At 68.5% G+C, this 57,671-nt stretch carries 41 protein-coding genes and 1 pseudogene (2 of these 42 only partly in view); 17 read left to right on the top strand and 25 right to left on the bottom strand.

Annotated features, from left to right (window positions below; translation table 11 throughout):
* Window positions 1–317, bottom strand: the beginning of a protein-coding gene (gene pta / locus JIX56_RS13440; RefSeq protein WP_257540500.1) for a phosphate acetyltransferase. Its footprint begins 1,768 nt before the window's first position; only the first 317 of its 2,085 coding nucleotides appear in the window; its start codon is at window positions 315–317; its stop codon lies off the left edge, out of view.
* Window positions 318–577: 260 nt separating this feature from the next.
* Here pta and JIX56_RS13435 point away from each other — a divergent pair, with 260 nt between their 5' ends.
* On the top strand, window positions 578–1,603 hold the full coding sequence (locus JIX56_RS13435; protein ID WP_257540498.1) for an ATP-dependent 6-phosphofructokinase: 1,026 nt from the start codon (window positions 578–580) through the stop codon (window positions 1,601–1,603).
* Window positions 1,604–1,679: 76 nt separating this feature from the next.
* On the opposite strand, the gene JIX56_RS13430 is transcribed toward JIX56_RS13435, so the two are convergent.
* Entirely contained in the window at window positions 1,680–2,432 is a 753-nt protein-coding gene (locus tag JIX56_RS13430; protein WP_257540497.1) for a helix-turn-helix domain-containing protein, read from the bottom strand.
* A gap of 136 nt (window positions 2,433–2,568) precedes the next feature.
* Here JIX56_RS13430 and JIX56_RS13425 point away from each other — a divergent pair, with 136 nt between their 5' ends.
* The gene (locus tag JIX56_RS13425) at window positions 2,569–3,042 is read left to right on the top strand and encodes a PPOX class F420-dependent oxidoreductase (RefSeq protein ID WP_257540495.1); all 474 of its coding nucleotides are present in this window, start codon (window positions 2,569–2,571) and stop codon (window positions 3,040–3,042) included.
* Window positions 3,043–3,249: 207 nt separating this feature from the next.
* On the opposite strand, the gene JIX56_RS13415 is transcribed toward JIX56_RS13425, so the two are convergent.
* On the bottom strand, window positions 3,250–5,244 hold the full coding sequence (locus JIX56_RS13415; RefSeq protein WP_257540493.1) for a tetratricopeptide repeat protein: 1,995 nt from the start codon (window positions 5,242–5,244) through the stop codon (window positions 3,250–3,252).
* Window positions 5,245–5,344: 100 nt separating this feature from the next.
* Complete coding sequence (locus JIX56_RS13410; protein WP_257540491.1) at window positions 5,345–6,217, bottom strand: 5'-methylthioadenosine/S-adenosylhomocysteine nucleosidase family protein; 873 nt, start codon at window positions 6,215–6,217, stop codon at window positions 5,345–5,347.
* 585 nt (window positions 6,218–6,802) lie between these two features.
* Here JIX56_RS13410 and JIX56_RS13405 point away from each other — a divergent pair.
* Window positions 6,803–7,876 carry a hypothetical protein gene (locus tag JIX56_RS13405; RefSeq protein ID WP_257540489.1) on the top strand — a complete coding sequence of 358 codons (1,074 nt, stop codon included), beginning with the start codon at window positions 6,803–6,805 and terminating at the stop codon, window positions 7,874–7,876.
* 114 nt (window positions 7,877–7,990) lie between these two features.
* On the opposite strand, the gene JIX56_RS13400 is transcribed toward JIX56_RS13405, so the two are convergent.
* The 3 genes from JIX56_RS13400 to JIX56_RS13390 are packed head-to-tail and all read right to left on the bottom strand — an operon-like array spanning window position 7,991 to window position 11,198.
* Window positions 7,991–8,845 (bottom strand): carbohydrate ABC transporter permease, encoded by an 855-nt coding sequence (locus JIX56_RS13400; RefSeq protein ID WP_257550839.1) that lies wholly within the window; start codon window positions 8,843–8,845, stop codon window positions 7,991–7,993.
* Window positions 8,846–8,857: 12 nt separating this feature from the next.
* Window positions 8,858–9,760, bottom strand: coding sequence for a carbohydrate ABC transporter permease (locus JIX56_RS13395; protein WP_257540487.1), 903 nt, complete (start codon window positions 9,758–9,760; stop codon window positions 8,858–8,860).
* A gap of 31 nt (window positions 9,761–9,791) precedes the next feature.
* The gene (locus JIX56_RS13390) at window positions 9,792–11,198 is read right to left on the bottom strand and encodes an extracellular solute-binding protein (protein ID WP_257540485.1); all 1,407 of its coding nucleotides are present in this window, start codon (window positions 11,196–11,198) and stop codon (window positions 9,792–9,794) included.
* 186 nt (window positions 11,199–11,384) lie between these two features.
* On the opposite strand from JIX56_RS13390, the gene JIX56_RS13385 reads away from it, so the two are divergent.
* On the top strand, window positions 11,385–11,963 hold the full coding sequence (locus JIX56_RS13385) for a hypothetical protein (RefSeq protein ID WP_257540483.1): 579 nt from the start codon (window positions 11,385–11,387) through the stop codon (window positions 11,961–11,963).
* 10 nt (window positions 11,964–11,973) lie between these two features.
* Here JIX56_RS13385 and JIX56_RS13380 read toward each other — a convergent pair whose 3' ends face one another.
* Window positions 11,974–12,663 (bottom strand): response regulator, encoded by a 690-nt coding sequence (locus tag JIX56_RS13380; protein WP_257540481.1) that lies wholly within the window; start codon window positions 12,661–12,663, stop codon window positions 11,974–11,976.
* Window positions 12,660–14,390: an ATP-binding protein gene (locus JIX56_RS13375; protein ID WP_257540479.1), complete on the bottom strand. Its 1,731-nt coding sequence runs from the start codon at window positions 14,388–14,390 to the stop codon at window positions 12,660–12,662. Before JIX56_RS13375 ends, JIX56_RS13380 begins: the two co-directional genes overlap by 4 nt.
* Window positions 14,391–14,962: 572 nt before the next feature.
* Between JIX56_RS13375 and JIX56_RS13370 the strand changes: the two genes are divergently transcribed.
* The 5 genes from JIX56_RS13370 (at window position 14,963) to JIX56_RS13350 (ending at window position 21,326) form a co-directional block, all read left to right on the top strand.
* Window positions 14,963–16,345, top strand: a complete 1,383-nt coding sequence (locus JIX56_RS13370) for a cation:dicarboxylate symporter family transporter (protein WP_257540477.1) — start codon at window positions 14,963–14,965, stop codon at window positions 16,343–16,345.
* A gap of 187 nt (window positions 16,346–16,532) precedes the next feature.
* Window positions 16,533–16,997 carry a MerR family transcriptional regulator gene (locus JIX56_RS13365; protein WP_257540475.1) on the top strand — a complete coding sequence of 155 codons (465 nt, stop codon included), beginning with the start codon at window positions 16,533–16,535 and terminating at the stop codon, window positions 16,995–16,997.
* A 14-nt stretch (window positions 16,998–17,011) separates the two neighbouring features.
* Window positions 17,012–17,326 (top strand): thioredoxin family protein, encoded by a 315-nt coding sequence (locus tag JIX56_RS13360; RefSeq protein ID WP_257540473.1) that lies wholly within the window; start codon window positions 17,012–17,014, stop codon window positions 17,324–17,326.
* A 171-nt stretch (window positions 17,327–17,497) separates the two neighbouring features.
* Window positions 17,498–19,747: a HelD family protein gene (locus JIX56_RS13355; RefSeq protein WP_257540471.1), complete on the top strand. Its 2,250-nt coding sequence runs from the start codon at window positions 17,498–17,500 to the stop codon at window positions 19,745–19,747.
* Between the two features lie 142 nt (window positions 19,748–19,889).
* Complete coding sequence (locus JIX56_RS13350) at window positions 19,890–21,326, top strand: cytochrome P450 (RefSeq protein WP_257540469.1); 1,437 nt, start codon at window positions 19,890–19,892, stop codon at window positions 21,324–21,326.
* 244 nt (window positions 21,327–21,570) lie between these two features.
* Here JIX56_RS13350 and glgB read toward each other — a convergent pair whose 3' ends face one another.
* The 5 genes from glgB to JIX56_RS13325 form a co-directional block, all read right to left on the bottom strand.
* A complete protein-coding gene (gene glgB / locus JIX56_RS13345) occupies window positions 21,571–24,576 on the bottom strand; it encodes a 1,4-alpha-glucan branching enzyme (protein ID WP_257540468.1) in 3,006 nt (1,001 codons plus the stop codon).
* A 44-nt stretch (window positions 24,577–24,620) separates the two neighbouring features.
* Window positions 24,621–26,132, bottom strand: coding sequence for a maltokinase N-terminal cap-like domain-containing protein (locus tag JIX56_RS13340; RefSeq protein ID WP_257540466.1), 1,512 nt, complete (start codon window positions 26,130–26,132; stop codon window positions 24,621–24,623).
* A gap of 95 nt (window positions 26,133–26,227) precedes the next feature.
* Window positions 26,228–27,946, bottom strand: coding sequence for a maltose alpha-D-glucosyltransferase (gene treS / locus JIX56_RS13335; RefSeq protein WP_257540464.1), 1,719 nt, complete (start codon window positions 27,944–27,946; stop codon window positions 26,228–26,230).
* Window positions 27,943–30,081: an alpha-1,4-glucan--maltose-1-phosphate maltosyltransferase gene (locus JIX56_RS13330; protein WP_257540462.1), complete on the bottom strand. Its 2,139-nt coding sequence runs from the start codon at window positions 30,079–30,081 to the stop codon at window positions 27,943–27,945. Before JIX56_RS13330 ends, treS begins: the two co-directional genes overlap by 4 nt.
* A 229-nt stretch (window positions 30,082–30,310) precedes the next feature.
* Window positions 30,311–31,522, bottom strand: a complete 1,212-nt coding sequence (locus JIX56_RS13325) for a S8 family peptidase (protein ID WP_257540460.1) — start codon at window positions 31,520–31,522, stop codon at window positions 30,311–30,313.
* 432 nt (window positions 31,523–31,954) lie between these two features.
* Between JIX56_RS13325 and JIX56_RS13320 the strand changes: the two genes are divergently transcribed.
* A complete protein-coding gene (locus JIX56_RS13320) occupies window positions 31,955–34,591 on the top strand; it encodes a glycosyltransferase family 1 protein (protein WP_257540458.1) in 2,637 nt (878 codons plus the stop codon).
* Window positions 34,592–34,728: 137 nt separating this feature from the next.
* On the opposite strand, the gene JIX56_RS13315 is transcribed toward JIX56_RS13320, so the two are convergent.
* A complete protein-coding gene (locus tag JIX56_RS13315; RefSeq protein WP_257540456.1) occupies window positions 34,729–35,250 on the bottom strand; it encodes an NUDIX hydrolase in 522 nt (173 codons plus the stop codon).
* Between the two features lie 161 nt (window positions 35,251–35,411).
* Window positions 35,412–36,596 (bottom strand): MFS transporter, encoded by a 1,185-nt coding sequence (locus JIX56_RS13310; RefSeq protein ID WP_257540454.1) that lies wholly within the window; start codon window positions 36,594–36,596, stop codon window positions 35,412–35,414.
* A 548-nt stretch (window positions 36,597–37,144) separates the two neighbouring features.
* Between JIX56_RS13310 and JIX56_RS13305 the strand changes: the two genes are divergently transcribed.
* From JIX56_RS13305 to JIX56_RS13285, 5 genes are all read left to right on the top strand, one after another.
* Window positions 37,145–37,786: a hypothetical protein gene (locus tag JIX56_RS13305; protein WP_257540452.1), complete on the top strand. Its 642-nt coding sequence runs from the start codon at window positions 37,145–37,147 to the stop codon at window positions 37,784–37,786.
* Window positions 37,683–40,742: a LamG domain-containing protein gene (locus tag JIX56_RS13300; protein ID WP_257540450.1), complete on the top strand. Its 3,060-nt coding sequence runs from the start codon at window positions 37,683–37,685 to the stop codon at window positions 40,740–40,742. The genes JIX56_RS13305 and JIX56_RS13300 overlap by 104 nt, the downstream gene beginning before the upstream one ends.
* A 153-nt stretch (window positions 40,743–40,895) precedes the next feature.
* Entirely contained in the window at window positions 40,896–47,360 is a 6,465-nt protein-coding gene (locus JIX56_RS13295) for an RHS repeat-associated core domain-containing protein (RefSeq protein WP_306819940.1), read from the top strand.
* Window positions 47,357–47,830, top strand: coding sequence for a hypothetical protein (locus JIX56_RS13290; RefSeq protein ID WP_257540446.1), 474 nt, complete (start codon window positions 47,357–47,359; stop codon window positions 47,828–47,830). Before JIX56_RS13295 ends, JIX56_RS13290 begins: the two co-directional genes overlap by 4 nt.
* 415 nt (window positions 47,831–48,245) lie before the next feature.
* Entirely contained in the window at window positions 48,246–48,578 is a 333-nt protein-coding gene (locus JIX56_RS13285; protein WP_257540445.1) for an ankyrin repeat domain-containing protein, read from the top strand.
* 138 nt (window positions 48,579–48,716) lie between these two features.
* On the opposite strand, the gene JIX56_RS13280 is transcribed toward JIX56_RS13285, so the two are convergent.
* The 6 genes and pseudogenes from JIX56_RS13280 to JIX56_RS13255 all read right to left on the bottom strand — a co-directional run bounded on the left by JIX56_RS13280 (window position 48,717) and on the right by JIX56_RS13255 (window position 52,380).
* On the bottom strand, window positions 48,717–48,962 hold the full coding sequence (locus tag JIX56_RS13280; protein ID WP_257540443.1) for a DUF397 domain-containing protein: 246 nt from the start codon (window positions 48,960–48,962) through the stop codon (window positions 48,717–48,719).
* Entirely contained in the window at window positions 48,959–49,822 is an 864-nt protein-coding gene (locus JIX56_RS13275; RefSeq protein WP_257540441.1) for a helix-turn-helix domain-containing protein, read from the bottom strand. Before JIX56_RS13275 ends, JIX56_RS13280 begins: the two co-directional genes overlap by 4 nt.
* An 80-nt stretch (window positions 49,823–49,902) precedes the next feature.
* On the bottom strand, window positions 49,903–51,411 hold the full coding sequence (locus JIX56_RS13270) for an AAA family ATPase (protein ID WP_257540439.1): 1,509 nt from the start codon (window positions 51,409–51,411) through the stop codon (window positions 49,903–49,905).
* An 83-nt stretch (window positions 51,412–51,494) separates the two neighbouring features.
* Window positions 51,495–51,736, bottom strand: a pseudogene (locus JIX56_RS13265) (DUF1990 family protein); the annotation flags it as partial.
* A gap of 96 nt (window positions 51,737–51,832) precedes the next feature.
* Entirely contained in the window at window positions 51,833–52,060 is a 228-nt protein-coding gene (locus tag JIX56_RS13260) for a DUF7848 domain-containing protein (RefSeq protein ID WP_257540437.1), read from the bottom strand.
* Window positions 52,057–52,380: a hypothetical protein gene (locus tag JIX56_RS13255; RefSeq protein ID WP_257540435.1), complete on the bottom strand. Its 324-nt coding sequence runs from the start codon at window positions 52,378–52,380 to the stop codon at window positions 52,057–52,059. The genes JIX56_RS13260 and JIX56_RS13255 overlap by 4 nt, the downstream gene beginning before the upstream one ends.
* A 611-nt stretch (window positions 52,381–52,991) precedes the next feature.
* Here JIX56_RS13255 and JIX56_RS13250 point away from each other — a divergent pair.
* Window positions 52,992–54,218, top strand: coding sequence for a helix-turn-helix transcriptional regulator (locus JIX56_RS13250; protein WP_257540433.1), 1,227 nt, complete (start codon window positions 52,992–52,994; stop codon window positions 54,216–54,218).
* On the opposite strand, the gene JIX56_RS13245 is transcribed toward JIX56_RS13250, so the two are convergent.
* Window positions 54,208–54,861, bottom strand: a complete 654-nt coding sequence (locus JIX56_RS13245) for an HAD family hydrolase (protein WP_257540431.1) — start codon at window positions 54,859–54,861, stop codon at window positions 54,208–54,210. The genes JIX56_RS13250 and JIX56_RS13245 overlap by 11 nt on opposite strands.
* Window positions 54,862–55,275: 414 nt before the next feature.
* Window positions 55,276–56,346, bottom strand: a complete 1,071-nt coding sequence (locus tag JIX56_RS13240; RefSeq protein WP_257540429.1) for a hypothetical protein — start codon at window positions 56,344–56,346, stop codon at window positions 55,276–55,278.
* A 157-nt stretch (window positions 56,347–56,503) separates the two neighbouring features.
* Between JIX56_RS13240 and JIX56_RS13235 the strand changes: the two genes are divergently transcribed.
* Complete coding sequence (locus JIX56_RS13235; RefSeq protein ID WP_257540427.1) at window positions 56,504–57,220, top strand: hypothetical protein; 717 nt, start codon at window positions 56,504–56,506, stop codon at window positions 57,218–57,220.
* Window positions 57,221–57,270: 50 nt separating this feature from the next.
* Here the strand turns inward: JIX56_RS13235 and JIX56_RS13230 are convergent, their stop codons facing one another.
* A protein-coding gene (locus tag JIX56_RS13230; protein WP_257540425.1) for a DUF1990 family protein crosses the window boundary here: on the bottom strand, window positions 57,271–57,671 show its 3' portion. It continues 133 nt past the right edge of the window; only the last 401 of its 534 coding nucleotides appear in the window; its start codon lies beyond the right edge, outside the window; its stop codon occupies window positions 57,271–57,273.

Genomic DNA, 57,671 nt, shown 5'->3' with positions numbered 1-57,671 from the left:
AGGACGAGGACGACGTCGTAGTCACGGGCGACGGCGTGGAAGCGGTCGACGAGCGTCGAGACGAGCTCGTCCGTGCCGTGCTCGGCCTGGAGGGTGGACGCCTCGTGGTAGTCCATGCCGTACACGGTCGCCGGGTCCTGGGTGAGCCGATAGCGGGCGCGCAACAGTTCGAAGAGCCGGTCCGGGCCGTGGTGCAGCAGTGGCCGGAACACCCCCACCCGGTCGACGTGGCGGGTCAGGAGCTCCATGACCCCCAGCTCGACGACCTGGCGGCCGTCGCCGCGGTCGATCCCGGTCACGTACACGCTGCGCGTCACGTGTGCTCTCCGTTTCATGTGGGACGTGTAGGACGTGTGGTTCGGTGGGTGTGGCTGTGCGTGATCGAAAATCACCGTCGCGGCGGACGGAAACCCTCTTGACAATACCCTTGCGGGTGGCTAAGGCGCCCGTCAGGTCGCGGTCCCGCCGGAGAGCCTGTAGGGACGCGGCGGCCCCCAGCGAGCCGTGAAACAATCGGACTGGCTCACAAGTACCGGCACCGATCAGGATGATCAGGACGAGCAGGAGACACAGCACGATGCGTATCGGAGTTCTCACCGCAGGCGGCGACTGTCCGGGCCTGAACGCAGTGATCCGGTCGGTCGTGCACCGAGCGGTCGCCCAGTACGGCGACGAGGTCATCGGCTTCGAGGACGGCTACGCCGGTCTGCTCGACGGCCGCTACCGCAGCCTCGACCTGGAGTCCGTCAGCGGCATCCTCGCCCGCGGCGGCACCATCCTCGGCTCCTCCCGCCTCCAGCGCGACCGCCTCCGCGAGGCCTGCGAGAACGCGCAGGACATGGCCCACCAGTTCGGTATCGACGTACTGATCCCGATCGGCGGCGAGGGCACGCTGACGGCGGCGCGGATGCTGTCGGACGCGGGCCTGCCCGTCGTCGGCGTCCCGAAGACCATCGACAACGACATCTCGTCGACGGACCGGACGTTCGGCTTCGACACGGCGGTCGGGGTCGCCACGGAGGCGATGGACCGCCTGAAGACGACCGCCGAGTCCCACCAGCGGGTGATGGTCGTCGAGGTCATGGGCCGGCACGCGGGCTGGATCGCGCTGGAGTCCGGGATGGCGGCGGGCGCGCACGGCATCTGCCTGCCCGAGCGCGCGTTCGACCCGGCCGGCATCGTGAAGATGGTCGAGGAGCGCTTCGCGCGCGGCAAGAAGTTCGCGGTGATCTGTGTCGCGGAGGGCGCCCACCCCGCCGAGGGTTCCATGGACTACGGCCACGGCGAGATCGACCAGTTCGGCCACGAGCGCTTCCAGGGCATCGGCACGGCGCTGGCGTACGAGCTGGAGCGCCGCCTCGGCAAGGAGGCCAAGCCGGTCATCCTCGGCCACGTCCAGAGGGGCGGCACCCCGACCGCGTACGACAGGGTGCTCGCCACGCGCTTCGGCTGGCACGCGGTCGAGGCCGCGCACCGGGCCGACTTCGGCCGGATGACCGCGCTGCGCGGCACCGAGGTGGTGATGGTGCCGCTGGCGGAGGCGGTGACCGAGCTGAAGACGGTGCCGAAGGATCGGATGGATGAGGCGGAGTCGGTGTTCTAGGGGCTCTGGGAGTTCTAGGGGTTCTGGGAGTTAGTTCTAGGGACTCTGGGAGTTCTAGGGACTCTGGGAGGGTTCGCTAGTACGTGGTCGTTCTCTGGACCAGTGACCAGAAATGGTCGACGATCCGGTCCAGGTAGGCGCGGCCGGAGTCGCCCGAGTCGGTCGCCGCGGTGCCGTTCGTCCAGGTGAGGCCGGCGGTCGTACGGCCCTGGTAGTCGGTGTGCATCTCCTGGAGGACGTCTTCCAGGAGGCGCCGGTCGAGGGACAGCAGCTTGGCGGTCGGCCGCACATGGGCCTGCCAGCGCGTGGTCACCGCGCTGTGGAGCAGCGCGGTCAGCTTCGCCTCGCGCCCCGTGACGGCGATCAGGTCGGGCAGCGAGAGGTCGAGCACGTCGGCGAGGGCGGCGGACTGACGGTCCGTGCCGCGCCATTCGTCGGTCTCCTCCATGTGGAGATACGCGGAGAGTTCGAGGCCGATCGCCCGCGCGACGTCCTCTGCGGCGAGGCCCCGGGCCATGCGGTGCTCGCGCAATGTCCTGGGCACGCCGATGAGTTCACCGGCTGAGCACCACAACACGCCTGCCAGCGCGGTGAGTTCGGGGCTCGTCGGCGCGATCGTGCCGTATTCCCAGGCGGCGACCAGGTCCGGGGTGACGTACGGGAGTCCGTACGAGGAGCGCATGCCGTAGGCGACGTGCTCGGGTCCCATGCCGAGGGCGATGCGGAGTTTCCGGGCGGCGGGGGCGTTGAAGGGGAGGGCGAGTGTGGGTGAGTCCGGTTGCCGGAGCGGGTGCTGGGGCTGCCGTTCGTTGGCTGAGCGTCGGTGCACGCGCACAACGTAGGGGTGCGGGGCTGCGGTGACTACGGGCTGTTCGGCCACAATCACGGATTGTAGGAAGCTACGGTTTGTGAGGGCGGTGTGGTCCGAGTGACCTGAGTGCGGATCCGTGGGTAGGGATGACCGCATGACGAAACTGGACGGGCACATACGTGAGCGCCTACTGGCCCCGAACTTCTGGCACTTGGCGACGGTGGGGGCGGACGGGGCGCCTCAGGTGTCACCCATGTGGGTGGACATCGAGGCGGACGAGGGCGGTGACGGAGACGGTGACGGCGAGCGTGAGTACGTCATGGTCAACACGTCGGTCGGTCGGGTGAAGGAGGAGAACCTCCGGCGCAACCCGTATGTCTCCCTGTCCCACATCGATCCCGAGAACCCCTACGACCGGGCAGAGATCCGGGGGCGGGTGGCGCGGTTCGTGGAGGGGGAGATGGCCGAGCGGGCCATGGATCGGCTGACGCAGAAGTACATCGGGGAGGAACGGTATCCGTGGCTGCTGCCCGGGGAACGGCGCCTGATGATCCTGATCGAGCCGGTGCGGGTGCGGCGGGTTGTGGGGGTGGAGCCCTTCCGTCCCGGGGTGTTGCCGGAGGGGTGATCGTGTGGTCAGAGGAGGTGGTCGGCCTTGCCCGCCTTGATGTCCCGGATGAGAGCCTGTGACGCGCGGCGGCGGGGTGCGTTGCGGGTGTTGGGGTGCGTGGTGCGTGGTGCGGGCGCGTCCTGGGAGTGGGGGTTTGGGGAGGCGAGGGAGCCTGGGGGTGGGACGAGGATGGCCAGGGGGTATGCGGAGGTGGAATGAGGCGGGCTATCCCAGGGCCTCGGCTGCTGCGCGGGCTTGGGCGGCTTCGGCGGGGGCGTTGGCGCGGGCGTAGGCCTCGGCGGCCTGCAGCCAGTGGGCACGGGCTTTGGCGAGGCAGTGGGCGTCCCAGTGATCGAGGGCCAGGTTCTGGAGGGTCTGGCCTGTCTCGTAGGAGTCTACGAACTCCTCGAAGATCTCCAGCGCTCTGCCGTGTGCTTCGATCGCCTCCTCCCTCCGGCCCGCTCTCCGTAAGGCGGTGCCGAGGTTGTTCCACGCCCCGGCCTCGCCGTAGCGGTTCCCGGTGGTTCGGTGCAGGTCACGGGCGCGGGTGACGGCGTCCATCGCCTCCTCCCCCCGGTCCGCCACCAGGAGGGTAGTGCCGAGGTTGTTCCACGCCATGGCCTCGCCGTGGCGGTTCCCGGTGGTTTGATGCAGGTCACGGGCGCGGGTGTGGGCGTCGATCGCCTCCTCCACCCGACCGACCTCATGCAGGGCGATGCCGAGGCTGTTCCACGCCATGGCTTCCCCATCGGTATCCCCGGCGGCCTGGCACAGCTCGCGGTCGCGGGTGTGGGCGTCGATCGCCTCCTCCACCCTGCCTGCCTCCCGCAGGGCGATGCCGAGGTTGTTGAACGCGTTGCCCTCGCTGCGGTTGTTCCCGGCACGATGCGCGGCTTCCCGCGCGGCATGGGCGACGGTGATCCAGTCGTCGAAGTACCGCCGCCAACCGAGATACTCGCCCAGGCACTCGGACAGCAGCACTGCTGTCTCCGCGAACAGCGCTTCTCGCCCCCATGACACCGCCGCCACCAGCCCCGCCCGTTCCCCGTCAAACCATTCCAACGCTTCCCCACGATTCGAAAACCGCTCCGGCTGCTCCATACCGGGCAACCACCGCAACCGGTCATCAGCCGCAGCCGCGTTTCGGAAGTAGAACGCCAGCACCCGCTCCCGCGCCGCCTCCCCCTCCTCCTGCAACCCCATCTCCCCCGCTACCACACCCACCCCGAACGCCCGCACCAAGTCATGCAGCCGCCACCGCAGTATGGAAGGCGACCCCTCGCCATCCTGGACCGGCGCGACCAGATAGGCGGCTGCCAGGTCTTCGAGCAGAGACAGCGCAGCCTCCGTGGACAGGTCGGCCAGGGCAGCCACCGCCTCTGTGGTCGTCTCCGCGCCGGGGGCGAGGGACAGCAGACGCAGCAACCGGGCCTGGTCGGGTGACAGTCGGCGGTATGAGGTCTCCAGCACGGGTCGGAGGACGAGTGAGCGGCCGTACAGGTCCGTGCCCGGACTGCCGTTGTCGAATACGGCGGTCGGGTCCTCGGCCTTCTTGATGTCGGCCACTAGTGAGGCGATGCTCCGGTGCCGACGTTGGCGGAGCATCGCGGCGGCGATCTGGAGGGCCAAGGGCAAGTGGCCGCAGAGGGCGGTGAGTTCACGCAAAGCGTCTGGTTCGCAGGAGCAGCGGTTGTCCCTTTCATCAGCGTCGTGCAGGGCGCGGGTCACCAGGGCGGCGGACTCGTCCGGGAGGAGGGTGTCGAGGTCGATGACGCGTATGGGAAGCGCGTTCGGGCGGTCCCGGGAGGTGATCAGGACCCGGTGGTCGTCCGTGCCGGGCAGCAGGCGGAGGTACTGGGACGGGTCCGAGGCGTTGTCCAGGATCAGCAGCATCCGGTCCTGCCGCTCGGCGAGGAGCGTGCGGTAGGCGTCGTACTGCCGTGCGGTCCTCTCCGGTAGGTCCCCGTTGAGTACTCCCAGCGCATCGAGCAGGGCCAGTACCGCCTGGTCGGCGGTGACCGGGTTGTCGTCGTAGCCGCGCAGGTCGACGAAAAGGGTTCCGCCAGGGAACCAGCCTCGCGTACACGCCCGGTGCGCCGCCTCCACCGCGAGCGCGGTCTTGCCGATGCCGCCCATGCCGGTGACGGCGGAGATGAGGAGGGGGAGCGGGGCAGTGTCCTCGTCCGGGGCGGGTGCCAGGCGGGAGAGGAGGCGGTCCATCTCCGCTGAGCGGCCGGTGAAGCCCGGGGGACGGGGCGGGAGTATCGCCGTCGCGACCGGGACCGGACCGTGTTCCCGACCCTGACTCCGGCCATGGGGCCTATCGCCCGTCCGACTTGCCGGTGACGGGTCCATAAAAGGTGCCGCCTCGGAAGTCGATGTGATCGCCGCCGTAGGAGGCTCCGTCTTCGTGGCCGCGAAAGGGACCCTCCTGGGAGTCGGAGGAGCCGCCGCCGCGCGGCCGGTGTTTACGGAGGACGGCCATGGCCACCGAGGCGGCCTGTTTGGCGGCCAGTTCCTGGGAGCCGGAGGCGTCGGCCTTGTGCTTGTGGCGGTTGGCGCGGTCGCTGATGCCCCGGATGACGAGGGCGTCCAACTGGCCGTTGAGGTGGGCCGCGTGGGCCGCGCCGGAGCCCTCCATCTCGATGGCGCAGGCGTCGTTGTAGTGCAGGCGGATGTGTTCGGCGAGCGCGGACTTGTCGTCGGCGAGGACGACGTCGCCGCACGCGATCGGCTTGAGATGTCCCCGTACGTCCGCCATGTCCCGCAGCGCGGAACGGGCCGCCGGTACCAGCCGGCCCGAGCCGTGCCAGACCTCGGGCCGGGCGTGGAAGCCCTTGGGGGTCTGTTTGCCGCCGTGGATGCCGTACACCTTCGTGCCGACCACCACGTCGCCGATCTCGATGTCGTCCTTGAGCCCGCCCGCGACCCCCACGAAGAGCAGCACCTCCGGGCGGAGCCACCCGACGATCCGCGTGGTCATCGCGGCGGCGTGCACCGCGCCCTCACCCAGCTCGGAGATCGCCACGGTCCAGGAGGTGCCCTCGATCCGGCCGCGCTCGACGCGGGCTCCGTCTTCGTGGACGAGTTCCTCGGGGTCCAGGTCCGTCAGGAGGGCGCGTACGGCGTTGTACTCCACCGGGAGTGCGGTGAGCACGACGGCTGATACGGGGCGTGTGTCAGGTTTGGGCACCTGTCCACGGTACTGCCAAGTGGGCGATGTGGCGGGGGTGTTGGCCTGCGCCGGAGCGGTTCGCCACCCGACCTCGGCGTCATCCTGCGGAGACGGGCCGGGCGGGGGAGGCGATCGACGCCCACACCCGTGCCCGCTCCCTGTACCAGGCCGTCGGCGACCAACACGGTGAGGGCATGGCGTGGGGCAACCTCGGCGCCGCCTTGTGGGAGGTGGGCCGGGTGTGGAGGAGGCGGTCGAGGCGTACGGTCACACCCTGGGTGTCTACCGGGACTTCCAGGACTGGGTACCGATCAGGCCGAACTCTCCAGAACCTGGCCGCCTGCCAAGAGGCACAAGGACCTGGGCAAGCTCCGCTACGTCGGCCCGGAGGTCCCGTCGTGACGGGACCGGTCCCCACTGATGCTGAGTACCTTGCGCGCATGGCCGTAGTGGAGCTGGGCATGACGGGTCTTCGAAGTTGAGCGGTGCTCCGCTCTGCTTGCAGCACGACCGAAAGGCCTTCGTTCTGACAGGAATCACGCATGCGCGGGGAGGCAGCGAACTGTGACACGCTCAACTACTCGGCTCGGAGCGGCCAGTCTGGTGACCTTGCTGGCGCTGTCGGTCGGCTGCACGTCGTCCGCGGACATTTCCTCGAAGGACGATGCAGCACCGCCGTCCGCTTCTGCACGAGTGCCGGTCATCACGACGGCACAGGCCAAGCAGATCTTCGAGCAGTTCGACCGTGGAAGCGCCGCCGCCGACGCAGCGTTGGACGACTCGGCCGTCCGCAAGGTGCAGACCGGAGTCCTGCTCAAGGAGTCGCTTGCCGTATACCGGCTCTACCGCGAAGCGAACATTGGGGGCAGTGCCACTCACTTCACGAAGCCGCGCTATCTCATCCCGGCGGTAGAGGACCCGAAGAGGTATCCGCGGTTCTTCGCCGTGACCAGCAAAGAGGAAGGGGAAGAGGACGACCGCAGCTCGGTGATCTTCTACTTCGTCCAGCCGGAGGCGGACGCGCCGTGGAAGGCCACGGCGGACACATTCGCAGTGACCGAACCCGTCAAAGAGTCCGCAGCCTCGGAAGCATCACCGACTCCTGCACCAGCGGAGAGCGAAGAGGACTTCGTGTCTGTGGAACCGAAGCAACTCCCCGACGTACACCGCGACGCCTCGGGAGCAGTGCAGCTCTCACCGGCCGCGGCGTCAGACCGCTCGGCATGCGACGATTTCGCCGACTACCTCAGCTTCACACTGCCGCACGGACGCCCAGTCGATGACCGCTTCACGTCAGGCGGGTTCACGAGCGATGTCGTCCGGCACTACAACGGATGGGCGAGCGACAGCCTCACCCGGCGCTTCTCCACCGAGACAACCGGCACACCACTCCCCGTCTTCCGCCTCGCCACGGGAAGTTCCCTCGTCGCGTGCCAGTTCGTCCAGGAGTACCACGCGGAGGGCAAGACGCCATCGGACACGGTGCAGTTCGACGAAGGCTCGGACATCGACGTGCTACTCGGCGGTGGAGGCGAGAGCTGGCGCAAGGTTGACGTGGTGTACAGCATGACCGCGCTGATCGAGGTGCCCCCGGGCAAGTCGGCCGCCGCCACAGTCCTTGCCTGCGACTGCTACGCCCCTCAGCCGCTCTCAGCGACCGGTGTCCGCCCCGACTGACGTGGTCCAGCGGCACTCTGGCGACTCTGGCGTTCCGGACGACGTTTCCCTCGATTGCACTCCAGTTGCCGCGCGTCCGGTGAATGGGACAGCCGTATACCTCCACCATCCCTGTCACCCCTTGACCGCCCCACCCAAAGCAAACCCCCCACCCAACCGCCTGGCCACCCCCACATACAACAAAATCACCGGCGTCGAGTAAATAACCGAGAACGCCGCCAACTGCCCATAAATCACCGTCCCCCGATTCCCGAAGAACTCATTGATGCTCACCGCCGCCGGCATCTGTTCCGGTGTGAGGAGCAGCATGAACGGGACGAAGAAGTTCCCCCACATCATCACGAACGAGAAGACGGTCACCACGGCGACGCCCGGGCCCATCAGCGGCAGTACAACCCGCAGCAGCGACTGAAGCGACGACGCGCCGTCGGTCCACGCCGCCTCCTCCAGTTCCTTCGGAACGCCGTCCATGAAGTTTTTCATCAGCCAGATGGCGAACGGCAATTGGGACGCGGCGAAGAAGAAGATCGTGCCCTGCATGGTGTCGATCAGGTTCACCTGGACGAACAGCGCGTACACCGGCACCATGATCGCTGTGATCGGCAGGCTTGTCGCGAAGAGGATCGTGAGGAGGAAGGGGCGGTTCAGGCGGGAACGGAATCGGGACAGGGGGTAGGCCGCCAAGGCCGCGCACACCACCGTCAACGCCGTTCCTCCGCCGCACAGGAGCAGGCTGTTCAGCAGTGGCGTAAAGGTGATTTCCGGGGTCAGGACAGCGTCGAAGTTGTCGAGGGTCACGCCGTCCGGGAGTTTCACCGTCAGGTTCGCCTGTGGGTCGACCGACGAGAGGATCACCCAGGCAAGCGGGAGTACGAAGGTCGCGGCGACGACCAGGAGGCCGATGTCTGCGGCCAGGCGGTGGCGGACTGTGCGGCGGGAGGCGGGCGTTCGGGTGTTTCGGGTATTCAGGGCCACGAAAACTCACACCTCCGTTCGCAGCAGCCGCAGATAGATCGTCGAGAACAGCGAACCCACCACCAGCAGCAACAGCGCCACCGCCGTGCCGTAACCGATCATGCTCTTCTGGAACGCCTCCTCGTACATGAACAAGGGGAGCGTTTGGCTTTTGCCGCTGGGGCCGCCCCGCGTCATCACCCAGATCAGGCCGAAGACCGACAGCGTCTGCAACGTGATGAGCATCAGGTTCGTGCCGATCGAGCGGCGGATCATTGGGAGCGTGATGTGCCACATACGGCGCCAGCCGCCCGCGCCGTCCACCTCCGCCGCTTCCGTGATCTCCTTCGGTATTTCGTTCAGGGCTGCTGAATAGACCAGCATCGAGAAGGCTGTGCCTCGCCAGACGTTCGCGAACGAGACCGCCAGGATGGGAAGCGTGTACAGCCAGTTCTGGGTGGGGAGATGGAGCCAGTCCAGGATGGCGTTCAACGTTCCCTCTCGGCGGAAGAAGGCGTAGAGGAGGAATCCCGCCACCACCTCCGGCAGGACCCACGCCGTCACGACGATTCCGCCCACCAGCGTGCGGACGGGTTTCGAGGCGCGTTGCATCAGGGCTGCCAAAGCCAGGCCCAGTGTGTTCTGGCCGATCAGGGCCGATATCACCGTGAAGACCAGGGTCAGCCATACCGCGTTGAGGAACGCCTCGTCCCCGAATGCCGTACGGAAATTGTCGAACCCGATGAACGAATCCTCGGCCTGGCCGGTGAGTTGGAGGTCGGTGAAGGCGATGTAGGCGCAGTAGGCGATCGGGCCGGCGAGGAAGAGGAGCAGGAGGACGGTGGCGGGGGTGAGGGGGAGGACTCGGGTCAGGGAGCGGAGTGTGGGGTGCGGTGGCGGCCCGGCTGCCGGCCTCGCGGGGCTCTTCATGCGCGCGGGCTCATGCTTCGATCACGCGGGCTCATTCTTCGATCACCTGGTTGTCCGTGGCCGCTTTCAGCTCCTCGTCGTAGTTCTCGGCCGCTTCGGACACCGAGGCATCGCCCGTCGTCACGGATTCCATCGCTTCCTGAATGGCGGTGGAGACCTTGGGATACGCCGGGTACGCGGGGCGGTAGTGCGTGCTCGGCACCAGGTCGGTGAAGAACTTGATGCCGGGTTGGGCTTCCGCGTAAGCCGGGTCCTCAGCCACGTCCTTGCGGACCGCGATTCCGGAGTTGGCGATGTACCACTTCTGGGCGTTCGCCTTCGTCTGCATCGTCTCGATGAACTCGAAGGCGAGGTCGGGGTTGCCCGCCTTGTCGGGGATGGCCCAGGTCCAGCCGCCGGACATGCTCACCTTGCCGGGGGACTGGCCGTTCTGGGTGGGCATGTGGGCGAGGCCGAGTTTCTCCGACCAGTCCGGCCATGCGTGGCCGCTGCCGGGCAGCCAGTCCTGGGGGAGCCAGGAGCCGTCGAGGTTGATGCCGAGTCTGCCCTCGGGGAGGAGTTCACCGCGTACTCGGGTGGAGATGTTGGGGTCCAGGGCGTCGGAGACTTCCGGGCCGAGTTTCTCCTTGTAGACCGTCTCCACGAAGGTGAGAGCGTCTTTGAAACCCTGCGTGCCGGCCTTCCATTTCTTCGACTTCTCGTCGTACAGGGGGTCGCTCGCGTCGGCGGCCGTGGCGTCTTCCGTGCCGTAGAGGAGCATTTCGAAGCCCTGCATCGTGGCGGCCTCGCCCGCCGGTTTGCCCGTGTAGACGTTCAGGGGAATGACGTCGGGGACCTTGTCCTTGATCGTGCGGGCGGCGGTGAGGATGTCGGCCCAGGTCTTCGGCTGCCAGTCGGCCGGCAGGCCCGCCTTCTCGAAGATCGCCTTGTCGAACCACAGACCTCGGGTGTCCGTGCCGTCCGGAACGCCGTACGTCTTGCCGTCCTCGGCCTTCGCCGCGGTCTTGGCCGTGTCGATGAACTGGTCCCAGTCCTTCCAGTCGGCCAAGTAGTCGTCGAGGGGTTTCAGATAACCGCTCGTGATGTCCGAGTTGATGAGGAACGTGTCCTCGTAGACCAGGTCCGGGGCCGTCTTCGGGGAGCGGAGCATTTGCTGGACCTTGGTGTAGTACTCCGAGTCCGGGGCCTTGATCGGGACGAGTTTCACCTTCTTGCCCGGATTCGCCTTCTCGAACTGCTTCTTGACGTCGGCGAGGAAGGTGTCCAGGACGCGGATCTGGTTGTCCGTGGACTGTTTGTAGGAGACCTCGACCGTGTCCGGGTCGCTGCCGGAGCCGGTGCCGCAGGCGGTGAGCGCGCCGGGGGCGGTGATCGCCAGGGCTGCGGTGAGAAGGAGGCGAAGGGGGGATCGGCGGGGGCTGGGTGCGGTGGGGCGCACGGGCACGACCTCCTGCTGGCTACGTCGTTGTGGCCTGGGTGGGTGCCCGGTGACGGTACGAGGAGTGGTCTAGTCAGGTCAATGTGTCTGCACCGGTAGGGTGCGTCGGCACCCCCGCCACGCCCGCTTCCGCCCCCGCCACGCCCGCTTCCGCCTCCGCTTCCGCCTCCACCCGAAGGGACACCCGTGCCGGAACCCGCCGACCGAGCCGACCGTGCCGACCGAGCCGACCGTGCCGACCGTGACGTCACCGCCGGGCAGTTGCTGCTCGCCGAGTACCAGACCGTCAAGGACGAGCAGAAGACCCGTATCGGCTTTCGGGACAATCTCCTCTACGTCACGCTCACCATCCTCGCCGCCGTCATCGCCGCGACCGCGCAGGCCGAGCAGCCCGCCATGCTGCTCGCGCTGCCGCCGGTGTGTGTCGTGCTCGGGTGGACCTACCTCGTCAACGACGAGAAGATCTCCGCGATCGGGGCGTACGTGCGGGGGGATCTGGGGCCGCGGCTCGCGCAGCTCGCCGGTGCGGAGAAGGTTTTCGACTGGGAAGTGGCCCACCGTTCCGATGCCCGGCGCCGCTCCCGTAAGGCCATACAGTGCGGGATCGATCTGCTGGCCTTCTGTGTCGTTCCGCTCGCCGGGCTTCTTGTGTATTGGGCGAGTGGGAAGACCGGTTCCGGGCTTGTCGTGCTCTCCGTCGTCGAGGCCCTCACGATCGCCGGGCTCGGGGCCCAGGTCGTCCTCTACGCCAAACCCTTCACCTGACGGGGGCTGCCTACCCCTTCACCCACCGATACTGCAGCTCCGGCCGCCCCACCTGCCCGTACTGCGGACTCCGCGCCGCCCGCCCCGCGTCCACCAAGTGCTCCAGGTACCGCCGAGCCGTGATCCGGGAGATGCCCACCGCTTCCGCGACCCCGGCCGCCGTCAGGCCCTCACCCGCATCCCGCAGGGTCACCGTCACCCGCTCCAGCGTCGGCGCGCTCAGCCCTTTCGGCAGGGCGGCCGGCCCCGGTGCCCGCAGGGTCGCGAGCGCCCGGTCCACCTCGTCCTGGCCGCTCGCCTCGCCCGCCGCCGCGTGGAACTCGGCGTACCTCACCAGCCGGTCCCGCAACGTCGCGAACGTGAACGGCTTCAGTACGTACTGCACCACCCCCAGCGACACGCCCTCCCGCACCACCGTCAGGTCCCGCGCCGATGTCACCGCTATCACGTCCGCGTGGTAACCGGCCGCACGCAGCGAGCGGGCCAGCTGCAAGCCGTGTACGTCCGGCAGGTGCAGGTCCAGCAGCAGCAGGTCCACCGGCGTGCGGTCCAGCGCGCGGCGTGCCTCCGCGCCCGTGTGGGCCTTGCCCACAGCCGTGAAGCCGGGGACACGGCCGACGTACATCATGTGGGCGTCGGCGGCGACGGGATCGTCCTCGACCACCAGGACTCTGATGGGATCGGCCTCGGCCTTGGTCATACGTCGTCGCCTCCAGCCACAGTGGCCCGAGGGGCCTGGACAGCCTTGGTGGGAACGGGAACAGGAACGGCCCCAGCCCCAGCCCCAGCCCCGGCACCGGCCCCGGGATCGGTCGTACGCAGCGGCAAGCGGACTTCGAACTCCGCTCCGCCCCCGGCCGCCTCCGACACCGTCAGCGTGCCCTCATGGCGGCGCGCGGTCTGCCGTACGAGGGCCAGGCCCAGCCCTCGACCTCCCGGGCCCGCCGGTTTCGTCGAGAAGCCGCGTTCGAAGACGGCCTCCGCGTGAGCCGGGTCCACACCGGTACCCGTGTCCGTCACGCGCAGCACAAGGACGGAATCGTCCGTCGACTCCTCTGCCCCGTCCGTGTACGCCGTGACCGTCACCCGCGCCCCCACCGACCCCTGCGCCGCGTCCACCGCGTTGTCGATCAGATTGCCCAGGACGGTGACCAGGTCCCGCGCGGGGAGGGACTCCGGGAGGAGGCCGTCGTCGATGCGGCTGTCCTCCGACACCACCAGCTCCACGCCCCGCTCGTTCGCCTGGGCGGTCTTGCCCAGCAACAAGGCCGCCAACACCGGCTCGCTCACCGCGGCCACCACCTGGTCCGTCAGGGCCTGCGCCAGTTCCAGTTCCGCCGTCGCGAACTCCACCGCCTCGTCCGAGCGGCCCAGCTCGATCAGCGAGACGACCGTGTGGAGGCGGTTCGCGGCCTCGTGGGCCTGCGAGCGGAGCGCCTGGGTGAAGCCGCGTTCGGAGTTCAGCTCGCCCGTGAGGGACTGGAGTTCGGTCACGTCCCGAAGCGTGACCACCGTGCCGCGGCGCTGGCCGCCCGACACCGGGGACGTGTTCACGACCAGCACCCGTTCGGCGGTCAGGAGAACCTCGTCCACCCTCGGTTCCGAGGACAGGAGCGCCCCCGTCAGGGGCGCCGGCAGGCCCAGCTCCGCGACCGAGCGGCCCACGACCTTCTCCGTCACACCCAGCAGCTCGCGCGCCCCGTCGTTGATGAGGGCCACGCGGTACTGGCCGTCGAGCATGACGAGGCCCTCCCGCACGGCGTGCAGGGCGGCCTGGTGGTAGTCGTGCATGTTGCTGAGCTCGGCGGCGTTCATGTTGTGGGTGTGGCGGCGCAGCCGGGCGTTGACGATGTAGGTGCCGATGCCGCCGAGGCTGAGGGCGCCGGCGGCCACGCCGACGAGGGCGGTCAGCTGGTCCTGGACGCGGTCGCTGATCGCCTGGACCCTGATCCCGGCGCTGACCAGGCCGATGACCTCGCCGTTCTCCATGACCGGGGTGACCGCGCGGACGGACGGGCCGAGGGTGCCCGTGTAGGTCTCGGTGAAGGACTCGCCGTTCTGCGCCTTCTCTATGTGGCCGAGGAAGGGCTGGCCGATCTGCCGGGGGTCGGGGTGCGTCCAGCGGATGCCGTCACGGGTCATGATCGTCACGAAGTCGACGCCGGCGTGCTGCCGCACCTCGGTGGCGTACGGCTGGAGCCGCTTGGTGGGCTTGGGGGTGTGGATCGCCTCGCGCACGGAGGGGGAGTCGGCGACCGTGACGGCGACGGCCAGGGCCTGGCGGGTCGCCGCCTCCTCCGCCTGGCTGCGGTCGCTGACGTACGTGAACAGCGCGTACCCGGCCACGACGGCCGCGATCAGCACCGCCTGTACGGCGAAGAGCTGGCCGGCCAGGCTGCGGGGACGGAGGCGGGGCGGGACGCGCATGCCAACAGTCTGCTCGACGTGTCGGCGTGAACTAAATGAACGGAAGGGTGACCGCCCTCACAGGGCGGGGGATAGTCACCCCATCGACTCGTCCAGCACATGGACAACGAGAGGGAGTACGACTCCCGCCCCGGGACCCCACACCCCGAGCCGCCGGGAGCCCGTCTCCCACCTCGGGAGGCACCTCTCCCCACCACCGGGAGCCTGTCTCCCTTCACCGGGAGCCCCCCAGCTCCCACCGCCGGAAGCCCCCAAGCCTCCGGCCCGGAAGCCTGTCGGCTTCCACCGCCGGGAGCCCCGGCTCCCACACCCCCCGGGAGCCCCGCTCCCACCGGGAGCTCCGGCTCCCACCGCAGGGAGCCTCCCCAGGCTCCCGCCCGGGAGCCCCCACTCCCAGCCCCGGGAGCCCGCCGGCTCCCACCCCCGGGAGCCGGTCTCCCACGTGGGAGCCGGTCTCCCACCCGGGAACCCGCCGGTTCCCACCCCTGGGAGACCGTCTCCCGAATTTCCCCCGGACGTGAGCCGCACGCCGGAAGAGCGAGCCGACGACGACGTCGACGAGGAGGGCAGCCGTGGCCAGCACCACTCATACGGCACCTACCGCACCCGCCAAGCGGGACCGCACCCACTACCTGTACATCGCCGTGATCGTGGCTGTGGCCATCGGCATCGCCGTGGGCCTCATCGCCCCTGACTTCGCCGTTGAGCTGAAGCCCATCGGCACCGGCTTCGTGAACCTGATCAAGATGATGATCTCGCCGATCATCTTCTGCACGATCGTGCTGGGCATCGGCTCCGTACGGAAGGCCGCGAAGGTCGGCGCGGTCGGCGGTATCGCCCTCGCCTACTTCACGGTGATGTCGCTGGTCGCCCTCGGTATCGGCCTGGTCGTCGGCAACATCCTGGAGCCGGGCACCGGCCTCGCGGTGACCGACGCGATCAAGGAGACCGGTCAGGCGCAGGTGTCGGCCGAGGCCAAGGACACCACCGAGTTCCTGCTCGGCATCATCCCGACGACACTCGTCTCCGCCTTCACCGGCGGCGAGGTCCTCCAGACGCTGCTCGTCGCCGTGCTCGCAGGCTTCGCGCTCCAGGCCATGGGTGACGCCGGCCAGCCGATCCTGCGCGGTGTCGAGCACATCCAGCGCCTCGTCTTCCGCATCCTCGCGATGGTGATGTGGGCCGCCCCGATCGGCGCCTTCGGTGCCATCGCGGCCGTGACCGGTTCCGCGGGCCTCGACGCCCTCAAGAGCCTCGCCGTGCTGATGCTCGGCTTCTACGTCACCTGCTTCCTCTTCGTCTTCATCGTGCTCGCGGCGCTGCTGCGGATCGTCTCCGGCCTCAACATCTTCACGTTCTTCAAGTACCTGGGCCGTGAGTTCCTGCTGATCCTGTCCACCTCCTCCTCCGAGTCGGCGCTGCCGCGCCTCATCGCGAAGATGGAGCACCTGGGCGTCAGCAAGCCCGTCGTCGGCATCACCGTCCCGACCGGCTACTCCTTCAACCTCGACGGCACCATGATCTACATGACCATGGCGTCCCTCTTCATCGCCGACGCCATGGGTACGCCGATGTCGATCGGTGAGCAGATCCCGCTGCTGCTCTTCCTGCTGGTCGCCTCCAAGGGCGCGGCCGGTGTCACCGGCGCCGGCCTCGCGACCCTCGCGGGTGGCCTCCAGTCCCACAAGCCGGCCCTGGTGGACGGCATCGGCCTCATCGTCGGCATCGACCGCTTCATGAGCGAGGCCCGCGCCCTCACCAACTTCGCGGGCAACGCGGTCGCCACGGTCCTCATCGGCACCTGGACCAAGGAGATCGACAAGGAGCGCGTCGACCAGGTCCTCGCCGGGCAGCTGCCCTTCGACGAGAAGACGCTGCTGGACGACGGGCATGGACCTGCGCCGGAGGCCGCGGCCGCCGAGTCGGACGGTGAGAAGGAACTCGCCAAGGCGTAGCGGGTTCCGGCCCCCAAGAACGCCGTACGGCCGGGTCCTCCCCCCGTAGACCCGGCCGTACGGCCCACAACTGAAGAGCACCAGAACACCGAGCGGCCAGGTCCTCCCCCTATGGACCTGGCCGCTCGGCTTTTGTCTGTTCCCACGTTCTTTCCTTCACGTCGGCGTCAAGGAATACCGTCATCGCATGCGCATCGGCGAGCTGGCGGCACGGGCCGGGACGACGACACGGACGTTGCGGTACTACGAGGCGCGCGGGTTGTTGCCCGCGCGGCGGAGCGATGGGGGCACCTCCCGCTCGAGCGAAGCCGAGAGTGGGGGAGGGTACCGGACGTACGACGAGGGGGATCTGAGGCTGCTGCGGCAGATCCGGACGTTGCAGGACTTCGGGTTCGACCTGGAGGAGACGCGGCCCTTCGTGGAGTGTCTGCGGGCCGGGCACCCGGAGGGCGACTCGTGTCCGGCGTCGCTGGCGGTGTACCGGCGGAAGCTGGACGAACTCGACGCGCTGATCGGTGAGCTGGCGGCCGTGCGGGCGTCGGTCGGCGAGCAGCTGGCGCGGGCCGAGCGGGCGCGGGAGCGGCTGGCGGCCGAGGCGGAGGTTCCGGGGGGTCCGGAGCCGGGGTGTGAACTGGGAGGCGGGGAACTGTGATCAGGGCGGCGGGTGTGGCCGAGGTGACAGACGCGGACTTCGAGGCGGAGGTGATCGGGGCGGAGCTGCCGGTGCTCGTGGAGTTCACGGCCGACTGGTGCCCGCCGTGCCGGCAGATGGGGCCGGTGCTCAGCGCCCTCGCCGCGGAGGAGGGGGAGCGGTTGAAGGTGGTGCAGCTGGACGTGGACACCAACCCGGACACCACCCTCGCGTACAAGGTGCTGTCCATGCCGACGTTCATGGTGTTCAGCGGCGGTGAGCCGGTGAAGGCCATGGTCGGCGCCCGGCCGAAGCGGCGGCTGCTCGAAGAACTCGCCGACGTGCTCTGACGCCTGGACGAGAAAGGCCCCCGAGCAATTGTGCTCGGGGGCCTTTCTTGCGTATATTTGATGGTTCGCGACTTGAAGGGGATCGGGTCGCAAAAAGTTCAGTGAGCAGAGTATATCCGGGCGGGAGTGGAATTGTCAAACACCGGCTTTTCGCGTGATGAACAAGATGAATTGCGGCGCGAACAGGAATTCATCGACGGGCTGTATGCCCGCGTGGACGCCCTGCGCGGTGCGACCGAGGGCTCGGTCACGGACGCGCTCGCCCAGGGCAACACGCCCATGCAGGCCCGTCTGGAGCGGGACATCCTCGTCGCCGAGCGCTCGGGGCTGCTGGCCGCGCTGAACGCCGTCGACGGTTCGCTCTGCTTCGGCCGACTCGACCTCGCGAACGGGCTCAGCCACCACATCGGCCGGATCGGGCTGCGGGAGGACGACACCGAGCGCACCCCGATCCTGATCGACTGGCGGGCCGACGTCGCCCGCCCCTTCTACCTCGCCACCGGCCACACCCCGATGGGCCTGCGCCGCCGCCGGCACATCACCACCGAGGCCCGCCGGGTCACCGCCCTGCACGACGAGATCCTCGACCTCGGCGACGAGACCCGCACCGGGTACGAGGACCCCACCGGCGACGCCGTCCTGCTGGCCGCCCTCAACTCGGCCCGCACCGGCCGCATGGGCGACATCGTGCAGACCATCCAGGCCGAGCAGGACCGCATCATCCGCGCGCCCCACCAGGGCGTGATGGTCGTCGAGGGCGGCCCCGGAACGGGCAAGACGGCCGTCGCCCTGCACCGGGCCGCGTACCTCCTCTACGAGCAGCGCGAGCTGCTCGCCAAGCGCGCCGTCCTCATCGTCGGCCCCAACCCCGCCTTCCTCGGCTACATCGGCGAGGTGCTGCCCTCCCTCGGCGAGACCGGCGTGCTGCTCTCGACCGTCGGCGAACTGTTCCCCGGCGTACGGGCCACCGCGACCGACACCCCGGCGGCCGCCCGCGTCAAGGGACGTGCCGACATGGCCGAGGTGCTCGCGGCCGCCGTACGGGACCGGCAGACGCTGCCCGACCCGGTGATCGCCATCGAGCACGACCGGGAGATCCTGATGCTCGACGACGACCTCGTACGGGTCGCCCGCGAGCGCACCCGCGAGGCGAAGCTCCCGCACAACGTGGCCCGCGAGCACTTCGAGGGCTACATCCTCAACACCCTCACGGAGATGGTCACCGAGCGCATCGGCACCGACCCGTACGACGGCTCCAACCTCCTCGACGCCAGCGACATCACCCAGATCCGCGACGAGCTGGCGGAGAACCCCGAGGTCTGGTCCGCCATCGGCCGGCTGTGGCCCCGGATCACCCCGCGCCGCCTGATCGCCGACCTCCTCGCCGAGCCGGACGCGTATCTGTCCCCGGAGGACGCCGACGCCGTACGCCGTCCCGTCACCCGTGCGTGGACCGTCGCCGACGTACCGCTTCTCGACGAGGCGGCGGAGTTGCTGGGCGAGGACGACCGGGTGGCGCGGGCCCGCGCCGAACGCGAGCGGGAGACCCAGATCGCGTACGCGCAGGGCGTGCTGGAGGTGTCGTACGCGTCCCGGACCTACGAGTTCGAGGACAAGGAGGACAACGACCCCGACGGCTCGGAGGTGCTGTCCGCGCACGACATCATCGACGCCGAGCGGTTCGCGGAGCGGCACGAGGAGGACGACCACCGCAGCGCCGCCGAGCGGGCGGCGGCCGACCGGACCTGGGCGTTCGGGCACATCATCGTCGACGAGGCGCAGGAGCTGTCGCCGATGGCCTGGCGGCTGCTGATGCGCCGCTCGCCCACCCGCTCGATGACCCTGGTCGGCGACCCCGCCCAGACGGCGGAGGCCGCGGGCGTCGGCTCCTGGGCCGACATCCTCGCGCCGTACGTCGAGGACCGCTGGGAGCACACCCGGCTCGGCGTCAACTACCGCACCCCCGCCGAGATCATGGCCGTCGCGGCCGGGGTCGTCCGCGCCGAGCGGCCGGACTTCGAGCCGCCGAGCTCCGTACGGTCGACGGGCGTACGGCCCTGGGCGCGCCGCGCGGCGCCGAAGGAACTGCCCGCGGAGGTGGCCAAGGCGGTCGTCGAGCTGACCCCGGCCGAGGGACGGCTCGCGGTGATCGCGCCCCGCGAGCTGCACCGGGCGCTGGCGGCCCGCCTCGACGGGGTGACGGCCGGCGCGGAGCCGGACCTGACCCATGCCGTCGTCCTCCTCGACCCCCGGCAGGCCAAGGGGCTGGAGTTCGACTCCGTCCTCGTCGTCGAGCCCGGACGCTTCGGCACGAGCGACCTGTACGTGGCCCTGACGCGGGCGACGCAGGCGCTGGGCGTCGTGCACGCGGACGAACTGCCGGAAGCACTGCGGGAGTTGTCGACGGCTGGCCTGAAGTAGCCGGGCGGGCCCCGCCGGGCGAGTGCCCGGCGGGCCATGGCCCTCGTCACCGTCACCACAGGTGCACCAGGGATCACCAACCCGTAACAGTTCCCGTCATCGTCACTGCTCGTACACGCTTCATGCGGTATGCGTGTCGGTCATGGAAACACATCCCTTCGCGGCCGCCCCGGCCGGCAGCCCCACCCTGGAATCGCTGCCCGTGGAGCCGTTGCTGACCGCGGAGTTCGACGTGGACCCGGGCAGCGTCTACGAGCGACTGCGGAGTACGTACGGCCCCGTGGCACCGGTGGGGCTGATGGGGGTGCCGGCGTGGCTGGTTCTCGACTACCGCGAGGTGCTGGAGGTCCTGCGCAGCGAGAGCGTGTGGCGGCGCGACGTACGGCACTGGCGGGCCCGGGCGGAGGGGCGACTGCCGCGGGACTGGCCGCTGCTCGCCGGGTACGAGGTCCGGCAGACCATGTTCTTCGACGACGAGGAACACCGGCACGCCCGGCTGAGCTACCACTCGGCGATGCGCCCGTTCCAGGACGGGCACACCCCCGAGGGCTGGGAGCTGCGGGCGGCCGTCGCGCGGTACGCCGACGAGCTGATCGCGATGCTCGCGGCCGAGTCCGGAACCACCGGGTTCGCCGATCTCGCGGCGCAGTACACCCGGCCGCTGCTCCTCATGGTCACGACCAAGCTGTTCGGCTGCCCCGTCGAACTCGGCGACGAGATGGTCATGGACCTGTGGCGGATGCTCGACGGCGGGCCGGACGCGGGGCCGGCCACCGGGCGGGCGCTGGGGGCGATGACCCGGCTCGCGGCGCACCGGCGCTCCCGTCCCGGAGAGGACCTGACGTCCTACATGCTGCTGTCCGACCCGTCGTTGAGCGACGAGCAGTTGGGCCGCGAGCTGTTCATGAACGCGGTCTATCTGAACGACATCGCCGGGAACATGGTCTGCAACACCCTCCTCGAAGTGCTGCGTGGCAACGCGACCGTCCGGCGGAGCCTGTCCGACGGGCAGCTCGGGGAGACCGTGAACCGGGCGGCGCTGGTGAATCCGCCGACGGCCAACCTGTGCTTCCGGTTCGCGGCGCGTGATGTGCGGCTCGGGAACTTCTGGATCCGGGCCGGTGACATCGTGTCCCCGTCCGTCGCGGCCGCGCACCGGGATCTGCTCGCGATCGGGTCCTCGCACATCGTCGACTCCACGATCAGTACGCGGGCGCATCTGGCGTGGGGGGCCGGGCCCCACCAGTGCCCCAGCGCCGCGCGTGAGCTCGCGGGGACGATCGTCACCACGGCGGTGGGGCGGGTCTTCGAGCACTTCGCCCGTGCGGAACTCACCTTGCCGCCGGATCAGTTGCCGTGGCGGTCGGGGCCGGTGGTGCGGGGGTTGCGGTTGCTGCCGGTTCGCTATGAACTCAGCGATCACAGCGCGGTGCGGGTGCCGGGTGCGCGGCGGGGGGACGAGGTCGCGCCTCCCGTGGCGCCGGGTGCCGTTCCGTCGGCTGTCGGGGAGCGGTCGGCGAGTGGGTTGCTGGGGGCGTTGCGACGGATGATGTTCGGGGGGCGGAAGAGCGGCGGCTGAGGGGCCGCGGGAGTTCTTCTCGCCCCCGCCGCCCCTACCCGTCCCATCCCCAGGGGCTGCGCCCCTTCGACCCGCCTCGGGGCTCCGCCCCGGACCCCGTTCGCGCAGTTCCCCGCGCCCCTGAAAGGGGCGCGGGGAACTGCGCGACAAGCCCCCACCCACCCGCACCCGACAACGAACCCCTCGGGGTCGAAGGGGCAGCGCCCCTGGGGATGGGACGGGTAGGGGCGGCGGGGGCGAAAAACTAGGCCGGGCGGAGCCAGATCGTGGACAGGGGGGGCAAGGTGATGCGGATGCCGGCCGGGCGGCCGTGCCAGGGGTGGGGTTCCGTCTTCACGGGGTGGGGGTTGGTGACGCCGCTCCCTCCGTAAGCGTCGGCATCCGTGTTGAGCACCTCGCGCCACGCCGGCACGTCCTCGGGAACCCCCAGCCGGTAGTCCTCGCGGACGACCGGGCTGAAGTGGGAGACGGCCAGCAGAGGCGCCCCGTCGGCGTCGAAGCGGAGGAACGCCAGGACGTTGTCGTCCGCGGCGTCGCCCGTGATCCAGGAGAACCCGGACGGGTGGGTGTCGAGCTGCCAGAGGGCGGGGGTGCGGCGATAGGTCGTGTTGAGGTCGCGGACGAGATCGCGCACCCCCCGGTGGTCGGCTTCGGCGCCGTACGCCGGATCCAGCAGCCACCAGTCCGGCCCGTGCGCCTCCGACCACTCTGCGCCCTGGGCGAACTCCTGGCCCATGAAGAGGAGTTGCTTGCCGGGGTGGGCCCACATGAAGCCGAGATACGCGCGGTGGTCGGCCCGCCGCTGCCACCAGTCGCCCGGCATCTTCGACACCAGGGAGCCCTTGCCGTGGACGACCTCGTCGTGGGAGATCGGCAGGACGTAGTTCTCGCTGTACGCGTACACCATCGAGAACGTCATCTCGTGGTGGTGGTGCTTGCGGTGCACCGGCTCCTTGGACATGTAGCCCAGCGAGTCGTGCATCCAGCCCATGTTCCACTTCAGGCCGAAGCCGAGACCGCCGAAGCCGCCCGGACCGACGTGGTGGGTGGCGCGGGTGACGCCGTCCCAGGCCGTCGACTCCTCGGCGATGGTCACGACACCCGGCACCCGCCGGTACACGGTCGCGTTCATCTCCTGGAGGAAGGCGACCGCGTCCAGGTTCTCCCGGCCGCCGTGCTCGTTCGGCGTCCACTGGCCCGGCTCGCGCGAGTAGTCGAGGTAGAGCATCGACGCGACGGCATCCACCCGCAGCCCGTCGATGTGGTACTCCTCGCACCAGTAAAGGGCGTTGGCGACAAGGAAGTTGCGCACCTCGCGGCGCCCGTAGTCGAACTCCAGCGTCCCCCAGTCGGGGTGCGCCGCCCGCGCCGGGTCCTCGTGCTCGTACAGCGGTCGCCCGTCGAACTCGGCCAACGCCCAGTCGTCACGCGGGAAGTGAGCCGGCACCCAGTCCATCAGCACACCGATCCCGGCCTGGTGCAGCGCGTCGACCAGGAACTTGAAGTCGTCCGGGGTGCCGAGCCTGGCCGTCGGCGCGTAGAACCCGGTCACCTGGTAGCCCCATGAGCCGCCGAACGGGTGCTCGGCGACCGGCAGCAGCTCGACATGGGTGAAGCCGAGGTCGGAGACGTACACCGGTAGCTGTTCGGCCAGTTGACGGTACGTCAGTCCGGGTCGCCAGGACGGCAGATGGATCTCGTAGACGGAGAACGGCGCCTCGTGCGCGGGGGTCTCCGCCCGCCTGGTCAGCCACTCCTCGTCGCCCCACTCGTAGTGCGAGGCGTGCACGACGGAGGACGTATTGGGCGGGACCTCCGTGCGGCGGGCCAGCGGGTCGGCGCGGAGCGTCTTGGTGCCGTCCGGCCGGGTGATCTCGAACTTGTACAGTTCGCCCTCGCCGATCCCGGGCACGAACAGCTCCCACACGCCCGAGGAGCCGAGCGCACGCAGCGGATATCCGGTGCCGTCCCAGAAGTTGAACGTCCCGGCCAGCCGTACGCCGCGCGCGTTCGGCGCCCACACCGTGAAGCGGGTGCCGGTCACGCCCTGGTGGGTCATCGGCTCGGCGCCGAGCACCCGCCACAGCTCCTCGTGCCGGCCCTCGTTGATCAGATGCAGGTCCAGCTCGCCGATCGCGGGCAGGAAACCGTACGCGTCCTCGGTCTCCTGTTCCGTTCCCTCGTACGAGATCAGCAGCCGGTACGCCGCCGGCACCTCCCGCAACGGCAGCAGCGCCGAGAAGAACCCGCCTCCGTCGTCGTGCAACTCCGCCCGCAGCGACTCCACCACCACACTCACTGCGAGCGCGTACGGCCGGAACGCCCGGAACACCACACCGCCGGGCGCGGGGTGAGCCCCGAGCACCGAGTGCGGCGCGTGGTGGGTACCGGCGATCAGCCGCTCGCGATCGGCGCCGTCCATGGCGGGGGAGAAGGCGGGCTGGGCGAGGCCGGGTCCGGCGTCGGGGGTGCCGACCGGTTCGCCCGGCGAGCGGCCGGTGACCGCGCGCTCGGCGGTGGCCTGCTGAGGCAGCACCGGTTCCGGGTGCGCCGATTCAGTCAGCACCGATACGGGAGCGGCCGGCTCGGCCACGGTCTCCTGCGGGGGCCTCACGGTCTTCTTCGCGGCGGCTTTCTTGGTGACGGCCTTGGCGGTGACGGCTTTCTTTGCCACGGTCTTCTTGGCCGCCGACTTCTTCGCCACAGCCGTCTTGGCGACAGCCGTCTTGGCGACAGCCGTCTTCGTGACCGCCTTCTTGGCGACCGCCTTCTTCGCCACGGTCTTCTTCGTGGCGGTCTTCTTGGCCGGAGCCTTCTTGGCCACGCCCTTGTCCTCGGCCACCTTTCTGGGCGCGGCCGTGCCGCCGGCCCCGGCGGTCTTCTTGACCGCCGCCGTACCTTCGCCGGCCTTCTTGGCGACCGCCTTCTTGGTGACCGCCTTCTTGGCGACGGCCTTCTTGACCACCGGCGCCCCCTCGGCCGCCTTCTTGGCGACGGCCTTCTTGACCACCGGCGCCCCCTCGGCCGCCTTCTTGGCGACCGCCTTCGCCGTGCTCTTCGCCGCGGTGCTCTTCTCCGCCGTTTTCTCAGCCGCCTTTTTCGTCGCCGTCTTCTTCGCTGTCGTCGCCTTCTTCGCCACGGTTTTCTTCGCGGCCGTTTTCTTCGTGGCCGTCTTCTTCACCGGGGCGGACCCCTCGGCGGCGGCGCCGGTGTGCTGTGTGCTGTCGTCGGACGGCGGGCGGGGAGTCACAGGGACGGCCTCCTCGGCGGGAACAGGAAGTGGTGGGGGTGGGGTCAGGGTGTGTCGGCGCCGGTGTCCGTGGCCAGGCGGTGGACGGCCGCCAGGGGCACCGGAAGCCAGTCGGGGCGGTGGCGGGCCTCGTAGAGGACCTCGTACACCGCCTTGTCGGTCTCGTAGGCGCGCAGCAGTACGGGATCGGTGCGCGGGTCGGCCCCGGCGACGTCCGCGTAGCCGGAGCAGTACGCGGCCCGGCAGGCGGTCGCCCAGTCGGCGGCCGGGGGCTGGAGGGAGTGGGCGGCGTAGTCGAAGGAGCGGAGCATGCCGGCGATGTCGCGGGCGACGGGCTGCGGCATCCGGCGTTCGGCCAGCGGCTTCGACGGCTCGCCCTCGAAATCTATGAGGGACCACTCCCCGGAGGGAGAGCGGAGACACTGGCCGAGGTGGAGGTCGCCGTGGATGCGCTGGGCGGTCCAGGTGCGCCCCTCGGCGGCGAGGTCGGCCAGCGCCTCGAAGGCCGTGTGCAGCCCGGGCGCGTACGGCCGCAGCGTGGGTACGGCCTGTGCGGCGGCCTCCAGGCGTTCGGTCATCCCGTCGAGCAGCAGCTCCAGTTGGGGCCGTCCCAGGGTGACCGTGGGCAGGGCCCGCGTCAGCGCCGTGTGCACCTCGGCGGTCGCCCGCCCCAGCGCGCGCGCCTCGGCGGCGAAGTCCTCGCCCTTGGCCAGCATGCTCAGCGCCAGCTCCCAGCCGTCCGCCGCGCCGTGCAGGAACGGCTGGAGGACGCCCAGGACGTGGTGGCCTTCGGGGTCGCCGGTCCGGCCCAGGTCCGCCATCATCCACGCCGCCGGGGCCGGTACGCGGGGGCACTGCTCGCGGGACAGGGTCAGGGGCAGTTCGAGGTCGGGGTTGTCTCCGGGCACGACCCGCCTGAACAGCTTCAGGATGAACGTATCGCCGTAGACGATCGATGAGTTGGACTGCTCCGAGGTCACCATGCGCGGTACCAGGCCCTCGGGAATGTCGTGCCGCATGTCCCGCTCGCAGCGCAGCTCACCGACGTGCGCCTCGGTCCGCAGCGCCTCCAGGAGGACATCGGCGAGGCGCGGGTCGTACAGCGCCTCGTACACCGTCCGCCCGGCCAGCGGCCCGTCGGCCACATGTCCGATCAGCGCGGGCGCCAGCCGTGGTGGCAGCGCCTCGCGTACGCCGAGCAGCAGCTGGTAGCAGTCGCCGGGGTGGGCCGGAGCGCCCTGGGACGGCACCAGCGGCTGATGGGCGCGGACGAGGAGATGCAGCAGCCCGGCCTTGGAGCCGGCCGACTTGGAGCCACCTGACGGGGAGCCGGCCGCTTGGGAACCCCCTGCCTCGGAGGTGCCCACCGGCAGCAGCTCGGTCCCCGCCACCAGGCTGAACCCGGTGACCGGCCGCCCCTTCCCCGCGAACCAGCGCTGCCGTGGCAGCCACTCCCGCAGGAGCGGCTCCAGCGAGGTGAGCAGCCCGGGCACCGGCTCCGCGACATGCGGTGGGCCAGGACTTGTCGCAGTGGAGTGCGTGGCGGCTTCCGACATGGCGTCGCGTCCTTTCCCCGGGGGGCGGGGTGTTCCTGTCTGCGTGCCCCGGGCGGGCCGGGAGAAACCGGCCCGCCCGGGGGTTCCGGTCGGGTTTACACGGTGTCCTTCCGCAGGCGGAACCAGTAGAAGCCGTGGCCCGCGAGGGTGAGGAGATAAGGCAGCTCGCCGATGGCCGGGAAGCGCACTCCGCCGATGAGTTCGACGGGGTGGCGTCCTTCGTAGGCGCGCAGGTCGAGTTCGGTGGGCTGGGCGAAACGCGAGAAGTTGTTCACGCACAGCACCAGGTCGTCGCTGCCCTCCTCGGTCGGAGGGGCCTCCCGCAGATACGCCAGCACGGCCGGGTTCGACGACTGGAGTTCGGTGTACGACCCCAGGCCGAACGCCGGGTTCTGCTTGCGGATCTCGATCATGCGGCGGGTCCAGTGCAGCAGCGAGGCCGGCGAGGACATCGACGCCTCGACGTTCGTCACCTGGTAGCCGTAGACCGGGTCCATGATCGTCGGCAGTGACAGCCGTCCCGGATCGCAGGAGGAGAAGCCCGCGTTGCGGTCGGGCGTCCACTGCATGGGGGTGCGTACGGCGTCGCGGTCGCCGAGCCAGATGTTGTCGCCCATGCCGATCTCGTCGCCGTAGTAGAGGATCGGCGAGCCGGGGAGGGACAGGAGCAGGGCGGTGAACAGCTCGATCTGGTTGCGGTCGTTGTCGAGGAGTGGGGCGAGCCGGCGCCTGATGCCGATGTTGGCGCGCATACGCGGGTCTTTCGCGTACTCCGCGTACATGTAGTCGCGTTCTTCGTCGGTGACCATTTCGAGGGTCAGCTCGTCGTGGTTGCGCAGGAAGATGCCCCACTGGCAGTTCGACGGAATGGCCGGGGTCTTGGCGAGGATTTCCGAGACCGGATAGCGCGATTCCCTGCGCACCGCCATGAAGATCCTCGGCATCACCGGGAAGTGGAACGCCATATGGCATTCGTCGCCGCCGCTCGGGAAGTCGCCGAAGTAGTCGACGACGTCCTCCGGCCACTGATTCGCCTCGGCCAGCAGCACGGTGTCGGGGTAGTGCGCGTCGATCTCCTTCCGCACCCGCTTCAGGAAGTCGTGGGTTGCGGGAAGGTTTTCGCAGTTGGTGCCTTCCTGCTGGTACAGGTACGGCACCGCGTCCAGGCGGAAGCCGTCGATGCCCAGGTCCAGCCAGAACCGCAGCGCCGAGACCATCTCCTCCTGTACTGCCGGGTTCTCGTAGTTGAGGTCCGGTTGGTGGGAGAAGAACCGGTGCCAGAAGTACTGCTTGCGGACGGGGTCGAAGGTCCAGTTGGAGGCTTCGGTGTCGACGAAGATGATGCGGGCGTCCTGGAACTGCTTGTCGTCGTCGGCCCAGACGTAGTAGTCGCCGTAGGGGCCGTCGGGGTCTTTCCTCGATTCCTGGAACCACGGGTGCTGGTCGCTGGTGTGGTTCATGACGAAGTCGATGATGACGCGCATGCCGCGTTGGTGGGCGGCGTCGACGAATTCCACGAAGTCGGCGAGATCACCGAATTCGGGGAGGACGGCGGTGTAGTCGGAGACGTCGTAGCCGCCGTCCCTGAGTGGCGATTTGAAGAAGGGCGGGAGCCAGATGCAGTCGATGCCCAGCCACTGGAGATAGTCGAGTTTGGCGGTCAGGCCCTTGAGGTCGCCGATGCCGTCGCCGTTGCTGTCCTGGAAGGAGCGGACGAGGACTTCGTAGAAGACGGCGCGTTTGAACCAGTCCGGGTCCCGGTCCTTCTGCGGAGTGTCCTCGAAGGTGTCCGGAACGGGCTCGTTGACGATCATTGTGTGGGTGACCCCCCGATCTGCGGGTTGGACGGTCGCAGGACGGTCAGTACGTGCGCGGGCGTGCGGCCCGGTTCGAGACGTACATAGTTGTTCCTGCCCCAGGTGTAGACCTCGCCGGTGAGCTCGTCGCGCACCAGCACGGACTCATGCCAGTCCAGGCCGAGTTGCGGCATGTCCAACGAGACCGTGGCCTCCTGGGTGTGGTGGGGGTCGAGGTTGACCACCACCAGAACCGTGTTCGAGCCCGCGCGCTTCGAGTAGACGATCACCGCTTCCTGGTCGGCATGATGGAAGTGCAGATCCCGCAACTGTCGCAGCGCCGGGCTCCGACGCCTGATCTCGTTGAGCTTGCCGAGCAGTGGGGCGATCGTACGTCCGTCTTGTTCGGCTGCGTCCCAGTCGCGTGGGCGGAGTTGGTACTTCTCCGAGTCGAGGTACTCCTCGCTGCCGGGTTTGAGCGGGGTGTTCTCGCACAGTTCGTAGCCGGAGTAGACGCCCCAGGCCGGCGAGAGCGTCGCGGCCAGCACCGCGCGCAGCTCGAAGGCCGGCCGTCCGCCGTTCTGGAGGAAGGCGTGGAGGATGTCGGGGGTGTTGACGAAGAAGTTCGGCCGCATATAGGCGGCCGCCTCACCCGCCAGCTCCGTGGCGTACTCCGTCAGCTCCTGTTTGCTGTTGCGCCAGGTGAAGTAGGTGTAGGACTGCTGGAAGCCGGTCGCGGCCAGGGTATGCATCATCGCGGGGCGGGTGAAGGCCTCGGCCAGGAAGATGACGTCCGGGTCGGTGGCGTTGATGTCGGCGATCACCTGTTCCCAGAAGACGACCGGTTTGGTGTGGGGGTTGTCGACGCGGAAGACGCGGACCCCGTGGTCCATCCAGTGCCGCAGGATCCGGGTGGTCTCGGCGATGAGGCCGGGCATGTCGGCGTCGAAGGCGATGGGGTAGATGTCCTGGTACTTCTTCGGCGGGTTCTCCGCGTAGGCGATCGTGCCGTCGGGGCGGTGGTGGAACCACTCGGGGTGTTTCTGCACCCAGGGATGGTCCGGGGAGCACTGCAGGGCGAAGTCCAGGGCGACTTCCAGGCCCAGTTCCTGTGCGCGGGCGACGAAGTGGTCGAAGTCCTCGAGGGTGCCCAGGTCGGGGTGGATGGCGTCGTGGCCGCCTTCGGGGGAGCCGATGGCCCAGGGGACGCCGACGTCGTCGGGGGTGGGGGAGAGGGTGTTGTTGCGGCCCTTGCGGAAGGTGGTGCCGATCGGGTGGATCGGTGGCAGGTAGACGACGTCGAAGCCCATGGCGGCGATCGCGGGCAGGCGGCGGGCGGCGGTACGGAAGGTTCCGTGGGGCTGCTCGGGGGTGCCCTCGGAACGCGGGAAGAACTCGTACCAGGACCCGAACAGCGCCCGTTCCCGCTCGACCAGCAGGGGCAACGGTTCGCTGGAGGTGACCAGTTCGCGCAGGGGATGGCGGGTGAGGACCTCCTCCACCTCCGGCGCCGACGCCGCCGCCAGACGGGAGGACGCGGGCCGAGCGGTGTCCCGTAGGGCGTCCACGGCGGCGAGCAGGATGCCTCGCCCGCTCCGGCCTTCGGGGACCCCGTCGGCGGCGCGTTCGTACAGGCGGGCGCCCTCCTCGAGGACCAGTTCGGTGTCGATGCCGGCCGGGATCTTGATGTGGGCGTGGTGGCGCCAGGTGGCGATCGGGTCGCCCCAGCCCTCGACGGCGTAGGACCAGATGCCCTCGCTCGGTACGGAGACCGTGGCGCCCCAGCGGTCGGTGCCGGGGGCGAGTTCGCGCATCGGGATCCAGTCGGCCGGGCGGCCCTCCGGGTCCTTGAGCACGACATTGGCGGCGACCGCGTCGTGGCCCTCACGGATGACGACGGCCGAGATCTCGAAGGCCTCGCCCACGACGGCCTTCGCCGGTCGGCGGCCGTGGTGGACGGTCGGCCGTACGTCGAGAACCGGTATCCGCCCGATGGTGGGGGCGCCCGGAAGCTCCGGGGCCTTCGGGGGTGGCGCGGCCGGCGCGGGCAGGCCGGTGCGCGCCGGGCGTGCGGGGCGTGCGGTGGTGCTGTCGGGTGTGGCGGTGGTGGTACTGGTCGTCGGGGGTGCTGACGAGTGGTGCGTGGCGGGCATGACCGCTCCTGTCCGCGTCAACGTGGGTGGGCGGATGAGGGTGTGGGGAGGTGGGGCCATCGGGACGTACCGGTGGAGCCTTCCCACACAGTGCGGGTGGGCATTCCGGCACTTTGTTAACTACTCACGCGTATGTCTACACACAAGACCGGCCTCGTCCGAAGAGGGCGAGGCCGGTCACTGTAGTCGCTCTGGGTAAAGGGTCGTTCACCTGTGGTGTTACAGAGTCCTACGGGTTGTGGACTTGTAGAAGCTTGTTCGGAGAGCCCGGAAATTTGTCCTTGACCTTGCCCGAAACCGCATGCTCCACCAGGGCCTTGCTCACCTGGGCGGGTGTGGCCGACGGATGGTCGGCCAGATACAGGGCGGCCGCGCCCGCGGCGTGCGGGGAGGCCATGGACGTACCGGAGTGGGTCGCCTTCGCGGTGTTGCTCCGGTGGGACGCGGAGGTGATGGACATGCCGGGTGCGAACAGGTCCAGACTCGGGCCCCAGTTCGAGAAGTTGGCGCGAACGTCCTTCTTGTCGGTGGCGCCGACAGTGATCGCCTGCTTGACGCGGGCGGGCGAGTAGAGGCCGGCGGCGAGTCCGTCATTGCCCGCGGCGACCGTGTAGGTGACCCCGGACGCTATGGAGTTGCGTACGGCCGCGTCGAGCTGGGCGTTGCCGAAGCCGCCCAGACTCATGTTGGCCACGGCGGGCTTCCTCGCATGCTTGGTGACCCAGTCGATGCCCGCTATGACCTGGGCGGTCGTCCCCGCGCCCTCGTCGTCGAGGACACGTACGGCGACGACCTCGGCCTTCTTGGCGACGCCGTACGTGGTGCCGGCGACGGTGCCCGCGACATGGGTGCCGTGCCCGTTGCCGTCCTGCGCCGTCCTGTCGTTCTGGACGAAGTCCCAGCCGTGGCTCGCCCGGCCGCCGAAGTCCTTGTGCGTGATCCGTATGCCGGTGTCGATCACGTACACGGTGGCGCCCTTGCCCGCCGACTCGGGCCAGGTGTAGCCCTTGTCGAGCGGCAGGTCCGACTGGTCGACGCGGTCGAGGCCCCATGAGGGGGGATTGGGCTGCCGGTGGTCGTGGGTGACCTCCGTGTCCTGGACGACCGAGGCCACGCGGGAGTCCGCCGCGAGACGTCTGGCCTGTTTCTCACCGGCCTTCACGGAATATCCGTTCAGAGCGGTGCTGTACGTGTGGCGTATTTTCGCCCCGTACTTCGTCGCCACGTCCTTTCCGGCCTTCGACGGGGCCTTCGTGCCCGTCTTGAGGGTGACTATGTAACTGCCGCTGACGGAACCGGGATCGCCGGCTCCGAGAACACGCCCCTCCGGAGCGGCCTGCGCGGGCAGGGTGATGGCCGAAAGCACCGCGGCCGTCATGACCGCCGTGAGACCTCCAGCCCAGCGCGTACGCCTGTTTCTCGCCTCTGCCAGGTGACGCATGTGTGAGAACCCCCTCCTCGACTCGGCGCACCGACACCGGAGTTCGCCGGGAGCCGGTCGTGCAGGTGGTACGGGTCGCGCGGGGGCTGCCGGAGTTCGCCGGGTTCGGCCGAGGTCGGCCGGTGGGTACGCCACTCGGCAGCCTCTCGTGCGGTGTGAAGTGCCACAAGGTCGCACAGAGGGGCGGAATCGGCCATATCGCCCGTGGGGTACATGTGAAGGTTGCGGCTGGGTTGCGGCGAATTCAGGACTGAACGTGCGGGGGTGGACTGTCCGGCCGGGCGGCCGGGGTACGGATGCGCCGTAATTGCATACCGAGGGACGCGCCGTAGTTGCCGGGCGCCTCGCGCCGCTACGGTCGGGGGTGACGAACGGCGCACAGCGGAGTGCGTCCCCCGGCCCGTACGTCCTGGCGTGAAGGTGGAATCCTCTGTGAAGGCCATCCGCAGATTCACCGTCCGACCCGTCCTCCCCGAAGCCCTGCACCCGCTCAGCGAGCTGGCGCGCAATCTGCGCTGGTCCTGGCACGCGGAGACCCGTGACCTCTTCCAGTCGGTCGACCCCGAGCGCTGGGCCGCCTCCGGCGGCGATCCCGTACGCCTCCTCGGCTCCGTCTCCACCCGCCGTCTGGCCGAACTCGCCGAGGACCGGCGCTTTCTGCGCCGGCTGACCGTCGTCGCCGACGATCTGCGGGACTACGTCACCGGGGACCGCTGGTACCAGGCACAGGCACAGAATTCCGAACTCCCGGCCGCCGTCGCCTACTTCTCGCCCGAGTTCGGCATCACGGCCGCGCTGCCGCAGTACTCCGGCGGCCTCGGTATCCTCGCCGGCGACCATCTGAAGGCGGCCAGCGACCTAGGCGTACCGCTGATCGGTGTCGGCCTGCTCTACCGGCACGGTTACTTCCGGCAGTCCCTGTCCCGCGACGGCTGGCAGCAGGAGCGCTATCCGGTGCTCGACCCGAACGAGCTGCCGTTGGTGCCGCTCCACGAGGCCGACGGCTCCCAGGCGCAGGTCGACCTGGCGCTCCCCGGCGGCCGCCGGCTGCACGCCCGCGTCTGGCAGGCCCAGGTCGGCCGGGTGCCGTTGCTGCTCCTGGACTCGGACGTCGAGGAGAACGACCTCGGCGAACGCGGCGTGACCGACCGGCTGTACGGCGGCGGCAGCGAGCACCGCCTCCTCCAGGAGATGCTGCTCGGCATAGGAGGAGTGCGGGCCGTCCGCCTGTACTGCCGGCTCACCGGCCATGCCGGGCCCGAGGTCTTCCACACCAACGAGGGCCACGCCGGCTTCCTCGGCCTGGAACGCATCGCCGAACTCTGCGACGAGGGCCTCGACTTCGACGCCGGCCTGGAGGCGGTCCGCTCCGGCACGGTCTTCACCACCCACACCCCCGTCCCCGCCGGCATCGACCGCTTCGACCGCGAGCTGGTCGCCCGCCACTTCGGCCCCGACGCCGAACTCCCGCGCATCGACGTGGGACGCATCCTGGGCCTCGGCATGGAGACCTACGCGGGCGGCGACCCGAACGTCTTCAACATGGCGGTGATGGGGCTACGGCTGGCGCAGCGGGCGAACGGTGTGTCGTTGCTGCACGGCCAGGTCAGCCGGGACATGTTCTCCGGCCTGTGGCCGGGCTTCGACGCGGACGAGGTCCCGATCACCTCGGTGACGAACGGGGTGCACGCCCCGACGTGGGTGGCCCCGGAGGTCTTCCGCCTCGGCGCCCGCCAGATCGGCGCCGAACGGACCGAGGACGCGATGTCGGTGGGCGGTTCGGAGCGGTGGGACGCGGTCGGGGACATCCCCGACCAGGACATCTGGGACCTGCGCAGGGTCCTCCGCGAGCAGTTGGTGACGGAAGTACGGGAACGCCTGTCCGCCTCCTGGCGGCAGCGCGGTGCCGGCACGGCCGAACTGGGCTGGATCGAAGGAGTGCTGGATCCGGATGTGCTGACCATCGGGTTCGCGCGCCGAGTCCCGTCCTACAAGCGCCTGACCCTGATGCTGCGCGACCCCGACCGCCTGATGGAGCTGCTGCTCCACCCGGAGCGCCCGATCCAGATCGTGATCGCGGGCAAGGCGCACCCGGCGGACGACGGCGGGAAGCGCCTGATCCAGGAGCTGGTGCGGTTCGCGGACGATCCGCGTGTACGCCACCGGATCGTGTTCCTTCCGGACTACGGCATGGCGATGGCTCAGAAGCTGTATCCGGGGTGCGATGTCTGGCTGAACAATCCGCTGCGTCCGCTGGAGGCGTGCGGGACGTCGGGGATGAAGGCGGCCCTGAACGGCTGTCTGAATCTGTCCGTCCTGGACGGCTGGTGGGACGAGTGGTTCCGGCCGGACTTCGGCTGGGCGATCCCCACGGCCGACGGCACGGCGATGGACGAGGACCAGGACCGCCGGGACGACGTGGAGGCGGCGGCCCTGTACGACCTCCTGGAACAGCGGGTCGCCCCCCGTTTCTACGAACGCGGCCAGGACGGCCTGCCCGACCGCTGGATCGAGATGGTCCGCCAGACGTTGACGCATTTGGGCCCGAAAGTGCTGGCGGGGCGGATGGTCCGCGAATACGTGGAGCGCCTGTACGCCCCGGCCGCACGGGCCCACCGGTCGCTGACGCCGGACGTGGCCCGGGAACTGTCCGAGTGGAAGGGACGGGTGCGGGGCACGTGGCACCGGGTGACGGTGGACCATGTGGAGACCTCGGCGGCTCCTCTCAGTACAGCCGCTGAGCTGGGCGCGACGCTCGTCCTCCGGGTACGCGTCGCGCTCGGCGACCTCGTCCCGGACGACGTCGAGGTCCAGGCGGTATCGGGGCGTGTGGACGCCGACGACCGCATCACTGATGCGACGTACGTCCCGCTGAAACCGACCAGCGGGCCCGACGAGGAGGGCCGCTGGTCCTACGAGGGCCCCCTGTCCCTGGACCGCACGGGCTCCTTCGGCTACACGGTACGGATCCTGCCGGCCCACCGACTGCTGGCCTCGGGGGCGGAGCTGGGGCTGGTGGTGGTGCCGTCGGAGGGGATGGGGGAGGGGGCGGGGGTGTTGATGCGGTAACCCGCGCCGGCAGGCCGCCGCGCCCCCCGTACCGGCACCGCCTGTTTCCGCTGCTTCGAGGAGGAGTTCCCGCCGATCCTGGTATGGCGTGCGCGGCCTGACCAGGATCGGCGGTCAGGGCCGTCCAGGATCGGCGGTCAGGGCCGTCCATGCGAGAGGGCTGAGCCGGGGGGCGGGGCGAGCCGGCATTGGTTGCGGGCGAGGTAGGCATCCAGAGGTGCTGTGCGTCCCGGGAGGGCTTCTGAGAGGTCCCACCACCGGATGGCCGCGATCTCCTCGTTGGCCCGGAAGTCCCGGACATCGGTGGTGTGGCCGACGAACAGTGCGGCGTACTCGGCTCGCCGGTCGGGCGCGAGTACGAAGCCCGCGTAGCCGATGAACCGCAGCGGCCCGTCGGGCTGCTGGCCGCTCTCCTCCAGCAACTCGCGTGCGGCCGCCCGGCGAGGAGATTCACCTTCCTCCACACGTCCACCGGGCAGTTCCCATTGCCGGCGGTAGCGGTCGAAGACCATGAGGACACGGTCCGTGTGCCAGAGGGCGACCAATGCCGCCGGCAGCGGCGCGTCACGCGGTGGTGCTTCCTCCGGCTCCCGGGTGAACGTGACCAAGGAGTTGCCGCGATCGTCGACTGCGAGCGGCGGAACCGTGGAGTCGGACACCTCGCCATGCTTCCCGGTCCGTCGCCGGAAGAGTCCCGTCCGATCGCGACGGCGAGCCACCGTGCGAGGGGCGATGGGCGAGAGGCTTGGGCGATGGGCGATGGGCGATGGGCGATGGGCGAAGGGCGCGGGGCTTGGGAGCCACCGCCCCTACGGGAGTCTCACGCGATCCAGACTTTACGACGCCGGTCGGCCAGGAATGCCGAGAGCGCGAGCAGGAGCGCGCCGGTCGCCGCGGCGAGCGCCACCAGGAGGGCGCCGTCGACGCCGTGGCTCTCCGCGAGGCTGCCGGAGGCGGCCTGTCCGGCGGCTGTTCCGAGGGGGCCTCCGGCGCACAGGATGGTCATGGCGATCGTGGCCCGTTCAGCGGGGGCGAGCCGTTCGGTCAACGCGTACAGGCTGATCATGTAGGGCGCGATGGTGAAGCTCGCCGACGCGACGGCCACGGGGAGGGAGGCCAGTCGGGCTCCGACGAAGAGGACCAGCATGCCGGCGAAGAGCGCCGTGGCGAATGAGACATAGCGGGCGCGCGGGGAGAACCGCCGCGGGAGCCAGGCACAGGCGAGGCCGGCCAGGGCACTGCCGATGCCGAGTTCGTACAGGAGCCCCGAGGCTTCGGGCTCGCCGATCGTGTCGGCGTACACGGTGACGGCCGTCTGGACCGCGCCGAAGACCGCCCCCATCGCGACCATCGCCAGGAACATCACAGCCAGGGGGCGACGCGGCAGACGCGGCTTCTCCTGCTTCCCCGAGGAGTGCCGCCGCGTGGTGCGGTGGGCGTGGCGCAGGGCGAAGGGGAGGGTGCTCGCCACGATCAGGGACATGGTCACCGCAGCGGGGGCGAGAGGACCGACCGACGCGAGCAGCCCGACGAGCGCGGGTCCGGCGACGAAGCTCATCTCGTCGGCGGATGCCCCATAGGCCAGGGCCGTGGCCAGCAGGTGAGGCTTGTCGTGGGAGCGCACCAGACGGGACCAGTGCACCCGTACGAGTGGGCCGACCTGGGGCTGGGTGATGCCCACGAGGGCGGCCGCGGCGAGCATGCCCTCCCGAGTGCCGTGGCTCGCGGCCAGCAGGGCGGCCCAGGCACCGAAGTTGGCGAGCGCGGCGGCGACCCCGACGGGCCGGTGACCGTGGCGATCCGCCAGGGCCCCGACCAGGGGGCCGCCCACGGCGATGGCGATGCTCTGGGCCGCGCAGGCGAGACCGGCGAAGGCGTAGCTGCGGGTCGATGCCTGGAGCAGGATGAGGGTGGAGAGGGCTGAGGTCGCGTAGGGCAGGCGGGCGAGGAATCCCAAGGGGAAGAAGCCCACGCCGGCAACGCACAGCAGGGATCGGTACGACACTGATGTCTCCGTCGGGCACGTCGAGGAGACGCGCCTCCCAGCCACCAACGCGTCGACGAGCCTGATTCTGACCGTCAAGGTAGCGGAGTCAGCTGTGCGGCCCAAGGACACGCGGGGCCGTTCCGGCTGTCGTGGCCGTATGTCGTCGCCTCGTCCTGGACGCGATTGCCGGAGAGGGGCGCGGCGGCTCAGTGGTCGTCACGGAGGGGGTCGCGATTCCCACGGAGACCTTTGATGTTTGAGTGGAATCCCCTTGGCGTTTACCTGTTGCGCGAGGTCCTTCCGGCCATCTTTGGCTTAAAGCCCACAGAGTGTCCGGCTATTTCTACGCTTAGTAGCGCAACGGTCCCTCGAAGTGGCATGGATCACTCTTGACGGTGTGAGTTGCTGTGAACTTATGTTCCCTCCCGGATCTTTGTGATTCTTGTGACAACGGGGTGGGGATTGTGGGCACGGAGTCGGGGGCCCGGCGTGCATGGACTCGGCGCAGAGGCATGCGTCGTGGTGTGTCGGCGGTAGCAGCGTGGTGTGTTCTGGGCTCACTGCCCGTGGCCCTGGCCGGGGCTTCGCCAGCTGCGGCGGTGCCCAAGGCGGCATTGACGGCGTCCGAGGAGGCGGCTGATTCGGGCGAGCCGGTGGAGGACATCGGGCAACGCACCGAGTACTCACAGACGTTCGCGAATCCGGACGGAACCTTCACGCTGACGCAGTCGACGACGCCACAGCGGGCCCGAACCACAGACGGCGGCTGGCAGGACATCGATGCGGCCCTGACGAAGAAAGCCGACGGCAGCGTGGTCCCCAAGGCCGCTGCTGTGGACCTGGAGTTCTCCGGGGGCGGAGACGGCGGAGACATGCTTCGTCTCGGCCGTGACGGACGGTCGTTCACGCTTGGCTGGCCGGGCCACCTGCCCGCTCCGACACTGGACGGCGCGACCGCCACGTATGCGGAGGTCCTTCCCGGCGTGGACCTGCAACTGACGGCCACGGCCGAGGGGTACAGGCAGGTCCTTGTGGTGAAGTCGGCCGAGGCCGCCGACAGCGATGCGCTGGAGCAGTTGCGTTTCAGCGCCGCTGGTCAGGGACTTGAGGTCGTCCCCCGGCTCCGGCGGTGGTCTGCGCGCCGTCGACGAGGACGGCAACGCGGTGTTCAACGGCCCGGCCGGTCAGATGTGGGACTCCGCCGGTGATACGAGCAGCGGTGTGGAGCCGCAGTTGATGCGCTCTGCCAGTGCGGAGGAAGGTCCGACGGCCGCGGGTCAGGAGGATTCGGCGCAACCCGGCGCGGGGGATGCCAGTGCCGTACTGCCCGTCCAGGTCGAGAACGGGTCCGTCACAGTGAAGCCGGACCTCGGCCTGCTGCGGGGCACGGACACGGTCTATCCCGTCTACATCGACCCGCCCGTCGGACTGGGCCGATCCGAGCGTACGAAGATCTCCTCGGACGGTGACAGATTCTGGCAGTTCAACGGAGACCTGGGCGTCGGCCGTTGCGGCAGCGCGGACGGCTACTACTGCGGCGACAACTACATCGACCGGATGCTCTTCGAATTCGGTCCCGGCAAGCTGAGCGGTAAGCACGTCCTGGACGCGACGTTCCGCGCGTACGAGACATGGTCGTTCAACTGCGACGCCAAGTGGCTCAACCTGGTGCGGACCAACAACATCTCCGAAGGCACGCGCTGGCCGGGCCCGAAGACGATCGACCACATGGGCGACAGGCTCGTCTCGGCCGGCCGGGGCGACCTGTGCAGCCCCGATCAGCCGGACCGATGGGTCGAGTTCAACGACGATCCGGCGCAGCCGGAGGAGAACCTGACGTCGACGGTGCGCGCCTTCGCGGACGGCAAGTTCCAGCGTCTGACCCTCATGCTGTGGGCGAAGGACGAGGACGACCCACGGGCCTGGAAGCGGTTCGACGACAATGCCGAGTTGCAGGTCACGTACGCCCACAAGCCGGGAGTGCCGACGAACGTGGGCCTGATACCGGGTGACGGCAATGTCGCGTACTGCGAGAAGTCGTCCACGAAGCCGTTGACCGTCACCCGCCTGGACCCCATGGTGCAGGCAAGAGTGCAGACCAAGGTCCAACCGGTCAGCGGAGAGAACAAGCCGGCCCTGCAGGCCGAGTTCGTTGTGCAGAACAAGCACGCGGACGGCACATGGGCCACGGCATGGACCGACTTCCGCCCGCGTGACTCGGGCTGGGCTCCGGATGGTGAGTTGCAGCGAATGCGCACCAACGACCGGGCGGACGGGGGCGTTTACCGCTACCGGGCGCGCACTCAGTCCCACTGGTCCTACGACGGCAAGAGCGGCGACCTGTACTCCCCGTACTCCTCCTGGTGTTACTTCAATGTGGACTCCACCGCACCCAAGGTCCCGCAGATCATCAGCAACGGCCCGTACGAGCCGTGCCTGACCAACGACTGCCCGGGGCTGGGCGGCCCCGGCACACGGGGATCCTTCACCTTCAAACCCAATGCGGCGGACAAGGACATCACCAGCTACGAGTGGCAGCTCATCGCCGGCTCGACGGGCAAGGCGACCCGCGTCTCCGGCACCAGCCCCACCGTGTCGGTGACACCGCAACTGGGTGGCACCCAGGTGCTGTCGGTGACGGCGATCGACGTACGCAACCGTACGGGTCCCCCGGCGGAGTTCATCTTCAAGGTGGCCCCGCCACCGGGTGAGTCGGGCCGCTGGCACTTCGACGACGCCACTCGCGACGCCGGCGCCCGCTCGGCCCAGGACACGGCCACAGTCGGATCCCGTCACCCCGCCGCGCTCACCAACGCGGGTGTCGGATGGTCGACCATGGCCCGCCAGGGCGATGCCGATCAGTCCCTGTGGCTCAACGACACCACGAACGCGGAGCAGCAGACCGGGCACGCAGTGACCTCGTCCCCCGCGATCATCACGAAGGACTCCTACACCGTGTCGGCCTGGGCGTATCTCACGGATGCCGACGACACCCGCGTCGTGCTGTCGCAGTCGTCGGGCACGCTGGGGCAGGCCCTCTCGCTGTCCTACTCGCCCGGTGACCGAAGGTGGGGATTCAGCCGGTCCGGCACCGACAGCAACAGCCCGGCGTGGATCCGCTCGCCTTCCGACCAGCCCGCCACGTTGAACGTATGGACCCATCTGGTCGGCGTGTTCAAGACCGAGGGAGACGACGGGCTCCCGGACACGGACCCGAAGAACGACACTGTGCAGCTGTTCGTGAACGGGCGCCCCCAGGGCGAACCGATCAACCTGTACGCGAAGTCGTCCACCTACCAGCCGTGGACGGCCAGCGGCGGCCTCACCTTCGGGCGTTCGCCGGGAGGCCAGTACTTCCACGGCCGTGTCGACGAGGTCGCCGTTTGGCAGTATGCCCTGACGCAGGAGGACATCGTCCAGGAGGCACGCTCCCTCAACGTGGACGGGATGCCGACCAACGAACTGGTGGCCCAGTGGGACGCCACGTCCGCGACCGGTACCGAGATCGTCGAGCGGACCTCGTACCCCCGACCCGCGATGAAGTTGTCGGGTACGGGTGCCGTCATCAACGAGGAGGACAACGGCCTCACCCTTGACGGCACGTCCGGCTACGCGTCTGCGACGGGCCCCATGGTCGACGAGAGCGGATCGTTCACGGTCTCGGCGAGTGTGCAACTGGAGTCCGGCAAGCTCGCGGACAAACCGGTCGGCTACCAGGCGCAGGTGGCAGGGCAGCGGGCCGGAGGTGAGTCGTCGTGGGCTCTCTGGGTGGTCAAGCCCGCGGACGGCGTCTACCAGTGGAAGTTCACCCGGACCGCCGTCGGATCCGACGGCAAGGTCACGCAGAGCGCCGAGGTTCCGGGCGGCGACATCGCCGAGACCGACACCTGGGTGCAGGTCACCGGCGTCTTCGACGCACAGGCGGAGACAGGTCCGGGGCGGCTCCACCTCTACGTGGGGCAGGACAGCCAGCTCGAGACGGAAACGGACGTCTTCACCGAGCCGCAGCAGGGCAGCGGTGAACTTGCCATGGGGCGTGGCACGACAGGCGGATCCACTGGCCACTACCTGCTCGCGAACCTCGGTGACCTAAGGATCTGGACCGGAGCGATGAACTCCGAACAGATTCGCTCACAGGTGATGGCTGACCCGGACGCCACCTGACCAGCTGACCCGCCACCCCACACTCCGATCTTCGAACTCACCAACCTGTACGGGCTCTTCGGCTCGTGCCGTAGCGCAACTGGCATCCGCTGTGCGCAGGGAGAGAACGCGATGAATTTGTTCGAGACCGCGAGATCCGCGCGTCGCGATGTCATGAGCCGCTCAGGTCGGTGGATCCACTCAGGTCGATGGGTCCACCGGGCAGCAGCCGTCACGAGTCTCGCCGTGCTGTCCGGGCTGCTCACCCCGGTGGCGTTCGCGGCCGAGGCCGACCCACTGGGCGCTCCGGACGTCCCTGCGCCACGGGGGCAGAAGGTGAGCCCCTTCAAGCCCAAGGTGGACAAGAAGGCCGCCGCCGCGGTGGAACAAGCGGAAGCAGCGGACCGATCGGCAGCCGCCCGTGCGCGCGAGGAGCGGCAACGGACCGTCACTTGGCCGAAGGCCGGCCAGGCGACGGTGACGCTGCCCGCGAAGGGCTCGACCAGGGCGACGCCCGGATCGCTGCCCGTCACGCTCTCCAAGCCACGCAAGGGCAAGGCCCCGAACAGCGTCACGGTCAAGGTCCTGGACCAGAAGACCGCGGCCGGGCTGGGGGTGCGCGGGGTCGTACTGGAGGTCAAGGCGGCGAAGGGTGACGGTGGGGCCGCCCAACTCGCCTTGAACTACGACGCATTCGCTTCTGCCTACGGTGGTGACTGGGCGGGACGCCTGCGGCTGCAGTCCCTCCCGGCCTGCGCCCTCACAGACCGCTCTGCGGCGAAGTGCCGAACCCGCGAAACCCTCGACTTCACCAACGACCGCTCCACGCAACGGCTTTCGGCGCCCGTCACCCTGTCCGCCGACGGAGCCCCCACCATGCTGGCAGTGGCCGCCGGCACCAGTTCGGGCGGCGGTGACTACAAGGCGACCCCGCTGTCGGCCTCCTCCACATGGGAGGCCGGCGGGTCCGCAGGCACATTCACCTGGTCGTACCCGCTGCGGGTACCGCCTTCGGCGGCAGGCCCCAAGCCCGACATGTCGATCTCCTACGACTCCGGCAGTGTTGACGGGCAGACGTCCACGACCAACAACCAGGGCACGGCCATAGGCACAGGCTTCGACCTGACCTCCTCGTACATCGAGCGCAAGTACGGCTCGTGCGACGACGACGGTCAGACGGACAAGTTCGACTTGTGCTGGAAGTTCGACAACGCCTCTCTCGTCCTGAACGGCAAGGCCACGGAACTCGTCAAGGACGACACGAGCGGCAAGTGGCGGCTGAAGAACGACGACGCCTCCACGGTCACGCACTCCACGGCGGCGGACAACGGCGACGACAACGGGGAGCACTGGACTGTCACGACCGGGGACGGCACCAAGTACGTCTTTGGTCGGAACAAACTCGAAGGCGCCGGTGCCGACGAACGGACCAACTCCGTATGGACCGTACCGGTCTTCGGCGATGACTCCGGGGAGCCCGGCTACAGCGACGGCACCAACTTCTCCGGCCGGGACAAGAAGCAGGCCTGGCGCTGGAACCTCGACTACGTCGAGGACACCCATGGCAACGCCATGACCTACTGGTACACGGCCGAGACCAACAACTACGACATGCTCGGCGACGACACCACGGGAACCAGGTACACCCGTGGCGGACACCTCAAGGAGATCCGCTACGGGCAGCGGGCGGACGCCCTGTTCTCCGCGACGCCGGCCGCGTCGAACAAGGTCGTCTTCTCGTACGCCGAACGCTGCGTCGCCTCGGGAACCGGCTGCGACGAACTCACCGAGGACGCACGCGACAACTGGCCGGACGTCCCGTTCGACGCCGTGTGCAAGGACGACGACAAGTGCACCGGAAACGTCGGCCCGTCCTTCTTCACCCGCAAGCGGATGACGGGCATCACCACCTACGCCTGGAACGCCGCCGCATCCACCCCCGCGTACGACGCCGTGGACGCCTGGTCCCTCAAGCAGATCTACCTCGACCCGGGCGACACCGGCGATTCGAGCGACCAGTCACTGTGGCTCGACGAGATCCGGCACACCGGCAAGCGCGGAACCGAACTCTCCCTGGACCCGGTGAAGTTCGGCCACGACTTCCGGAAGAACCGTGTCGACGGGGCCGGCGACAACATCCTGCCGCTCTACCGGCCGCGCCTGGCGACGGTCACCTCCGAGACCGGAGCAAAGACCGTCGTCACCTACGCCGACGCCGACTGCGTCGCGGGCCAGGCCAAGCCCAAGGTGGACGAGAACACCAGGAACTGCTACCCGGTCTACTGGTCGCCGAACGGCGAGAAGGAACCGATCCTCGACTGGTTCCAGAAGTACCCGGTCACGTCCGTGTACACGTCGGACCCGCAGGGCGGCTCGGAGTCGGTGCAGCACGCCTACCAGTACTCGGGCGGCGGAGCCTGGCACTACAACGAGGACCCCTTCACGAAGGAGAAGGAGCGGACCTGGTCCGTCTGGCGCGGATTCGGCAAGGTCACCCATATCACCGGCGCGCCCAACGGAACCCAGTCGAAGACGGTCACGGTCTATCTGCGCGGCATGAACGGCGACCGCGTCCTGGGCGCCGACGGCAAGACCCCGCACAAGGACGACCGCAAGAGTGTGAAGGTCACCGGGGTGAAGGCCCCGGCACTGACGGACTCCGACCAGTACGCGGGCCTCGTCCGTGAGACCGTCACCTACAACGGCGCCGACGAGGTCTCCGGCACGGTCAACGACCCGTGGTCGAAGAAGACGGCCACCCAGCACAAGTCGTACGCGGACACCGAGGCGTACTACGTCCGTACGGAAGCCACCCACACCCGCACCAACATCACCAGCAAGCTCACCCCGTACGACCGGGTGCGCACGGTGAAGACCACCTTCGACGACTACGGCATGCCGGAGACCGTCGAGGATCGGGGCGACAACGCCGTCGAGGGCGACGAGACCTGCACCCGCACGTGGTACGCCCGCAACGCCGACAACGGCATCAACTCCCTCACCTCACGGGTACGCAAGGTCGCCAAGAGCTGCGCCATCGCCGACTCCACGCTCGACCTCCCGAGCGACTCCAACCGCCCTGGTGACGTGATCGCCGACACGGCCACCGTGTACGACGACGCGACGGCCACGGCGTGGTCCGCCGTACAGAAGCCGACCAAGGGTGAAGCGGTCTGGGTGGGCAGGGCCAAGGGCTACGGCAGCGACGACGCTCCCACCTGGCAGAAAGCGTCGACGAGCACGTACGACAGTCTGGGCCGCCCTCGGGTGGTCAAGGACACCAACGACCAGCTCGTCACCGACACCGCCTATGTTCCGACCGCGACCGGGCCGCTGACCTCCACCAGCGTCAGCAACGTCAAGGGACACAAGACGACGAGCGTCGTGGACTTCGCAACGGGCTCTCCGACGAAGATCACCGACCCGAACAACAAGATCACCGAGACGACGTACGACAGCCTCGGCCGCACCACCCAGGTGTGGCTGCCGAACCGGCTGCGCGTTCTCAACTTCAAGCCGAACTATGTTTTCGGCTACCACGTCACGAGCAAGGCATCGGAAATGTCGTGGGTCTCCACGGCGACGCTCGTCGGCAACAGCGCGGACCGCTACAAGACCACCTACGAGTTCTTCGACTCGATGCTGCGCACGCGCCAGGTCCAGACCCCGACCCCGAGCGGCGGCCGTCTGATCTCCCTGTCGCTCTACGACTCCCGGGGGCTCGTCGCCGGCACCCGCAGCGACATCTGGGAGGCGGCGACCGAACCGTCCACCGAGCCGGCACAGCCGGACGGTGGCCAGGCCCCGATCGAAACCAACACCACGTATGACGGCGCGGGCCGCGCGATCAAGGCGGTCACCAGCGGCAGGGACGTCTCGCTCAAGGAGAAGCCGGTCATCCGGCGGCTGACGGTCGACACGACGTACACCGGTGACACGGTGGCCACTTCGGCCCCTGCCGGCGGCCAGGCCGTAGCCGTGGTGACGGACGCGCTGGGCCGGACGACGGAGCGCCGTGAGTACGGCGGCCCACAGCCGACGGGCAGCGACTACACCACGACGAGGTACGCCTACACACCGGCGGGCCAGCAGGAAACCATCATCGGCCCGGACGAGGCCAAGTGGTCGTACACCTACGACCTCTTCGGCCGTCAGATCACCGCGACCGACCCGGACAAGGGCACGAGCAAGACGACGTACGACGGTCTCGACCGGGTCGACTCCACCTTCAACGTCGCGGAGGAGAGCAAGAAGCTCCTCTACGGCTACGACGAGCTGAACCGCAAGACCGGGCTGTGGCAGTCTCAGAAGACGGACGCCAACAAGCTGGCGTCGTGGGGCTATGACGCGGTCGCCAAGGGCCAGCAGGACACCGCCGTCCGCTACGACGGCAGCATCACCAACGCGTACACGCAGAAGGTCACCACCTTCGACAACCTCTACAACGCCACCGCCAGCGAGCTGCAACTCCCTGCCAGCGAACCACTGGTGGCGGCGGGGCTCGCCAAGACGCTGCCCTTCAGCAGCTCCTACAACTTGGACAGCTCCCTCGGCACTGTCACCGAACCGGCAGCCGGCGGTCTGGCCGCCGAGAAGGTCAGCTACACCTACACCGTGACAGGGCAGGTGCTGAGTGCGGCCGGCTCGACCAACTACCTCCAGGACGCGGGCTACTCACCGCAAGGCGACCTGACCCAGCTGCGCCTGGGCAGGGACCCGACCAGCTCGGCGAAGAAGGCGTACGTCAACTTCACTTATGAGCCCGGCTTCCGCCGCCTGACCCGCGCCTACGTCACGGACGACGTCCACGCCTACATGCCGCAGGACCTGAACTTCACCCAGGACGACGCCGGCAATGTCACGTCCATCTTCGACGGCACGACCCAGGGCGGCACGACCAAGCCGGACTACCAGTGCTTCTCCTATGACGGCCACCGCCGCCTGACCGAGTCCTGGACCCCGAAGACGGCCGACTGCGCGACCGCGGGCCGCACCACGGCGAACATCGACGGCCAGGCCCCGTACTGGACGTCGTACACGTACACCGCGGCGGGCCAGCGCAAGACGGAGACGCAACACGCGACGTCGGGCAACAGCACCACGACGTACACGTACGACGACACCAGTGCCCAGGGCGACAACAAGCCCCACACCCTGGACAACACCACGGGCGCCAGGGCCGCGACGTACGACTACGACGCCAACGGCAACACCGAGTCCCGCCCTGGCCCGACCGCGCAGCAGACCTTGGCCTGGAACGCCGAAGGCAAGCTGGCCAAGACGACCGAGGGCAGTGCAGAGACCGGCTACCTGTACGACGCCAACGGGGAGCTGTTGATCCGTCGGGCCAAGGGCAACGGCGACACGGTCCTGTACCTGGGCGGCACGGAGGTCCGCCTGACGGTCAAGGGCGCGACGAAGACCCTGTCCGGCACTCGCTACTACACGGCCGGCGGTCAGAGCATCGCGGTGCGTACGGCGGTTTCGGGCACGTCGGGCTCGAAGCTCAGCTTCCTGGCCTCGGACCACCACGGCACGTCCAGCATCGCGCTCGACGCTACGACGTACGCGGTCACGAAGAGGTACACGTCGCCGTTCGGTGCCTCACGAGACCCGAAGGCGGTCACGGGCTGGCCGGACGACAAGGCGTTCCTGGGTAAGCCGGCCGACGTCGGCACGGGGCTGACGCACATCGGGGCACGTGAGTACGACCCGAAGACGGGCCAGTTCATCAGCGTCGACCCGTTGCTGGAACTCGACAAGCACCAGACCCTCAACGGCTACACCTACAGCATCAACAACCCCGTCACCTTCTCCGACCCGTCGGGCCTCGGCCTGAAATGCGGCGGCCCGAACGATCCGGCATGTCCGAAGCGCCCTGACGGGACAGAAGGAAACGGGCGTCCCAACGAGGCAGTGGACTACACCAAGCCGGCCTCCGTGCATCCATGCAACAGCAATTGCGGAACGGCCACCACCGACAGCACCGGAACCACGAATGGACCCGGGGACTCCGAGGATGGGTGCGGCTCGTGGGGTTTCCTGTCGGGAGTTTGCTCCGGTGTTGGAGAGACGTTCTACGGGGTTGTCAGCAACGTTCCCCACATGGCGGAGTACGGCGGATGGATCTTTGACGGGGACTGTCGCAACGGTGGTGGTCCTGGTGAGCCAGGATGTGACTACGGTGCTCAGTTCGATAATTGGATAGCCGGCCACGGCTACGACACATCGAGTGACGCCTACCAAGTCCCCAGTGCTCTTGCGGCCATCTTCGGACATAGGCCTGGCAAGCCCGGTAGCTCGAATAAGTCCTCGTATGCCCGCTGGAAGGTGGGAGATGATTACACCAAGCCCAATAAGAAGGGCAAATCTCCCACCATGTCGACAATGCGTAAGCGATTCTGGAAGAACGAAGCTGCCGAACCGGCGGCCGAGGACCAGTGGGGGAAAGACAACATCGAGCGGATGAAGAGGGGGTCGGCCCCCCAGAGAATGAGGCCTGATGGGACCCGAGAGTCTATGGAGTTGAGTCATGAGCCTGTCCCTGACCGGGAGGGCGGTATGCTCTTGACGCCGCGATGGCCAGATGAGCATGCTCTAATCGATCCGTATAGACACTTGCCCAAGGACACCCCATGAGTGAGCCCGACACCTCGCCTGCGCTGGCTGAGCAATTTAAGGAATCGCGTGGGCAGCCTATTAGGTACAATGATGTACTGGTTTACATGGCGTATAGAGTTCCTGTCGATACGACACTATCTGGCTTCCAAGTGGAATTTCTGGAGTCGATGGGTTCCCCTGTTCAGGGCGTATGCGTTCAGCTCGACAAAGGTAATCTTGTGGTTGAAGGAAGCGTGAATCCTGGGCTAGTCTTGTGGGCGGATTCGGCTCCTCCTGTGGTTCAAGTGGCAGTTGACGCCGAAAATGGGGCAAATCTTCAGATTTGGAATTGCTGGCGTGGCCGTTTTGGCGAACGAGCGGCATGGCTGGTGAATTCCGGAATGGTCTGCGAGGTGCTTCATCGTGACGAATTCATATTTTCCTGTAGCAGCGGTCCAGGCGGTGTCAATTTCTCTGATCTAAAATTCAGACTGAAGCTTGATCGCTAAATTTCGCTAGAGAGCGTCTTGGGGGCCTGTCGGCGGGATGGTATTGCGAGGCGACGTGCCAGAAGCATGGCCACGGCGCAGTAGGTGGCGTTCTCCGAGCGGACGCGCAGGTCGTTCTTTTGGCAGGCGGCGGCATCGTCTCAAGCCAGGCCGCTGGGTCGGCCGCGCGGTGTGAGGTGCTCACCGTGCACAGGTCCTGTTCCGTGTGGCCTCCTGCCGAACCGAGCATGACAGGTTCCCGGTCATCCGGCTCTCCAGTGACTACTGCGTGAGTGGTTTGGCGGGACGTTTGAATGGCTTCGGTCATGGCGGGTGTCGCAGGCCATGACGGTCTTGCGACGCTGATGCAGCGTGACGCGCGCCCAGTCGGAAGGCTGCCATCCGGCATTGCTAATCAAATGGTGTAATCGGCGGCATGTTTGAAGAGGTGGAGAACCTGTGGACTCCGGCTCACCAAGCTGTTGAGAATGGCGAGTCGGACGAGTTGGCTCGACTGCTGGACTCGGGGGTGGACCCCGACGAGATCTGCTGTGGAATGACCCTGTTGGCTCATGCGGTTGATTATGAGGCTGACACGGCAATTCAGGCTGGCCGCGAGATGGGTGTAACTCTGGTAGCGATACTTCTTGCCTATGGTGCGGACCCTCAAATCGAGGGGAGTCAGGGGAAATCTCCGCTGGAGTTGGCGGACGACTATCAGCATGTGATGGCCGAAAGGCTGTTGCTGCGCTTCTTTCGCTCGGCTTGAAACCGTGGATCATGCGGGCGGTTGGTTGGTGACCTTGCCCTCGTGATCGTGGTCCCGGCCTGAAAGGAGGCCGACAGTATGATCTTCGTGTCCATCTCTCCTTGCTGAAGGTGACGGAGTAGGTACGGCCGTGGGTCATCAACCCAGGAGTTGGCGTGTAAGGAACACCGACCACGTGATTGGGGAGAGGGTGAGGTGGGGGCCGGTGGGAGCCTTGGAGTCGCGGATGTGGATGGTGTGGGGGCAGGCGGCTATCTCTACGCATTGGCCACCCTCGCCGCTGCTGTAGGTGGACTTTCGCCAGGTGTATGCGGCTTCAAGACACTGGCCGCCCTCACCGTCGCTGTAGCTCGACTTGAACCAGCTCAGCTGCTCCATGTTCATCGCCCTTCCAGCATCTTCTCGATCAGGTCCAGGGACTCGTACGGGTTGAGCGCCTGCGCCCGGATGATCCCATAGCGGGCGGCGAGGATACGCACCTCTTCTCGGTCGGTGATCAGGCGGGGGTACCCCTGGGTCTCCATGTACGCAACCTGCTCCTGCCCCTTGGGGGTTAGCAAGGTGAAGGAGCCACCGAGGCTGGGATGTTCCTGCCGCCCTGTCGGCATCACCTGAAGTTGCACATTGCGCATGCTCCCGATCCGCAACAACTGCCGCAGCTGCCCAGCGTGCACTTCTGGCCCACCAATCGGCCGCTCCAGCACCGACTGCTCGACGACGAAGCTGCACTCCGGCGGAGGCCACTGCTCGAAGATCTGCTGGCGGGAGAGGCGGTCCGCGACCCGCTTCTCGATGGTGTCCTCGCTCAGCGGTGGGAAGCGCTGGGTGAACACGGCTCGCGCGTAGTCCTCGGTCTGGAGGAGTCCGAGCACACCCATCGTGCTGTAGTCGTACAGCGAGACGGCCTGCGCCTCCAGGGTGGCGTAGCCCCGATACCACTCCGGATGCCTCGTCCGCGCCTTCTTCATGCCCTCCTTGATCTCGGGGATCATCGCTTTCAACAAGCCTCCGGCATCGAGGAGTTCATCCGCCTTCTCCAGGACCTCGGGGCGGGCCACTCGTACGCCGCGCTCCATGGCCGAGATGGCGTCGGGGCCGTAGCCGACGGCCTCGCCGAGTTCCTTCTGGGTGAGTCCTGCTCGCTCCCGTAGGAGCTTGAGCATTTTGCCGATCGCGGTGAACAGTCCCGTCGTCCCGTCGGCCTCCGCCGGCGTCTCCGGCTTCCGGTCCCGCTCGTCCGTCATGTGCCCGCCCTCACTTCGTGCCGAGTGACCTGAACCTGAATGGGAAACGTCCAGTGATTGGGGTGCGTCACTACTCGGACTCACAGGCCGTACAGCGTCTCCAGATCCACCAGCAGCACGTCGGGGCGCCGCTTCGCCAGTTCCGTCACGTCGGCGTGGAAGCCGTACAGGGAGAAGAGCGCCAGAGTGACCTCGCTTGTGTCGTACCCCTGCACGGACAGCAAGTCGCGGATGTGTTCCAGGCGTTGGAGGTCGCTCACGCCCCGTCGGGCCGCTGTCGCCTTCACCTCGCCCAGTAGTGCGATGCGGGCGCGCGGGGACTGGGGGCGTTCGCCGAGGGACAGGGCGATGACGTCGACCTCGTGCCTGGTGCGGGCTGCCGGGTCGGGGACTTCTGTTGTGCCGACCGGGCCAGGGAGGCCGTCCGGGAGGACCGCGTGGGCGTGCTGAAGGGTCCAGGAGCGGGCCAGGGACTCGTAGTGGGGCCCCAAGATCTTGGAGTTGAACGTAGAAGCGGAAGCCTTCCAGACCTCATCGGCGAAGCCCTGTTCCACCGCTGCGGCCTGGGGGAGCGTGATGAGCTGGTTGAAGCGGATCACGGGGTCGGCGAGGGTGATCACCGGTTGGCGGCGGCGAAGGAGATCCTGTTCACGGTGGATGTAGCCGGTGGACTCCAGAACATCGAGGGGGTGTGTGACCGTGTTGCGTTGCCGGCCTAGGGCGGCACCGATCTTCGTGGGCGTGGTCGCGCCTCGGGCGATCGCCGTGAGGATGTCGTAGTAGAGGGTGTGTTGGGTGATTCGGGGATCCTCGCGCAGCAGGAACTCGGCTTCCGTACGGGAGTAGATCGCCCTGCCCGGGTTCAGGAGCGTCTCCGTGACCCAGGTGTCGAAGCCGTCGAGTGGGCTGGTGCGGCCGGTGCTGAGCCGGTAGCCGGGGGCGCCTCCGAGGACCGAGTGGACATGGAGCGCCGTGTGAGGGTCGTCCAGTTGCCAGAAGTCGCGGCTCGTTCGGTAGTCGAAGGCGCCCAGGCGTAGATCGATGACCGCGCGTCCGCGCAGAGGCCTCCCATCAGAGAGCGACTCGTGCAGGCCGCCTCTCGCCGTGCCACTCAGGATGAGCCGGGCGCCCTGGTCCTCGCTGTGCCGAGGTTGGTTGTGTAACTCCTCGATCAGCTGGGGGAGTTCAGGTGAGTGTGAGAGCAGATGGGGGAAGTCGTCGAGGACGAGAAAGGGATGCGGCGAGCAGCGGGAGGTGACGTCGAGGGCGTTGGTGAGCGCTTCGCGCCAGTCTCGTGGGCGCAGGGTGTCGGGGGCCACCCTCGCGTGCGCCGCGATCATTTCGGTGAACCGGTACAGGGCACGTTGGCGGCCCTCGTCGCTGATCGCCGTGAAGTACAACCCGTCCACAGCCTCGCACAGCGCGTGGAGCAGATAGGACTTCCCGATGCGGCGCGGTCCGGAGATGGTGGCCAGCCGCATTGCGGGAGCGGGAGCGGGATCGGTGAGGAAGCCGGTGAGTGCTGTCCACTCGTATTCTCGGCCCATGGGGGCGCCGGGCAGGTGCCCTCGCCGGTGACGTGTGGACATAAGGCACTCCGCGTGGGCGGGGGACAGGGATCGCCCCATGTCTATCCAGGTGACCTGCGGCGCGGTGAGGAGTCCGACCCGGATCACTCCTTCGGGTCCCCCGCCAACGTCCGCAACACCACCCCGCACCGCCGCGCATACGCGTGCTGCAACCCCTCGTCGCGGCCCCGCCCGCCCGCGCGTACCACTTCGCGCCGCGGCTGGAGGCCGTGACCGTCAGCCAGACCGTGCCGTCCCCCGTGCGGTCGACGACGAAGGCCTCCTCGCCGCATTCCGGGTGGCCCGGCGGCGTGCCGTAGGCCCAGCCCTTGCGGCGGGGTTCGTCTTGGTTGGCCTGCTGTCCCCTCGAGCGCGGCCTCGCCGCCGTGCCCGGGGCCACCGCGAGCACCCGTACCCCGTGGGTGTGCGTGCGTCGACGGCTCTACTCTTCGCGTGTCACGCGGGCATGGTCGGTGACGATGCGACGGAAGAGGTCGTGGCCGGTGCGGCCCGTGTGGCGTAGGCACCAGTCCTGGGCTGCCTGCTGGGCTTTCTGAGGGCCGGACTCCGCGCCGCAGCCGGACGTCGTGCAGAACGCTTCGAAGGTGACTTCGGCGTCCGGGGTGTGTCGGATGGTGTGGCGGACGTAGCGCAGAACGGTTCGGCTCATCCGAGGCCCTCCTCGCCTTCCCCGTGGTCCTGGTCTTCGGTGGCGCTGCCGGGCAGGCGCATGCCGCGTGACTCGGCGACCCGCAGGGCATCGCGCAGGCACTCGGCGAGGCGGACTCCGGTGTACCGCAACTCGGCGGCTGTGGCTTTCGGGTCGTTCAGCACTCCACGCCCGAGTTCGAGCACGTCGGTGCCCGTGGTGAGTTGAACGGCTTCCATGTCGTCGGCCAAGCGCGACACGACGCCTCTCCCACTGCCTGTGGAAAGGAAGCAGGGGTTGCCATCGGGAGAGGGCCACGGCAGCAGGCGCAGGGCGGTCATGCGTTCACCTTCGCTCCGCGCGTCGTCGCCCGTGGTGCTTCCTGCTGCCGCTCGTGATCGGGGAGGAGGGCGTGGTGGCCTTCCTCGGGCAACAGGACATACGCGCGTACCGGTCCCCAGGTGTCCGTGATGTCCGTATACGCGACTGATTCGGCGGAAGGCCACAGGTGAGGGGCCCTGCGCCGCCGTGCTTGCCGTAGCACCCGCGCCCAGGAGGCGGGGGATGGGTGACCCGCGGGCAGGTTCCGGCTGTTGTCCAGGGCCGTGGCAGGAGTTGCGGTGCTGGCTTCGTGCGGCCCGAGCAGGAGGGTTCTCAGCCACGCGAGGGCCTGTGAGACAAGGGGCATCGGTCGGTCAGCTCCGATCAGGTCGGTCGCGCTCCGGTACCGCATCGGCGGCGGTCACCTGAGGCTTCGGAATTCTGGCGCGCCCGTCGGAGGCGCTCCGCTGGGTACTGCCTCAAGCGTGACCATCAAAAGTCCTTTCATCGAGGGCTTCTGAAGGACTTTTCCTTGTGCATTACAGGGCCTTCTATGCCTCCTTCGGGTGAAGATCGCTAGTGGAAGGGTCTTTCATGGCACAATTCGAGGCACCGCACAGGAGGTGGAGCCGTGCCCCGGACCGTAGGAAACATCCGCCTGAAGTCGGCCCGCCTGGCTGCTGGATATGCCTCACAACAGGCACTCGCAGATGCCCTCGGTGTAGGCGTCCGACAAGTCCGGCGTTGGGAATCGGAGAATCCACCCTGGCCGCAGCCCGCACAAGCTCAGGCCATCGAAGCTCTCCTCGGGCAGGACCTGCGATCGCTCGGTTTCGCACCCTCTGACAATGCCGTGGCGGACCGGGGGCGGCGAGCCACCGTGACGACTACGGCTCCGGTAGCAGGGCTCGCCGCTGTCCCCACGCAGGCGATCGCGCTGCAACCTGCCTCTGTGGGACAAGACTTCCTGACGGTGACGCGCGCGCACCGCCGCCTGTACTGGTCCGTCGCACCGGCCGTCCTCCACCCCGCCGCGTTGGCGCACGCCACGCTGGGGTGCGCACTGCTGCCGGAGACGGTCGGGCAGACGCGGCGCACGGCCGCAGCCGCACTGGCCGAGACGTGGCTGCTTGTCGGGCGCATCGAGTTCTTCGATCTCCGCGAGCCGGACAGAGCGCAACAGACGTTTCTGAGGGCGCTGCAAGCGGCGGGGGAGGCGGACGATCCGCTGCTCGGCGCGGCTGTTCTCGCCCACAGCGCGTTCATCCCCGGATGGGCGGGTGACCGCGACGCGGCCGTGGAACGGCTGATCGCGGCGCGTGCCCATGCCCGACGAGGTCCGGCATCAGCGGAACTGCTGGCCTGGCTCGACGCGGTAGAGGCAGAGTGCGAGACGCGGTGCGGAGACGCGCGGACCGCACTGAACTTGATCGGGCACGCGGAGGATGTCCTTGCCCGGGGCGGCGAACACCGATCTCCCGAGTGGCTCGACTGGTTCTCGCCGGTACGGCTGGCCGCGTTCAAGGGGAACACACAGTTGAAAGCCGGCCATCTGCCTCAGGCTCGGGAAACACTCCTCGGCGTCCTCAACACACTCGACTCCGGCGAGGAGAAGCAGGCCACCGTCGTACTCGGCGACCTGGCCGCCGTGGAAGCCGCGGCCAACCGGCCCCAGGAAGCATGTGCATACGCGCTACGGGCGCTCGACCAACTGGCACGGACCTGGTACGCGACGGGAATGGACCGGGTCCGCGACGTACGGCGCTCTCTCGTACCGCACCAGCACGAGCGGTGCGTACGCGAACTGGACGACCGTCTCTACAGCTGGCCGATGACCGTCAACGCTCTCACCCGTTGAAATCCCGGATGAGAGGGGGCAGTTCATCAAGGCTCTCGACTCGGAATGTGGGGAGTTCCCTCGCTTCCTCGCTCTGCCACTGAATGGTCGCCCAGGGGCCACGGCGCACCAGTGCGGTACGCATCCCGGCGATCACGGCTGGACGCACGTCGTTGTCGACGCGGTCGCCCACGTAGAGGATTTCGTCGTGGGTGAAGGGGGTGACGTCTGCGACACGCTCGAAGAACTTCGGGTCTGGTTTGCTCGCGCCCCAGTCGTCGCTGGTGCCGATCAGATCGACGTCGTCGGTGAGGAGCTCACGGAGGATCTTCCCGGCCCGGATCGTCTGGTTGCCCGCGATTCCGAGCCACAACCCGTCCGCCCGCAGCCGGGCCAGCGTCGGCCGGACATCGTCGTACAGGTCCCCCTCACCGAACGTCTCAGACTGCCCCGCAGCCGCCCGCCGCTCCCGCTCCTCGTGCAGGTCGAAGCCGGGCCGGAACTCCTGAAACGTCTCGCGGTAGTCACGTCCCTGCGCGATGACGGCACCGAACACGGCATGGAAGGTGTGGCGGGGAACTCCGAGCCAGTCCGCCCAAGTGCCGTACTCCCGGGTCTCGTCCACCAGGCACTCACCAACGTCGAAAACCACCGCACGAATCATGAAGTTCAGCGTAGTCGGCCGAATACGAGCGAAGACGGCTCGCCGCCCGCCCAGGTCAGTCGGCATCCGCGGGATGCTTCCAGGCCGGAGACCCGGCATGCTGTCCAGGCTGCCGGGCGTACCCAGTCGAGCCGGGGGCGCGCAGCTCGGTCAGATGTACTTGTACACAGTCGGCCGAGAACATCACGCCTTTCGGCAAGGTCCGTCGGCCAAGCCGCTGTGCTGGGTCAGCTAGGCCGTGTTTTTGAACTGAGCTCCTGAACATGCCTCAGGCCGTGATGATCTCGGTGTGGGGCGTGGGGACCTTTCGGACGATCAGTGGTTAGTGCTGGAGCCGTTGCTGCCGACAGCGGGGGTGGGGCGTCCGGCTCGCAACCAGCGACGGTTGATCAACGGGGTGCGGTGGCGGGTGGCCTAGTCGCCACCGCCACCGCCACCCCCGCCGTCCCCACCCCCGCTGTCCCCGCTGCCGCCGGAGTCCCCGCCGTCGCCGCCGTCCGAACCCCAGCCGTCGTTGCCGCCGGGCTCGTTGTCGTCGCTGCTGTTGCCGAGGTTGCTGAACCAGGTGCGGTCCCACCATTCGGCGAGGTCGATCGGCTCGCTCTCGCGGGACGGGCGCTTGCGGTTCGATGGGAAGCGGGCCAGGCCCGTCGTGTCCCCGAGCCCGAAGGTGACGGAGAAGACATACGCCATGACGGCGTCCAGTGGGTCGGGGCTCTCGTGGCGTATGGGTGCCAAGGGCAGCAGGACCGTGCCCGGCGGGGGTACCTGGTGGCGTGGTGGACGCGTCAGCAGGGCGACACGGCGCTCGTCGCGCAGCAGCCACGAACTCTTCGAGGTCTCCCGGCGCAGTTCCCAGTGGCCGTTGGGCAGGCGTACCTCCACGGAACTCTTGGACTTGCGTAGCCGCTTCGTGAGGACGAGTCGCGCCGTTACGTCGCCGACGGTCAGTCGCAGGCCCCGGGACGGTTCCGGGGCGTCGTGATGGAAGCCGCGGGGAGCGCGGATCCGTACGACGGGAGCGTGCGGTCCCCATACGTCCACGCGGATCAGGCGCCGGTCCACCGCGACCGTCACCGGGCCGGTGGGGCCGGGTGCGTACCGGCGTGCGATCCACAGGGGTACGCCTTCGGCCTGGGCTTGGGCCGCCAGAGCGGCCACCTGGGCCGGACCACCGCAGTGCCATACCGCCAACTCGCCCAGCCTGTGGGCGAACTCGGCGGCCTGCCGTACCTTCATGGGTTTGGAGCTGCCGGTCACGCGGGTCACCGGGACGATCCCGGGGCCGGCCGTCAGCCGCGTCAGCGGGCGTTCCGACCCGCCGCCCCCTAGCCAGTACCCGCGCTGGAACGCCTCGGCCATGGCACCGAGGTTCAGCTCACTCAACGGCGTGATCCTGCCGCCCCTGCGCAGCCGGTCCTCGGTCAACTCCACGGTCCGCGCCAGCGGATTCCTGGACCGCTCGCCATACAGCACCTGACTCACGACACCCCCCGTATCGTCTTTGCGCTGCTCAACAGAGTCCAGGGTCACACACGGGGAGAGGGATCGAGGTCCACGACGTCCGTTTGCCATCGCTCGACGGGCGGGTTTTTCGTCGGTTACGGTCGCCTTTCTTGATCTGGTCTCGGGGGGACTTCTCATGCACGCGCGCATACCACTGCTGGCACGGACTTTCCTGATGCCCTCCACCGCGGCGGTGTTGGTCGGCTGCTCGACCGCAGACGGCACAGCCAAGACTTCCGGAGCTGAACCGTCCTCCTCCACCACCGCCACCGCGCCGGCTGAGGCGCTGAGCGAGGCTGAGTTGGAGGCGCTGGTCCTTCAGGCGGATGATCTGCCTCAGGCCCGCCCAGACGGTATCCCCGTCCAGGAGCGCACTGACCCCGCCGACCGTCCCTCGTTCAAGCCCGCCTCGGATCCGGACTGCCAGAAGGTGCACGACATCCGCGGCGGGTCCACCGCGTCAGCGGTGGTGGGGCAGATCATCAACTGGAAGGGCGGCATCTACCCCGGTGGTGCCACCCTCGCCGCCTACGACGACGGCAAGGCCGAGCAGCTCTTCACGGAACTCGAGCAAGCCCTGGGCTCGTGCGCCACCTACCAGGGCGACGGGTGGACCGGCGCCTACACCTCGACCGTGAAGACACAGAAGGCGCCCGAAGTCGGCGACGAGGCCCTGCAGTACAGGGAGTACAGCACCCTCGAATTCGGCAAGCGTGACGAACTGTTCATCGTCGTCAGGACCGGCAACGTCATCGCGACCTACCAGTCCCTGGAGGTCGGCCGCACCTCGAACTTCCCCACCGCTCCCATCACCAAGCAGACCGAGCGGCTGCGCGACGCCCAGAGCAGGTGACGGTGCGGCATGCACCCACGAGGTCGCCCGGGAGCGGCCATGGCCCCCGCTCACTCCTTCGGGTCCCCAGCCAACCTCCGCAACACCACCCCGCACCGCCGCGCATACGCATGCTGCAACCCCCTCGTCGCCGCCCCGCCCGCCCGCGCGTACCACTTGGCGCCCCGGCTGAAGGCCGTGACCGTCAGCCAGACCGTGCCGTCCCCCGTGCGGTCGACGACGAAGGCCTCCTCGCCGCATTCGGGGTGGCCCGGCAGCGTGCCGTAGGCCCAGCCCTTGCGGCGGGGTTCGTCGAGGGTCCACACCACGCGGCAGGGGGCCTTGATGACGCCGCCCAGGGTGACCGTCACGTCGACGCCCGGGGCTGCCTCGGGTGCGTCGGCGTGGATGCCGACGCCCAGTGCGCGGTGCATTTCCCAGGTGAGGACCGCGTGCGCGGCTCGCTCGAACA

The organism is Streptomyces sp. CA-210063, assembly GCF_024612015.1.
In the GTDB taxonomy this organism is placed as follows: Bacteria; Actinomycetota; Actinomycetes; order Streptomycetales; family Streptomycetaceae; genus Streptomyces.
This window is presented reverse-complemented; position numbering and strand designations above follow the sequence as displayed.

What these genes read in the sequence shown, in the direction of transcription:
- JIX56_RS13435 (WP_257540498.1), top strand. Translation starts at nt 578, where the DNA reads ATGCGTATCGGAGTTCTCACCGCAGGCGGCGACTGTCCGGGCCTGAAC.
- JIX56_RS13425 (WP_257540495.1), top strand. Translation starts at nt 2,569, where the DNA reads ATGACGAAACTGGACGGGCACATACGTGAGCGCCTACTGGCCCCGAAC.
- JIX56_RS13415 (WP_257540493.1), bottom strand. Translation starts at nt 5,244, where the DNA reads ATGGACCGCCTCCTCTCCCGCCTGGCACCCGCCCCGGACGAGGACACT.
- JIX56_RS13395 (WP_257540487.1), bottom strand. Translation starts at nt 9,760, where the DNA reads ATGAAGAGCCCCGCGAGGCCGGCAGCCGGGCCGCCACCGCACCCCACA.
- JIX56_RS13380 (WP_257540481.1), bottom strand. Translation starts at nt 12,663, where the DNA reads ATGACCAAGGCCGAGGCCGATCCCATCAGAGTCCTGGTGGTCGAGGAC.
- JIX56_RS13375 (WP_257540479.1), bottom strand. Translation starts at nt 14,390, where the DNA reads ATGCGCGTCCCGCCCCGCCTCCGTCCCCGCAGCCTGGCCGGCCAGCTC.
- JIX56_RS13365 (WP_257540475.1), top strand. Translation starts at nt 16,533, where the DNA reads ATGCGCATCGGCGAGCTGGCGGCACGGGCCGGGACGACGACACGGACG.
- JIX56_RS13350 (WP_257540469.1), top strand. Translation starts at nt 19,890, where the DNA reads ATGGAAACACATCCCTTCGCGGCCGCCCCGGCCGGCAGCCCCACCCTG.
- JIX56_RS13340 (WP_257540466.1), bottom strand. Translation starts at nt 26,132, where the DNA reads ATGTCGGAAGCCGCCACGCACTCCACTGCGACAAGTCCTGGCCCACCG.
- treS (WP_257540464.1), bottom strand. Translation starts at nt 27,946, where the DNA reads ATGATCGTCAACGAGCCCGTTCCGGACACCTTCGAGGACACTCCGCAG.
- JIX56_RS13330 (WP_257540462.1), bottom strand. Translation starts at nt 30,081, where the DNA reads ATGCCCGCCACGCACCACTCGTCAGCACCCCCGACGACCAGTACCACC.
- JIX56_RS13325 (WP_257540460.1), bottom strand. Translation starts at nt 31,522, where the DNA reads ATGCGTCACCTGGCAGAGGCGAGAAACAGGCGTACGCGCTGGGCTGGA.
- JIX56_RS13295 (WP_306819940.1), top strand. Translation starts at nt 40,896, where the DNA reads ATGAGCCGCTCAGGTCGGTGGATCCACTCAGGTCGATGGGTCCACCGG.
- JIX56_RS13290 (WP_257540446.1), top strand. Translation starts at nt 47,357, where the DNA reads ATGAGTGAGCCCGACACCTCGCCTGCGCTGGCTGAGCAATTTAAGGAA.
- JIX56_RS13285 (WP_257540445.1), top strand. Translation starts at nt 48,246, where the DNA reads ATGTTTGAAGAGGTGGAGAACCTGTGGACTCCGGCTCACCAAGCTGTT.
- JIX56_RS13280 (WP_257540443.1), bottom strand. Translation starts at nt 48,962, where the DNA reads ATGAACATGGAGCAGCTGAGCTGGTTCAAGTCGAGCTACAGCGACGGT.
- JIX56_RS13275 (WP_257540441.1), bottom strand. Translation starts at nt 49,822, where the DNA reads ATGACGGACGAGCGGGACCGGAAGCCGGAGACGCCGGCGGAGGCCGAC.
- JIX56_RS13270 (WP_257540439.1), bottom strand. Translation starts at nt 51,411, where the DNA reads ATGTCCACACGTCACCGGCGAGGGCACCTGCCCGGCGCCCCCATGGGC.
- JIX56_RS13260 (WP_257540437.1), bottom strand. Translation starts at nt 52,060, where the DNA reads ATGAGCCGAACCGTTCTGCGCTACGTCCGCCACACCATCCGACACACC.
- JIX56_RS13255 (WP_257540435.1), bottom strand. Translation starts at nt 52,380, where the DNA reads ATGACCGCCCTGCGCCTGCTGCCGTGGCCCTCTCCCGATGGCAACCCC.
- JIX56_RS13245 (WP_257540431.1), bottom strand. Translation starts at nt 54,861, where the DNA reads ATGATTCGTGCGGTGGTTTTCGACGTTGGTGAGTGCCTGGTGGACGAG.
- JIX56_RS13235 (WP_257540427.1), top strand. Translation starts at nt 56,504, where the DNA reads ATGCACGCGCGCATACCACTGCTGGCACGGACTTTCCTGATGCCCTCC.